Genomic DNA, 57671 nt, shown 5'->3' on the forward strand with positions numbered 1-57671 from the left:
CGCGTAGGCGAGCCCGTCGGCCAGCCCCAGCGCGATCTGCTGACGTTCCTGCTGAGTGAGTCTGCCTCCAGGCATCGCGATCCCCTTCGTGGTCTGTCGATGTCTCCAGGGTAGCGTTCACCCGCAATCCATTGCAACGACCCGAGAGAGATTCATTGCATTAGATTCCAAATCATTGCAACGAAAACACCACTTCCACCTGCATGAACAACACTTCTACGCAACGAGTCACTTGCCGCTTCCGGAAAGGCAACGTAGCTTTTCCCTCATCGGAAACAACGAGCCGAAGGAAGACATCATGCAGAAGTTCGACACCCCCGCCCCCGTGACCGCCGTCCTCACCATCCCCGCCGGCCGCGTCCGCTTCATCGCCGCCGACCGGTCCGACACCACGGTCGAGGTCCTCCCCGCGAACGCCGCCAAGAGCCGCGACGTGCAGGCGGCGGAGCAGACCGAGGTCGCGTACGACGACGGTGTCCTGCGGATCAAGGCCCCGGAGGCGAAGAACCAGATCCTCGGCTCTTCCGGGTCCGTCGAGGTGACCGTCCAGCTTCCCGCCGGCTCCCGCGTCGAGGGGAAGGCGGCCCTCGTCGAGTTCCGGGGCGTCGGACGGCTCGGCGACGTCTCCTTCGAGGGGGCGCAGGGCTCGGTCAAGCTCGACGAGGCCGCGAGCGCCCGGCTGACCCTCCAGTCCGGCGATGTCTCGGTCGGCCGTCTGGGCGGCTCCGCGGAGATCAGCACCCAGAAGGGCGACCTCCGTATCGCCGAGGCCGTGCGCGGCGCGGTCACGCTGCGCACCGAGTCCGGCGAGATCTCGGTCGGCGCCGCACGCGGGGTCTCCGCGTCGCTGAACGCCGATACCTCCTACGGCCGGATCGACAACGCGCTGAGGAACACCGACGGCGCCGACGCCGCCCTGACCATCCACGCGACCACCGCCTACGGCGACATCAGCGCCCGCAGTCTGTAGGAGAAGCGCCTCCGCGGCGGTTCGGTCGGGAACCACCCTCCCCGCACGGTCGCCCGGCTACGCGAGGGGGTGGGCGGGAATCTCTGCCCGCAGACTCCGACGCCACCAGTACGGCTACTGGACGTCTTACCGAGCGCGTTGGAGCGAGGACGGAGAATCCCGACCGGCACCGACCCGAAGAACAACAGAACGCGCCCCAAAGGGGCGCGGGGAACTGCGCAAAGACGAGAACAGGCCCGCACCCGAAGAGCGACCCGAAGGGGCAGCATCCAGGGGCGCGGAGAACTACGCAAAACCACCGAGCGACGGCACAGGAACAAGTACGCCCCGCACAGGAAACAAAGGCGACCCACCAGCCAGGACCGGCCAGGTCACACGCGGCCCGCGTACTCCCAGAAGTCCCGCATGACCGCCGGAGGACGCGGTCCGGCCATCGCGACCTGGGTGAGCAGGATCCCGACCGCCCCCGTCGCGGGCACGACATGCGCGGTCGTCCCGGTACCGCCGGACCAGCCGTACCGCCCGGGGACGTTCCACGGTTCGACCGCGAGGACGTCCACGGTGCCGCCGTACCCCCAGCCCTGGCCCTCCAGGAAGAGGGCGCCCTCCGAGCGCTGCGCGGCGGTGAGGTGGTCCGTGCGCATCGTGCGTACCGAGACGGGGTCCAGCACCCGGAGGCCGTCGTCCGCGGCCCCTCCCGCGAGCAGCATCCGGCAGAAGGCCCACCAGTCGTCGAGGGTGGAGACCAGTCCGCCCGCTCCGGACGGGAAGGCGGGTGGACGGCTCCACAGCCCGTCCCTCGCGTCCTTCAGTACGAGCCCACCGGCTTCGGCGGGTTCGTAGAAGCTGGTGAACCGGTCGAGCTTCGCGGGCGGTACATGGAACGCGGTGTCGGTCATCCCGAGCGGTTCGAACAGCCGCTCCGCCAGGTATTCGGGGAGCGGACAACCGGCGGCCCGGGCCACGAGGACGCCCTGGATGTCGGAGCTGGTGTGGTACAGCCAGGTCGTCCCGGGCTGGGCGAGCAGGGGGATGCGGGCGAGCCGGGCCGGCCATTCGTCGGGCGTCAGCACCATGTCGGGGTGGGGCAGGCCCTGGTACAGCTCGGTGATCAGCGGGGTGACCGCGGGCAGGGTGAAGTCCGACGGGAAGCCCCACCCGGCCCGCGAGCTCAGCAGGTCCTCGACGGTGATCGGCCGTTCGGCCGGCACCACGTCCTCCAGCGGACCGCGCTGGTCCCGGACGACGGCCGGGGAGGCCAGTTCCGGCAGCCAGGTGCCGACCGGGTCGTCGGGCGCCAGCTTCCCGTCCTCGATCAGGGTCATGACCGCGGCGGCGGTGACCAGCTTGCTGAGCGAGGCGATCCGGAAGAGGCTGTCCCGCGCCATCGGGGCGGTGCCCTCGGTGTCGGCCGTACCGGCCACCGCGATCTCGGTCCGGCCACCGCGTGCCACCAGGGCGACGGCGCCCGGCACCGAACCCTCGGCCACCCGGGCTTCCAGCAACGCGCTCAGTGGGGACGTGGACTCCGGCATACGCGCGGTCCTCTCACTCGTCGGTCGGGGTCCGCGGCTCGGCCCCCATCTCACCGTAAGGACTCGAAGCCCGGCCCGAACTGATCGCCGCTGGCGTATCCACGCCAGTCGCGGCGGACCGGGGCCGGGTCGCGTGGACACGGGACCGTCGCGCGGGTCAGCCGAAGGTGGCGACGTCCAGCCAGAGGTCCAGGAGCGCGCGGTCGCCGGTGACCGTGACCCGGCCGTCGTCCAGCGGGCGGCGGCGGTAGAAGGCGAGCAGCACATCGGTGAGCGGGCCGCTCAGCTCGACCGTGGCGGAACCGCTGCCCCGCCGCCAGCGGAACCCGTCGTCCTCGAAGGTGATGAGCCAGTGGGCGTCGAGGCCGTCCGGCGCGTCCGTGGCCCGCAGCAGCAGGCTCCGGCCGGAGCCGCTCAGTTCGGGTGCCCGTTCGGCCTGCTCGCTGCGCTGGATGAAGTGGACGATCTCCAGCCACTCGTCGAGCGCGTCCGCCGCCACCTCCGGGCGGACCTCGAACGGCAGTCCCGCCGCGAGGGTCGCGTCCGCGCGGTGCACGACCAGTTCATGGGTCATCCGGCGGGCCCAGAACCCGGCGGTCCGCTCCCAGCCCCACGTCCATACGGGGGTGTCCGGTCCGGCGCCCCCGAGGGCGTCGGCCAACTCGGCGGCGGTCTGCGCCAGCCAGGCGTCGAGGGCTTCGACGGTGGACCCGGCGGGTCCCGCGGCCCCGGGGACCGTCTCCTCGGGGATGTTCTCCTGGGCCCGCTCCCGCACCAGATGTGTGGCCCAGCGGACGGCGCCGCCGGTGTGCCGCACCAGGTCGTCGAGGGTCCAGTCGGGGCAGGTCGGCACCTGTCGCGTCAGATCGGCGCCCGAGGCGAGCACCAGCCGCAACCGGTCGATCTCCCGGACGATCTCCTCGCGGTGGCGGACGTATCCGAGCCCCGTCGCGGGGACATCCAGGTTCTGCTCATCACTCGAACTGATCATGCGGGGCACCCTACGCACCCGTCCCCCCGGGACCCAGCGGTTTTCCCAAGGCCGGGGAGTCGCGCGGATTCCGTACGGCTCACCCGAGGACGACCGTCTCCGTCACCTCGAACGTCACACCGACCCGCCCGCCCTGCTCGGGCGCGTCCCGCAGTCCGCACGCGGCCTCCAGCTCGGGCCCCGACTCCGGCTGGAGGCGCACCGCTACATGCGTCCCCCGGAAGGTCCGCGCCGTGACCACGCACGCCAGCCCCGCGTCCGGGGCGACCAGCCGCACCCCGGCGGGCCGCACCAGCAGCGGGCGCCGACCCGCCGCCGTCCCCTCCGGTACGGGCACCTTGCCCCAGGGGGTGTCGGCCCACGGGCCGCTCACCGTCGCGGGGACGATGTTCCCGAAGCCGAGGAAGCGGGCCACGAACTCGTCCGCCGGGCGCTGCCACACGGCGAGCGGTGTCCCGCTCTGGGCGACCCGTCCGTCCCGCATGACGACGACCCTGTCGGCCAGCGCGAACGCCTCGCCCTGGTCGTGCGTGACCGCCAGTACCGTGGTGCCCAGCGCGGTGAACAGGTCCCGCAGCTCCACCACCAGACGCTCCCGCAGGGTCCGGTCGAGCTGCCCGAGGGGCTCGTCCAGCAGCAGCAGCCGGGGACTCGGCGCCAGCGCGCGGGCGAGCGCCACCCGCTGCTGCTCACCCCCGGACAGCGAGGCCACCGCCCGGTGTGCGGCACCCGGCAGCCCCACCAGGGACAGCAGCTCCGCCACCCGGGCGTCCCGCTCGGCGCGTCCCGCTCCCCGTACCCGTGGCCCGAACGCGACGTTCCCGCCGACATCGCGGTGTGCGAAGAGCTGATGGTCCTGGAACATCAGGCCCACCCCCCGGCGGTGCGCGGGCACCCCCGACTGGTCACGGCCCCCGAGCAGCACCTGTCCGGCGTCCAGTTCCTGGAGTCCCGCGACCACCCGCAGCAGGGTCGACTTGCCGCTGCCGCTGGGGCCGAGGACGCACACGATCTCGTGCTCGGCGACATCCAGGGTGACGGAGTCGAGCGCGGCCCGGTCGCCGAAGCGGACGGTCGCCTCCGCGAGCCGCAGCGCGGGCGCCGCCTCCCGCGCCACCGCCGGGTCGCCGTCGGTCCGGTCGGTGCCGTCGGTGCGGTCGGTCCGGTCGGTCATCAGAATTCTCCCGCTTGGTCGGTCCGGAGCCGTTCCAGGACGAGCAGCGACACGGCGCACACCACCATCAGCAGCGTCGACAGGGCCATGGCCTGGCCGTAGTTGAGTTCCCCGGCACGGCCGAGGAGCCGGGCGACGGCGACGGGCAGCGTCGGCTCGTCGGGCCGCGCGATGAACACCGTCGCGCCGAACTCCCCGAGCGACACCGCGAACGCGAACCCCGCCGCGATCAGCAGCGCCCGCCGTACCAGCGGCAGATCGACCTCGCGCCAGGCACGCCACGGGGACGCCCCCAGCACGGCGGCGGCCTCCCGCAGCCGTTCGTCGACCGACCGCAGCACCGGCAGCATCGTCCGCACCACGAACGGCACCCCGACCAGGGCCTGGGCGAGGGGCACCAGCCACCAGGAGGCCCGCAGATCCAGCGGCGGCTCGTCGAGGGTGATCAGGAAGCCGAAGCCGACGGTGACCGCGGACACCCCGAGCGGCAGCATCAGCAGCGCGTCGAACCCGCGCACCAGCCGTCCGGCGCGCCGGGTCAGGGCCGCCGCCGCGAGTCCGCCGACGACCAGCGCGATGGCGGTGGCGGCGAGCGCGTACAGCAGGGAGTTGCCGATGGCGTTGATCGGCGGCACCAGGAACGCGCCGCCCTCGGCGGAGGTCAGAGCGCGGTAGTAGGTGAGGGTGAGGCCGCCGTCGGCGTCCTGGAACGAGCGGGCGACGAGGACGGCGAGCGGCAGCAGGATCAGGGCGGCGACCGTCGCGAGGACCCCGGCGAGCAGCGCCCACTGCCCGGGGCCGCGCGGACGGCGCGCGGTGGTCGCGGCGTCGACCAGCCGCAGGGCGTCCTGCCTGCGCCGCACCGTCCAGGCGTGGACCAGCAGGATCAGTACGACGGCCGCGAACTGTACGAGGGTGAGCACCGCGGCGGCGGAGAGGTCGAAGATCTGCGAGGTCTGCCGGTAGATCTCCACCTCCAGCGTGGAGTACGCGGGTCCGCCGAGGATCTGGACGACACCGAAGGAGGTGAAGGTGAAGAGGAAGACCATCAGGGTGGCCCCCGCGACGGCGGGCCGCAGCGCGGGCAGGGTGACCCGCCGCCAGGCGGTGAACCGGGACGCGCCGAGGACCCGGGCGGCCTCCTCCTGCCGCGGGTCGAGCTGCGCCCACAGCCCGCCGACGGTACGGACCACGACGGCGTAGTTGAAGAAGACGTGGGCGAGCAGGATCGCCCAGACGGTGGTGTCGAGCCGGACGCCCGCTGTCTCGTCCAGCAGTCCGCCCCGGCCGAGGAGTGCGAGGAACGCCGATCCGGCGACGACCGTGGGCAGCACGAACGGCACGGTCACCACTGCCCGCAGCACCTGCTTGCCGGGGAACGAGAACCGGGCGAAGACATAGGCGCCGGGAAGCGCGATCAGCAGGGTGAGGGCGGTCGACGCGAGCGCCTGCCAGGTGGTGAACCAGAGCACCTCACGGATCTCGGGCTGGGCCAGCACCTCACCGATACGCCCGAGTTCCCAGGCTCCGGCGGGCCGCAGCCCGCGCGCGACGATCGCGGTGACGGGGTAGGCGAAGAACACCGCGAAGAACACGACGGGCAGGGCCATCAGCCCGAACCGCAGGGCGCTCCCCCGGCGCCGGGCCCGCCGGGAGGCGGGGCCCGGGCGCACGCCGCGACGGGGCCCGGGGCGCTCGGCCCCGGCCCCGCCGCCGTCCTTGACGGGGGCGTGCCGGTCGTCGGCTACTTCACTACGAGCGAGGTCCACTGCTTGACCCACTGGTCGCGGTTGTCGGCGATGCGCTGCGGGTCCATCGTCAGCGGCGCGTCGACCTTCACGGCGTACTTGGCGAAGTCGGCCGGGGGCTTCACGTCCTTGTGGACCGGGTCGACGAACATGTTCAGCGGCATGTCCTCCTGGAAGGTCTTCTCACTGAGGAAGTCCAGCAGCGCCTTGCCGCCCTCGGGGTTCTTGGCGCCCGCGAGCAGGCCCGCGTACTCCGCCTGCTGGAAGCAGGTGCCCTTGGCCACCCCGGTCGGCGCCTCGGCGGGCTTGGGGTCGGAGTAGATCGCCTCGACGGGCGGCGAGGACGCGTACGACACGACGAGCGGACGGTCGCCGCCCGCCTTCTTGCCGCCCGCGGAGCCGGAGAACTCCTCGTTGTACGCCTGGTCCCAGCCGTCGACGACCTTGACGCCGTTGTCCTTGAGCTTCTTCCAGTAGTCGGGCCACTCCACGTTGCCCTCCTGGGCGACGGTGCCTATCAGGAAGCCGAGGCCGGGCGAGGAGGTGGCGGGGTTCTCGACCACGAGGAGGTTCTTGTACTCGGGCTTCACCAGGTCGGCGAAGGTCTCCGGCGGGGTGATGTCCTTGTCGGCGAAGTACTTCTTGTCGTAGTTGACGCAGATCTCGCCGGTGTCGACCAGGGTGACGCGGTCCTTCTTGTCGAGCAGGGGCCGCTTGGCCAGCAGGACGCTGTCGGCGCCGTGCGCCTCGTAGACCTCGAAGAGGTCGTTGTCGAGGCCGCGGGACAGCAGGGTGTTGTCGATGCCGAAGAAGACGTCGCCCTGCGGGTTGCCCTTGGTGAGGATGGCCTTGTTGACGGCGACGCCCGCGTCCCCGTCCTCCAGGACCTTCAGCTTGTACCCGGACTCCGCCTCGAACTCCTCCAGGACCTTCTCGGAGGCGGCGAAGGAGCTGTGGCTGACGAGGGTGACCGTCTTGGAACCGCTGCCGTGCGAGTCGCCGCTGGAGCTCTCGGCGCACGCGGAGAGCGTGACGATACCGAGTCCGGCCGCGACGGCCGCTGCGGTGACCTTCTTGGTGGTGCTCACGTGGTTCTTCCTCCTGGGGGCGGACCAGGAAGAGACGCGGCCCCGCCCGCGCACCCGGACGGGGTGCGCGGACAGGGCGCAACAGCTTGAGTGGTGACCGAACTTCCTACCCGGAATGACCCGGGCGAGGTTCAGAGGGTCTGCGGCCCACCGGTGACCCGGCTGCCGCACTCTCAGCGCTGTGGCGCTCCCCTGTCGGAAAAATGCAGTTGTCTGTGTACGGGTGTGTCGGTGTACGGACCCTATGCGGGTGTACGGCCCAAGCGTACCGGTCTAACGTTCGGACGCCGCCAGCTGTCCACAGGCGCCGTCGATCTCCTGGCCCCGGGTGTCGCGGACGGTGACGGTCACGCCGTGCGCGGCGATGGCTTCCACGAACGCCTTCTCGTCCTCGGGACGGGACGCCGTCCACTTCGAGCCCGGTGTCGGGTTCAGCGGGATGAGGTTGACGTGCACCCGCTTGCCCTTGAGCAGCCGGCCGAGGCGGTCACCGCGCCACGCCTGGTCGTTGATGTCGCGGATCAGCGCGTACTCGATGGAGATCCGGCGGCCCGACTTCTCCGCGTACTCCCAGCCCGCGTCCAGCACCTCGCGGACGTTCCAGCGGGTGTTGACCGGGACGAGCGTGTCGCGCAGCTCGTCGTCGGGGGCGTGCAGGGAGATCGCGAGGCGGCATGTGAAGCCCTCGTCGGCGAACCGGTGGATCGCGGGGACCAGACCGACCGTGGACACCGTGATCCCGCGCTGCGACAGCCCGAGGCCGTCCGGCTCGGGGTCGGTGAGCCGGCGGATCGCCCCGACGACGCGGTTGTAGTTGGCCAGCGGCTCTCCCATGCCCATGAACACGATGTTCGACAGCCGGGCGGGGCCACCGGGGATCTCCCCGTCCCGCAGGGCCCGGACGCCGTCCACGATCTGGTGCACGATCTCCGCCGTGGACAGATTGCGGTCGAGACCGGCCTGGCCGGTGGCGCAGAACGGGCAGTTCATCCCGCATCCGGCCTGGGAGCTGATGCACATCGTGACCCGGTCGGGGTAGCGCATCAGGACGGACTCGACGAGGGTCCCGTCGAAGAGGCGCCACAGCGTCTTACGGGTGGTGTCGTCGTCACAGCTGATGTGCCGCACCACCGACATCAGGTCCGGGAGGAGCGCCTCCTGGAGCTTGTCGCGCGCTCCGGCGGGGATGTCGGTCCACTGCGCGGGGTCATGGGCGTACCGCGCGAAGTAGTGCTGCGACAGCTGCTTGGCGCGGAACGGCTTCTCGCCGATCGCGGCGACGGCGTCCTTGCGCTCGGCGGGCGAGAGGTCGGCGAGGTGCCGCGGGGGCTTCTTGGCTCCGCGCGGGGTGACGAAAGTGAGTTCTCCGGGCTTGGGCATGGTGCATCCAGTGTCGCAGAGAAACGGTGAGGGGTCGGCCGCCCTGTGGACAACCGACCCCTCAGCAAGCTTTCCGCAGGTCAGACGTGCTGCGTGCGAACCGTTCCGTCAGCCTTGTCCGACGAAGACCACCAGCAGCAGCCAGACCACCGGGGCGGTCGGCAGGAGCGAGTCCAGCCGGTCCATGATGCCGCCGTGGCCCGGCAGCAGGGTGCCCATGTCCTTGATGCCGAGGTCCCGCTTGATCATCGACTCGCCGAGGTCGCCGAGCGTCGCACTCACGGCGACCGCGAGGCCCAGCAGCAGCCCCTGCCACCAGGTGCCGCCGTCGATGAGGAACTCCATGCACAGGGCGCCCGCGGCCATCGCGAACCCGATCGCCCCGAACAGGCCCTCCCGGGTCTTGCCGGGGCTGATGCGCGGGGCGAGCTTGTGCCTGCCGAAGCGCCAGCCGACCGCGTAGGCACCGGTGTCGCTGACCACGGTGAGCACGAGGAACGTCAGGACCCGCCAGTCACCGTCGTCCGCGGTGAGCATCAGCGCCACGAACGTCGCCAGGAACGGTACGTAGAACGCGGCGAAGACCCCCGCCGTGACGTCCTTCAGATAGCCGTCGGGCGGTTCGGTCATCCGCCACACGAGCACGGCCAGCGCGGTGAGCGCCGTCGCCACCCACGCGCCCTCGGGCCCGCGCGCGTACCCGGCGACGACCATGGCGGCGCCACCGACGGCGAGCGGCACGAGCGGGGCGTTGATGCCCTTGCGCTCCTTGAGCCGTGACGTCAGTTCCCACAGCCCGAAGACGACGGCGACGGCGACGACACCGACGAAGACCGCCTTCTGCACGAACAGCGAGGCGACGATCACCGCTCCGAGGCCCACCCCGACACCTATGGCCGCGCCCAGATCACGTCCCGCGGTCTTCTTCTGCGGTACGGGGGCCGGTTCCGGGACGATGGGCATGGGCTCCTGTGGCATCTGCGGCGCCGTGGGGTGCGTGGCCCGCCGCGGGCTCTGACCGCCCGGGGCTTGATACGGGGAGCCACCCGGCGAAGCGGCTCCCCAGCCGTCCGGTTCCCCGCCGCTCGCGGGCACACCGGGCACGATCGGCATGGGCTGTGTCTCTCCTGGACGCACGAGGTCTAGCGCATCGTACGCAGGAGCGGCCGGTGCCGCTTCGTGACGCGGCCCGGGAGTGGCGGGACGCGTGCCGGGGACGGTGGCCGGGAGCGGGGCCCGCAGTTCGCCGGTGTACGGCTGCGCGGGCGCGCCGTACCCGGGGGCGGCCGGTGCCTGGCCCGGTACGGCCGGATACGGGACGCCGGGTCCGGGCGGGGCGGGAGCGAAGCCCTGGCCGGGGTCGTGGACGGACGGGGCCGGCGGATGAGCGGCGCGGCCCGGGGCAGGGTGGTACCCCTGGGCGACGGTGTGCCCGAAGGCAGCACCGTGACCCGGGGCGGGACCGCGGTCCTGAGTCGGCCCGTGGCCGGACCCGTCGGCGGGTCCCTGGTCGGTCGGGAGCCCCGGCCCGGCGTATCCGGCCCGTGAGGGCGCTCCCCAGGAAGAGTCGTTCATCAGACTTCGAGCAGCTCGGCTTCCTTGTGCTTCAGCAGCTCGTCCACCTGGGCGACGTACTTCGTGGTGGTGTCGTCCAGCTCCTTCTCGCCGCGGCGGCCGTCGTCCTCGCCGACCTCGCCGTCCTTGACGAGCTTGTCGATGGAGTCCTTGGCCTTGCGGCGCACGGCGCGGATCGAGACCTTGGAGTCCTCGGCCTTGCTCTTGGCGACCTTGATGTAGTCGCGGCGGCGCTCCTCGGTGAGCTCGGGGAACGTCACCCGGATGATGTTGCCGTCGTTGCTCGGGTTGACGCCGAGGTCGGAGTCCCGGATCGCCTGCTCGATGTTGCGCAGCGCGCTCTTGTCGAACGGGGTCACGATGGCCATGCGCGGCTCGGGCACCGAGAACGAGGCGAGCTGGTTGATCGGTGTCAGCGCGCCGTAGTAGTCCGCCACGATCTTGTTGAACATCGCCGGGTGCGCACGGCCGGTGCGGATCGCGGCGAAGTCCTCCTTGGCGACGACGACGGCCTTCTCCATCTTCTCCTCGGCTTCGAGGAGGGTCTCTTCGATCACCAGTTGCTCCTGCGTGTCTTGAGTAGGCCCGGCCCCGGTGGGGGTGCCGGCCGCGTCGCGTCTGTCCCCTGCACGGTGTACGACCGGCAGGGCTTTGTCCATCCCCTGTCGGGGCCCCGGCGGGGGACCCGACTGGCGGGGCCGACCGGGGTGATGGCCGGGCGGGTCAGGCCCGGGCGCCCTGGTCGCCCACCAGCGTGCCGATCTTCTCACCCCGGACCGCCCGGGCGATATTGCCCTCCACGAGCAGCTCGAAGACGAGGATGGCCAGCTTGTTGTCACGGCACAGGGTGATCGCGGTGGCGTCGGCGACCTTCAGGTCACGGGTGATGACCTCGCCGTAGCCGAGGGAGTCGAACTTGACCGCGTCCGGGTTGGTCTTGGGGTCGGAGTCGTAGACCCCGTCCACACCGTTCTTGCCCATCAGCAGCGCCTGCGCGTCGATCTCCAGGGCACGCTGGGCGGCGGTGGTGTCGGTGGAGAAGTAGGGCATGCCCATACCGGCGCCGAAGATGACGACGCGGCCCTTCTCCAGGTGCCGTACGGCCCGCAGCGGGATGTACGGCTCGGCGACCTGACCCATGGTGATGGCGGTCTGGACCCGGGAGTCGATGCCTTCCTTCTCCAGGAAGTCCTGGAGGGCGAGGCAGTTCATCACGGTGCCGAGCATGCCCATGTAGTCGGAACGGGCCCGGTCCATACCGCGCTGCTGGAGTTCGGCGCCCCGGAAGAAGTTGCCGCCGCCGATGACGACGGCGATCTCGAAGCCGTCACGCACGACGGCCGCGATCTCCCGGGCGATCTTGTGCACCACGTCGGGGTCGACACCGAGACCCCCGCCGCCGGCGAACGCCTCACCGGAAAGCTTGAGCATAAACCGCCCGGCGACCGTGCCGTCATCGCTCTTCGCGCTCTTCGCGCCCTTCTCACCGGTACCGGCCTTGGTGGTCATAGCGTTCTCCTCGTGGTGCACATACGAAGAAGGCCACTGCCGATGGGGTGTCGATGGCATCCCATGCGCGGCAATGGCCTCCTCGTCAGATCTGCGGTGGTCCGTCGCGTACGCGGTCGGTACGCGAGCGACCGCTGTAGACCCTAGCGGGGTCTACCGGCGATCGCCGTACGGACTCAGATGCCGACCTTGATGCGCGAGAAGCGCTTCAGGGTGACACCGGCCTCGTTCAGGACCTGCTGGACGGACTTCTTCTGGTCGAGCGCGTACGCCTGACCCAGAAGGGTGGCTTCCTTGAAGAAGCCGTTGACGCGACCCTCGACGATCTTCGAGATGGCCGCCTCGGGCTTGCCCTCGTTGCGGGTGGTCTCCTCGGCGACGCGGCGCTCGCCCTCGACGATCTCCGCCGGGACGTCCTCACGGGAGAGGTACTTCGGGGCGAACGCGGCGATGTGCTGCGCGATGCCCTTGGCGACCTCGGCGTTCGGCTTGTCCAGCTCGACCAGGACACCGATCTGCGGCGGCAGGTCGGGCATGGTGCGGTGCATGTACACGGAGACGTAGGCGCCGGTGAACTGCGCGAAGCGGTCCAGGACGATCTTCTCGCCGAGGTTGGCGTTGGCCTCGTCCACGTACGCCTGGACGGTCTTGCCGGCCTCGATCTCGGAGGCGAGCAGCGCGTCCAGGTCGGCCGGGGAGGTCTTGGCGACGTGCTCGGCCAGCGCGGCGGCGGCGGCCTGGAACTTCTCGCCCTTGGCGACGAAGTCCGTCTCGCACTTCAGCTCAAGGATGACACCGGAGGTGTTGTCGTCGGCGATGACCGAGACCACGGCGCCGTTCTCGGCGGAGCGGCCCTCGCGCTTGGCGACGCCCTTCTGGCCCTTGACGCGCAGCAGCTCGACGGCCTTGTCGACGTTGCCGTCGGCCTCGTCGAGAGCCTTCTTGCAGTCCATCATGCCGGCGCCCGTGAGCTCACGGAGCTTCTTGACGTCGGCGGCGGTGTAGTTCGCCATGAGTCTGAATCTTTCTCGAAGTCTGGAGGTATCGAGCGTCCACGGGGGTCACCGGCGGCGATGGCCGGAGCCGGGTGTGCTCCCGTGGAACCGAAACCGACGGGCGGGGGGCCGGTGGGGCGTGGGTTGTCGTACCCACGCCCCACCGTTCCGACCTGTCGGTCCTCTACTGGGTGCGGTCAGCCCTGCTCGGCGTCGGCGGCGGGCGCCTCGGCGGCGGGGGCGTCAGCGGCCGGAGCCTCGGCGGCGGGCGCCTCGGCAGGGGCCTCGGCCTCGGCGGCGGGCGCGTCGGCGGCGGGGGCCTCGGCCTCAGCGGCGGGGGCCTCGTCGGCCGGAGCGTCGGCGGCGGGGGCGGCCTCGTCGGCCTTCTTCTCGCCCTCCAGGAGGTCGCGCTCCCACTCGGCCAGCGGCTCACCGACGGCCTTGTCGCCCGGCTTCGAGTCACCGGTGGCGACACCGGAACGGGAGATGAGGCCCTCGGCGACGGCGTCGGCGATCACGCGGGTCAGCAGGGTGACGGAGCGGATCGCGTCGTCGTTGCCCGGGATCTTGTAGTCGACCTCGTCGGGGTCGCAGTTGGTGTCGAGGATCGCGACGACCGGGATGTTGAGCTTGCGGGCCTCGCCGACCGCGATGTGCTCCTTCTTGGTGTCCACGATCCAGACGGCGCTGGGCACCTTCTGCATCTCGCGGATACCACCAAGGGTCTTCTCCAGCTTGGTCTTCTCGCGGGAGAGGACGAGGAGTTCCTTCTTGGTCAGACCGGAGGCGGCGACGTCCTCGAAGTCGATCTGCTCAAGCTCCTTGAGGCGCTGGAGGCGCTTGTACACGGTGGAGAAGTTGGTGAGCATGCCGCCCAGCCAGCGCTGGTTGACGTAGGGCATGCCGACGCGGGTGGCCTGCTCCGCGATGGCCTCCTGCGCCTGCTTCTTCGTGCCGACGAACATGACCGTGCCGCCGTGGGCAACGGTCTCCTTGACGAACTCGTAGGCGCGGTCGATGTACGACAGCGACTGGAGCAGGTCGATGATGTAGATGCCGTTGCGCTCCGTGAAGATGAATCGCTTCATCTTCGGGTTCCAACGACGGGTCTGGTGACCGAAGTGGACGCCGCTTTCCAGCAGCTCCCGCATCGTGACGACGGCCATGGCCGTGTTCTCCTTGGACTCGGTTGTCGCATCCGCCGGACGGCGGTCGCGCCTGACGCCCCGGCGCGCTGTGCCACGAGGGACCGAGGAGCGCGGACACTGCCGTGTTGAGCGGCAGATGTCGGGGCGTGCGAAGTCGACCCGGTGACCCGGGTCGCCACATGAAGTGTACGGGACCTTGACCCCCTCGGATGACGCCGCTGTCCACAACCACCCGGTACTCCACAGATCGGCCTCGCGGCGGCCACGGAGCGTCATGACCAGGCACCGTGGAGCACATGGCCCGAGCGGGCCGGAACGGGGGACGGGGATGCGCGCACACGGTGACGGACCGGATGACGGGCCGGATGACGGGCCCGGCGACGGACGCTGTTCGGCGAGGGCGGGGGCGGGGTTGCAGAGGCGAGTACGGGTCCGCGTGCCGACTTGGGTACGGGTGCTGGTTCGGGTACGGGTTCGGGTGCCGCTACGGGTACGGGCGGGAGTGCCGGCACCGGCGAGGGCACGCGGGCCGTTTCCGACCCTGCTGCCGGTACTGACGCCGGTACTGCTGCTACTGGCGTTGACGCTGGGGGCATCACCCACGGCCCTGCGGACGGCGGCAGCAGGGGACACGGGCCCGGGCGGGAGCGGTGGCGGTATCGGGAGTGCGCGCAGCATCCCGGCGGCCGACTCCACCGCGCGGTCGGATCACCGGCCCGACAGCCCCGTCGGGCACCTCCAGCGACCACGGACCGCACGCCCGGTGCCGCCGCCGGTGGCCATATGGCCACTGGCGGCAAGCCCCCGACCGCTGGTACTACGTGGCTGGCTCCCTCCGGCCACCGCGTACACGGCAGGGCACCGGGGTGTGGACCTGGCGGCTCCCCCGGACACCCCGGTACGGGCGGTGGCCCCGGGGCGGGTGACCTTCGCGGGCCGGGTCGCGACCAGGAACGTGATCACGGTGGAACTGACGGGTACGGGCACCCCACCGCTGCGTCTGACCCATGAACCCGTGCGCCCTTCGGTCCGCCGGGGCGACCACGTCACCGCAGGCCAACTCCTGGGCCGGACGGAAGCCATCGGGTCCCACTGCGCCACCGGCTGTCTCCACTGGGGACTGCGCCGCGCCGACCAGTACCTGAACCCCTTGTCGCTGCTCCCACCCGCCCTCCTGCGAGCCCCCTCCCCCCGCCTGCTCCCCCTGACCACCGGACGACACCCCCCGGCACCCCGAAGCCCCGTACAACCCGCACCCGAAGAACCAAGCGGCTGAGGCTCCCCGCGCTCCAAAGGGGCGCGGGGAACTGCGCGAATGGCGCGACATCCGCAGCAGAAAGACAACCACCACAGGCACCGGCAGCCGCACCACGACCAGGCAGTGGCACCCACCGAGGCCCAGGCGCACAGCACCCCGCGCGCACAGCCGAAGGGCCCGGTACCGGCACGACACACGCACCCGACAGAGACACAGGAACAGCCCACAACGAGGGGCCACACCGCAGCCGCAGGGAAGGGGAAAGGGAAGGGGGAGACAGCACAACGGGGCGGCACAGGCCCCACAACACGGGCCGAAGAACCCGCGACGGGCCCGAGGCCCTAGCCGCGCACCCCGCGCAACGCCATCGAGACCGCCGCGTCGGCGACCGCCGACGGCTCCTCCGCACCCAGCTCCACCCGCCGGGCCGCCGCGTCCACGACGCCCTGGAGCAGCATCGCCGCGAGGCGCGGTTCCGTGTGCCCCATGTCCCGCAGGGCCTCCGCGAGGATGGCCACCAGCCCGCCGTGCGCGGCGCGGATCTTCTCCCGGGCGCCGGCGTCCAGCTCACTCGCGGAGATCGCGACGACGGCGCGGTGCCGACGGTCCCCGACGAGGTCGAGCTGGCGTCGCACATACGCCTCGATCTTGCCCTCGGGGCCCTCGCCGAGGGCCATGGCGCCCTCGACCTCGGCGGCCCAGACGGGGAAGTCGACCGCGCAGAGTTCCTCGACGACCCCGGCGCGCGACTTGAAGTACTCGTAGACCGAGGACCGGGCGAGGCCGGTGCGCTCGGCGAGGGCGGGGAAGGTCAGCGCCTCCGTCCCTCCTTCGGACAGCAGGGACCGCGCGGCGTCCAGCAGGGCGGCGCGCTGCATCGAACGGTGCTCGGCCACTGAGGCCGCTCGAATCCTTGGCACCCCCCCACTCTACGGACGCCGGGGCCGTCGCGGGAGGCGGTCACCCCCTCCGGCACGTCGCGGACCGGCGCGTTCCCGGGGCGGTCGGCCTACGGAGGGGGTGATCCGGCCGTGGGACGAGCGCTCAGCGGCCGAATCCGGCCAGTTTCGCGCGGAGCTGGAGTACCGACTTGGTGTGGATCTGGCTGACCCTGCTCTCCGTCACTCCGAGCACATGGCCGATCTCGGCGAGTGTCAGGCCCTCGTAGTAGTAGAGGGTGACGACGGTCTTCTCCCGGTCGGGCAGGGTGTTGATGGCGCGGGCGAGGAACCGGCGCAGCTCGCGGTCCTCGGCGACCTCGACCGGGTTGTCCGCGCCGGTGTCCTCCAGGGTGTCCATGAGGCTCAGCCGGTCGCCGCTCTCCCCGCCGACATGCAGGAGCTCCTCCAGGGCGACCACATTGGCCAGGGACAACTGGCTGAAGACCCCGTGGAGTTCCTCCAGGGCGATCCCCAGCTCGGCGGCCACCTCGCTCTCCGAGGGCGTGCGCCTGAGCTTGGCCTCCAGGGTGGCGTAGGCGCGTTCGACGTTGCGCGCCTTCTGCCGGATGGAGCGGGGAATCCAGTCCAGCGCGCGCAGTTCGTCGATCATCGCGCCGCGGATACGGGTGATCGCGTAGGTCTCGAACTTGATCGACCGCTCGATGTCGAACTTCTCGATCGCGTCGATCAGCCCGAAGACCCCGGAGGACACGAAGTCGGCCTGCTCGACATTGGGGGGCAGCCCGACGCTCACCCGGCCCGCGACGTACTTGACCAGCGGCGAGTAGTGCAGGATCAACTGCTCGCGCAGCCGGCCGTCGCCCGTCGTCTTGTACGACCTCCACAGCTCGTCGAGCGTCGAGGGGGCGGGAGGCCGCACGCTCCCGCGGGCTGCGGGGGGAGCAGCCGCCCGGTCAGACCCGGAGGTGTGCTGGGGCATTCGTCGCCTTGTGCCGTTCTGCCGTGAACTGGGTGGGAATCCATGTGAGCGTAGCGTGACTGGAGTGTCGCGGTGTGCGAGGGGTCTGGGATCATCTGTGCGCAGATACGTTCCGTTGATGCCCCGCAGGAGTCGCGGGCGTCGTTCCGGAGGGCGCCCGCGAACCCCCGAGGCCCTTGGTGTGCGGGGGTACGGCACACGTGCGGGTGACACGCGTGGCGTCAATTCGGACTCCTCCCCTGGCCTCGCCCGGGCGTGTTCCCCGCCTGGCGTGTCAACTGCCAGCCGTCGCCGTGTCGTTCGACGAACCCCAGCGAGTGGAGCTCGTAGAGCCTGCCGATGGCGTCGTCCTCGGTGGTGGCGGCCTCCCGCGCGATCTCCCGCGCGCCGGCGGCGCTGCCCGCGGGCAGCGCGGCGAGCACCCGGGCGGTGGCGGTGCTGAGCAGGTCGCGGGGAAGGACGGGGCCTTGGCGGCGTGGCGCGAGCTGACCGATCTCCCCGACCAGTTCCACGATCTCGGCCGCGTCGGTGACCAGGACGGCGCCCTCCCTCAGGAGTTCGTGCACACCGGCGGACTGCGCGCTGCTCACCGGTCCGGGCACGCCCATGGTGAACCGGCCGAGGCGGGCGGCGGAGCGTACCGTGGCGAGGGCGCCGCTGCGGTGGGCGGCCTCCACGACGACGGTGCCGCGGGTGAGTGCGGCGATCACACGGTTGCGCAGGATGAAGCGCGAGGCGGTGGGGTGCTCGCCGGGCGGTAACTCGCCTACGAGCAGGCCCTGTTCCGCGATACGGCCGATCAGTGCGCGGTGGCCCTGCGGATAGGGCCGGTCGACCCCGCAGGCCAGCACCGCGACCGTGGCGCCGCTCGCGGCGAGGGCACCCCGGTGGGCGGCGCCGTCGATCCCGTACGCGCCCCCGGAGACGACCACCCAGCCGCGTTCCGCGAGGTCGGCGGCGAGCCGGGCGGCGGTGTGGGCGCCGTACTCCGTGCACGCGCGGGCGCCGACGACGGCGACCGAGCGGAGCGCCCAGATCCGCAGGCCGGGGTGGCCGCGCACCCACAGCCCGAGAGGCCGGGCGAGGCCCAGGTCGTCGAGCTGGGCGGGCCACTCACCGTCCCCGGGGCACAGGAAGCGCGTACCGGTGTCCCGGGCAGTGGCCAGGTCCCGCTCGGGGCGCATGCGCTCGGCCCGGGAGCGGAGTCCGGCCCAGCGCCGGGGGGACGCGCCGGGCAGTGGCTCACCGCCCTCGGCGAGCCGTCGGGCGACCTCCATGGGCCCGAGCTCCGCCAGCCAGCGGCCCGCGCGCTCGTCGCCCGGTTCGAGGACGCGGGTCAGGGCGGCCCGGGCCAGCCGCTCCTCGTGGTCCGCGCTCATGCCGGGGCCTCGACGGCGAGCGGGACCCCACGGGGCACCCCGGTGCGCAGTTGCAGGGCGAGGGCCACGTCGGCGGTGCTGGGACGGTCGTGGCCGGTGAGGTCCGCGACGGTCCAGGCGACCCGCAGCACCCGGTCGAGGCCGCGGGCAGTGAGCAGGCCGCGTTCCATCCCGCGCTCGGCCTCGTCCAGCGCGCCGGGGACGGGGCGCCAGCGGGTGCGCAGTTCATGGCCGGGTACCTCGCCGTTGGCCCGCCAGGGGGTGTCCGCGAGGCGGTGGGCGGCCCGCTCACGGGCGGCGCGGACCCGCTCGGCGACGGCCTTGGTGCTCTCGCCGCGCTCCCCCAGCGCGGTGAGCTCGGCCCGGGTCACCGCGTCGACCCGTACCCGCAGGTCGACGCGGTCGAGGAGCGGGCCGGACAGCCGGGACTGGTAGCGCCGGATCGCCTGGGGCGTGCATTCGCAGGCGATGCCCCGCTGACCGAACCGGCCGCAGGGGCAGGGGTTGGCGGCGAGGACCATCATGAACCGCGCGGGCAGCCGGACCATCCCGGCGCTGCGGGCGATCACCACATGCCCCGATTCCAGGGGCTGGCGGAGCGCGTCGAGCACATGCCCGCTGAACTCCGGGGTCTCGTCGAGGAAAAGTACCCCGCGATGGGCGAGGGAGACGGCCCCGGGCCGGGCCACCCCCCGGCCGCCGCCCACCAGGGCCTGCATGGTCGCCGAGTGGTGCGGGGCGCAGTAGGGCGCGCGGTCGACCAGGGGCTGGCCCGGCGGGAGCAGTCCGGCGACGGAGTGGATCGCGGTCACCTCCAGGGACTCCTGGCGGCCCAGCGGCGGCAGGATCGCGGGCAGCCGCTCCGCCAGCATCGTCTTGCCCGCGCCGGGCGGGCCCTGGAGGAAGAGATGGTGTCCGCCCGCCGCGGCGATCTCCACGGCCGTACGGGCGGAGCGCTGGCCGACGACATCGGCCAGGTCGGGTACATGCTCCCGGCCGCCCGATCGCGGCGCCGCCAGACCGCTGCCGAAGCCCTCGCCCGGCAGGGTCAGCCCGGCCAGCAGGGGGTCCGGGCGGCCGGGCTCGTCGGGCTCCTCCTCGGGGACGGGCTCGCCGCTGAGGACCGCGATGAGCTGGCGCAGACTGCGCACCCCGAGGACCGCGACCCCGGGGACCAGGGCCGCCTCCGCCGCCGAGGACTCGGGGACGACGACCTGCCGGTATCCGGCGTCGGCCGCCGCGAGGACGGCGGGGAGCACCCCGCGCACCGGACGGACCCGGCCGTCCAGGCCCAGCTCACCGACCATCACCAGGTCGGCGAGGACCTTGGGGTCGACGCGTTCGGCGGCGCCGAGCACCGCGCTGGCCACGGCGAGGTCGAAGCCGCTGCCGCCTTTGGGCACGGACGCGGGGCTCAGCCCGACCGTGAGCTTCTTCTGGGGCCACTGGGCGCCGGAGTTCGAAGCTTCCCTGATGCTTGAGTGAGTTCAAGCGTCAGGAGTGACAGAAGTTGAGTACGTGGCAAGTGGTGCGGGTGCCGGATCCAGGTCGGTGGGGGACGCTGCCGACTGAGGGCGTTCTGGGGGTGCGGGATCTGCCGGAGGCGGTGGCCCGGATCGGGCTGAAGCCGGGTGATCCAGTGTTCGTACGGCCGGACGGAATGGTTGATGCGGGTCTTCTGGATTTCGTTCGGTCGAACACGTTCCGGAATATGGAGCGGGAATCCAAGCGGAACTATTCGACGGATATGCGTCTGCTGCTGGATTTCCTGTCGTCGCGGGATGTCGAGTGGCGGCAGGCGACCCAGCAGGATCTGGATGACTTCCGGGACTGGCGGTGTGACGCGCCGGAGAACCCGGAGCAGATCAGCGGGACGAAATGGAATCGGGAGGCGGCCGCTTTCACCAAGCTGTTCAAGTGGGGGAAGGTAAGCCCGCTGCCGGTGGATGTGTCGCGGCGGGAGGACCGGGCGGCGGACTCGGTCAGCTCGCGGGTGTCGTGGCTGACGCCGCGGACCTGGGGTCTGTGGTCGGACATCGGGCTCCGTGGTCACACCCGGGCTGGTCTCCCGGAGCAGGGGTGGGATTCGCGGACGGAGATACGGAACACGAGCTTCGTGCAGCTGCTGCTGTCTTCGGCTCTTCGGCGGCAGGAGGGCGGGTCGCTGCTGGTCTTCGAGCTGCCGACCCAACGCCTTCGGCACGGCCAGTACTGCCACGGCCGGATAGCCGGGGCGGTGACGCGGTCGAAGAACAGCCGGGTGTTCTACGCCTCGGTGGACGCGGTCGGCCAGGTCGAGGCATACATCGAGTCCGAGCGGGCCTGGGCCATCGCGCGGGCCCATGCGGCGGGCCGCTACGAGCGGCTTCCCGAGATGCACTTGATCACCCGGGTGACCAGCGGACTGAAGCCGAAGGTCGAGTGGGTCGACCGGAACGGCGTCATCGGTGAGAGAGAACTGTCCCGGCTGGACTGGATGGAACGGCAGTCGCTGTTCCTGGAGGGACCGGATGGTCCGGAGCCCGCCTATCTGTGGCTGACCGAGCAGGGCCTGCCGATGGCGCCCGACAGGTGGAACGGGGTCTTCAGGACAGCGAACCTGCGCTGCGAGAAGGTCCTGCTCACAGAGAAGGAGCGGACGGTCTCCCGGGACTTCCGGCTGGCGGAGGTGCGGGGCAAGAGCCCGTATGCCACCCCGCACTCAGCCCGACACTCGGCCGCCCTTTACCTGCTGATCGTGCTGAACCAGCTCATGGAAACCCGCTACGGCCTCACGAAGAAGGAGAGGCGGGACTTCGCTCTGCTGTTCGGCGATCCGTGGTGGCTGGTCAAGACGATCCTGGGTCACGCGGACGTGGAAACCACGAAACGCCACTATCTTGCGCCCGTTGCGCATCTGCAGCTGGAGTCGATCCTGGCCATGGCGGAGAGAGACGACGGTGAGGATCCGCAGGTCGAGGATCTGGACGGCGTCTTCGCGCGTCTTGCCCGGGAGACGGCCGGGATCCAGGACATCGACAGCCTCCTCGGGGCGGCGTCGTGAGCGGGCGGGGACGCAAGGCGGTCCTGCCGCCTGCCGGTCACCAGGTCGAGCCTCCGCTGGCTCAGGAGGGGCTGATGGTGGCGGTAGTGAACAAGGCTGGGTTCAACAAGGAGTTCGACTTCGCCCAGCTGTCGGCTCCTGAGGCGATGCAGCGCGCGCTGGCTGCCGCGTTTGCCACGCGGTCCCGGAGCTGGAACAGCCACCTCACCGCGATCACCTGCTGGGACAAGATCGTGATCTTTGTCCGCTTCCTGTCTGAACTGGAGAACCCGCCCGGGGATCTGGACGATCTGACCGTGGCCTCGTTGAAGCGCTGGCGGACCCTTCACGTCGGCACCAATACCGGCAGACTCACACTCATCGTGATCCGCAAACTGCTGCAGCAGGAGCCGAGACTGGCCACCGGGCCAGTGGCGGAGGAACTGTCCCGGCGCATTCCCTCGCCGGAACCGAGCAAGCAGTCCTTCGGCAAGGACGAGCGCGAACGGATGGCGCTGGCTGCCCAGCGGCAGTTCCGGTCCGCCTGGATACGGATCCGGGAGAACACCGCTCTGCTGGACAGCTGGCGGTCTGGTGCTCTTGCCGAGGGGAGCCGGGAGTGGAAGATCGGCACGGTCCTTGATCATCTCGCCCGCACGGGTGACGTCCCCCGGACCGTCTTTCCCAGCGGACAGGTCTACGTGACGCACCGCCGTCTGCTGGGCGGCGCGAGCGCGGAGAAGTCGTGGGGCAGGCTGTTCCTTACGCCCAGAGAGCTCACCGCTCTGGCTGTCCTTCTGACGGACAGGTTCGGCTGGAATCTTTCCGTCTACAGCCGCATGCCGGCACCCACCGCTGCACCGTCGGCCGGTGAGAGGGCTTCGGTGACCTATCAGGTCGAGATCGAGAAGCGCAGAGCGGGTGGTGGCCGGTGGTTCTCCACGGAGAACATCACTGATTCCGGCGCCGACTCCCGCGGAAGGCTCATCACCCAAGCCCTTGAGGCCACCGTCCACGGTCGTGTTCTGGCTTCCCGTCTGGCTCCGGGAACCGACTTCCTGATGGTCACGCGCTCGCACAACTCGTTGCGGGACACACGGGACATGGACCGGCCCCGTCCGGTGGGCCCGCTGGCCTTCGGGGTGACTGATGAGGACGCCAAGCGGTGGGGGCGTGAGAACCGACTGGGCGGATCGCCGTTCCAGCGGTCCCGGCGGACGACGGTGACGGGCGAAGGCCGTCCTCTTCAGCACACCCAGGGCACCCACGAAAGCGTCTACGTGCTGCCCGACCAGCAGGTCCAGCGCGCCTCCCGGAACGTGTTCGGGGACGGCGCCCTCGAAGCCCTGGAACAGGCATGGACCGTCGTCTTCGGGGGACATCTCGCCGACAAGCCGGATCCGGACCACCAAGAGGCTGCTGTCGCGGACTGCGCGGACGAGACGACCAGCCCCTGGCCTGCTGTCGGCGTACGACATATGCTCCCCAGCCGCGTACGGATGAACGTCCCCAGCTACGTCGCGGGAGGCAGCACGGCTGAGGAACCTGGTTGAGATCGTCAGGTCGGCCGGAGACACTCGCATGATGAGTCGTAGCGCATCGCCCGGATCGGTCGAACGAGGCTGGGACGAGCCGTGGTACCGGGTTCGCACGGACGCCTTCGAGGCATCGTTCCTGCCTAGCTCAGGCGAGAACCTGGACTCGGTGTGCAACGTCGACGTCTTCGTGGACCTCAAGGACGGATCCCGGTGGAGCGCGACCGTCTTCACGGTCGCAGAGGTCGAACGCTTGATGCAGACCTGGGCTGGAAGCGGCGAGGCTCTCGGCGGCCGCTACTTCTGGGTCTCGGACGGCCTGATCGTCAGGGATCCCGGCATCGACAGCATGACCCAGGTGATCGCCGGACTGATCGAGAACGACGAGTTCACTGCGATCTTCCAGCGACTCGAAGACGACTGACCAAGCCCCCGGCCACTTCTGTGAAGTGGCCTATTAGGCTACGTCCGTGTCCCGCTCGATGGCCTTGAGCCGGTTCTTGAGCCGGTAGCTGGGGCCGTTGATGGAGATCACGTCGCAGTGATGCAGGAGCCGGTCGAGGATGGCAGTGGCGAGGACTTCGTCGCCGAACACCTGTCCCCATTCGCTGAAGGTCTTGTTCGAGGTCAGGATGATCGAGCCCTTTTCATACCGCTTTGAGATGACCTGGAAGACCAGGTTCGCCTCTCCGCGCTCGAGGATCTCGTAGCCCACCTCGTCGACCACGAGAACACCCGGCCGCAGGTAGGTGCCCAGCTTATTGGCCAGACGCCCTGCGGCTTCCGCGGCTTTGAGGTTGCGGACCATGTCGTCGAGGCTTGTGAAGTAGACCGAGTAGCCGGCCCGGCAGGCCGCGACAGCCAGAGCGACAGCAATATGTGTCTTGCCTACCCCCGGCGGACCCAGGAGAGCTGCGTTCGCCTTCGCCTCGACGAACGACAGCGTGGCCAGGTCCTTGACCTTGCGCGGGTCGAGATCGGGCTGGAACGAGAAGTCGTATTCATCGAGCGTCTTGTGGTGCGGTAGCCGGGAGAGCCGCAGGCCCTGGCGGAAGCGGCGGTCGTCGCGGACGGCCAGTTCTTCGGAGAGGACCAGGTCGAGGAAGTCGAGGTAGCCCATCTTCGCCTCGTCCGCCCGGCGGGTGAACTCGTTGATGGTTTCCGCGAGGTGGGGCAGGCCGAGCTTGCTGGCCGTGGTGCGGATGCGGTTGCCGGTCAGCTCGCTCAAGACGATTCCTTCGTCGCTCGATGGGTGGTGAAGGGACGGGTGCCGGTCAGCTCGTCATAGACCGACAATGGTCGGCGCCCGACCTCGATCCGGGTGGCCGCGGCCCGGTTCAGCAGGGCCTGCAACGGGCCGGTCTCCTCGCCCCGCGGCCGTTCGGGGCGAGGCTGAACCGGGACGTCGCCGGTGGCGGTCCGGCGGTTCTTGCCGGTGGGCAGGCCGTCCCAGTGCGTCTCGTCGACGACACGGGCACCGCGGCCGATGGCCCGGGGATGTGCGGCCAGGAGCGTGCTGCCGTGGGCGTCGGCGAGGGTTGCATGCAGCATGACCTGGGATTTCGTGGCCCGGATCTCGACCAGCTGGCGAGCGCGGACTCGGCGGGCCGGCACGGAGTAGAGGTTGCCGTCGAAGGCGACCAGGCAGTCCTTGCCGACGTGCCGCAGCTGCCGCTCGGCCACCAGATAGGGGGTCGGCGGCAGCGGTTTGAGAGCCGCGTGATCGCGGGCCGCCCGTTCCGCGATGACCTCCCGGTGGGTCTTGTGGATCTGGCCCCGCCGCAGGGGCACCCAGGCGGTGAACGCGGCGTCCATCTCCTCGAGAGAGGAGAACGACCTGCCCGACAGAACGTGGTCGCGGACGATCAGTACTTGTCGCTCGACCCGGCCCTTGCCCTGCGGCCGGTAGGCGGCCAGGACGTCGATGTCGAAGTCGTAGTGGCCGGCGAAGCCGACAGCTTCGGGATGCAGCGGGACCGCCTCACCAGGAGCGACGTGCCGTCTGACGACGGTCTTGGTCCGGTCGTAGACGATCGTCATCGGGGCACCGCCGAAGTGGGCGAATGCGCGGCGGTGGCAGTCGAAGAACGTCTGCAGGTCCTGGCTGGTGGTGAAGCAGCAGAACGGGTCTCGCGAGTACGAGAGCGTCATGTGGAAGGAGTAGACCTTCGCGATCCCCATGTGGGCGAGGATCTTGCCCTCATCGCCCCAGTCGACCTGGGCCTGGGCGCCGGGGATCACCTCGAACCGGCGGTGCATCCCTGCCAGTTCCTTGGGCGTGATCCCCAGTTCCTCAGCAATTCTGGGCCGGGCCGTCTGGACGTAGAGCTTGACTCGCTGATAGTTGCCGGTGAAGCCGTACTCCTGGGCCAGCCGCTCGTGGATGACCGCGGCCTTCATCAGGACTTCGGCCCTGAGCATCGAGTCGATCAGCGGCCCGAACTCGTCGATCACCCTCACCCGCCGACCGCTCGGCGACCGGCTCGGAGGCGTCGCCGGCCCCGGTGCCGAGAGGTACTTGCGGACCGTCTTGCGGTCCAGCCCGGTCTCCCTGGAGATCTCCGACAAGCTCATCGCCCCGGACTCCAACAGGCCACGAAAGCGCCGAAGCTCCAGCCAACGCTGCGGATCCAAGACCACTGCCAGCCCCCTCCGCCGCCCGTATCGACCAAGCAGCAGAGTGCCGAGCAGCAGGTCTCACCGCATCAGCAACTGTCCCCTTTCATCCGTACGAGGCTGGGGACGTTCACGTGTACGCCGACACCTGCGCCGGACGGTGGCTGCGGCGCCGACTTCCTGCTCTGCCTGGGCTGCCCGAACGCACACGTCCACCCCGGTCACCACCCGCGGCTCGCCCACCTGCACAAACAGCTCGGGAGCCTCCGGTCAGTCCTGGAGGACGGCTCCTGGAGCAAACAGTGGCGCGACCCTCTGCTGCGGCTGGAAGACCTGCGCGGCAAGGTTGGTGCCCCGGCCTGGAACGCCGCCCTGGCCCGGACCTCGGAAGACGACCGTTTGCTCGTCGCACTCCTGCTGAAAAACGAGCTGGGCTCATGACCGTCATTGCCGCCGCCGAGAGCGATCCGTACATATTGCCCATGCCCGGACCGGACACCGCCGTGGTGCTGCCGCAGTGGATCAGTTCCGGCAACACCCACCCGAACTCTCGATACCGCGATCCCGTCTGGTCTCTGGCCCCGCTCATCGACAACCCCGGCACCAGCCTCTTGAAGATCCACTGGAAGAACTGCCCGGAGCCCCTGCGGGAGCAGATGAAGCTGGCCACCTGGACCATGATCAACGGTCGGCTCCGGCCGAGCTATCTCCGCACCCGGGGAGTCAGAGCACGGGCACGGGTGTCACCCCCGGAAATGCTGGAGACATGCCGGCAGTGGATGGCACTGGCCCGACAACTGAACGAGCACCACAAGAACAGCCTTGCTGACTGCACCGAAGACGACTGGCGGACCTACGCCCGCTCCCGGGCTTCCGAAGACATAAGCCGGGAAACAGCCCAAAAACACCTGACCTGGCTGACAAACCTGTGGGCGTTCGACCAGCTCGCCGGTCTCCCCTCGGGCATAACCCGGCCGCCCTGGGATATCGAGGGAGTCGACGACTACCTCCCGGCCGCCAGCGGCGGTGGAGGGGAGAACTCGACCGAGCCGCTGGACCCGCAGGTCCTCGGCCCGCTGCTCGTCTGGGCGCTCAGGTTCGTCGACGACTTCGCCGATGACATTCTGGCGGCCTGGGCGGAGGTCCGGAGGCTGTCTCAACTGGCCGCCGACACCCCGTCCCGCCCGGAAGGGGTGGTCGCTCTTGACGAGTTCCTTCTTCCTCTCGTCCGGGCGGGTTCTCCGCTGCCGAGCGTCTGGCACAAGGGGCGGCAGACGCTGGCCCGCACCTACATCGCCGGTGTCACGGGCGCCAGCCCTCACCAGGTCGACAGGTTCCGTGTCCGGCACGGCCTCGCAGACCTCGTTGCCCAACAGCCTGCGCCCTGCCCTCTGGAGGTGCCGGTCACCGGGCAGATCAATGGAAAACCCTGGCGGGACTTCATGGACTTCTATGAGAGCGCGCGACTGATGCGACATCTGGGCACCGCAGCGATGATCATTTGTCAATATTTGACTGGTATGCGCCCACAAGAGGTGCGAGGGCTGCGGTCCGGGTGCTGTCCCGCCCCCGAGCCCCTCGCCGACGGCACCACCGGCCGCCACCTCATCCGCAACGACCACGATACGAACGCCGACGAGAAAGACCCTCCGGACCATTCCTTGATCCAGGGCCGTCACTACAAGAACGTCACGGACGAGGACGGCAACCACGTCTCCGCCGGTGAACCACGCCAGGTTCCCTGGGTTGCCATCACTCCGGTGGTCAACGCCATCCGCGTGCTGGAACGGATGGTTCCCGAGGGGGAACTACTCCTCAGCGCCGCCCACCACGATTTCCCGCGTCCACGCGGCTACTACGGCGCCCTGAAGCCATCCGCGCTGAACAAGCGGATCGAGGACTTCGTGGAGTGGGTGAACCGCGAGGCCCTGGCCCAGAACCTGCCCGGCCAGGCAATACCCAAGGACCCGCACGGAGCAATCGGAATGTCCAGGTTCAGACGCTCTCTGGCTTGGCATATAGCCCGGCGTCCGGGCGGGCTGGTCGCGCTCGCGATCCAGTACGGACATATGCGCACCGTCCTTGATGCCCGGACCTCCAGCGGCTACGGCTCCCGCAGCCGCACAGGCATGCACTCAGTCCTCGACGTCGAGACCGCTCTCGCGGCGGCCGACACCGCGGCGAAGCTCCGGGATCAAGTAGCAGCCGGCGAGAAAATCTCCGGCCCGGCCGCCGCCCGGGCCCTGACCGCCGCCGCGACGGCACCCAGGTTCAAGGGGAGGATCGTTCCCCGCACGTTCGCGAAGAAGGCCGCCGCGTTCCTCGCTCGGGACGGTGTCGTGCTCTATGACAACCCGGACGCGATGCTGATCTGCGCGTTCAAACGGGACAACGCGCTCTGCGAGCCCGATCCGGAGGCGACAGCGCCAAGACAGTACGACTGCCGGCCCGGCTGCGGCAACGCGGTCCGCACCGACACCTACGCCCGCCTTCTGCGGGAGCGCGCGGACGAGATCGACCAGCTCGCCACCGCGTCCGCCAACCCCGTCGCCCGCAGGCTGACCAAGAACGCCGACCGGCTCCGCGAAACGGCCGACAACCACGACGCCACCGCCCAACCCGCAAAGGCCATCGCATGACCGCACAGCCCCCGAACGATGACGAGCGAACCCGGATCCGTGAGGCGATGGACCGGCTTCTGACCGGGTCGCCAACGACCTCGGACGGAAGCCTGACCGTCAAGGCCCTCGCCACAGAGGCCGGCGTCCACCGCATGGCCCTGATGAAGCGGCATGCGGACCTGAAAACAGTCTTCTACGAACGCGTCCGGACCGAGACCGCCCAGGTCCCCGAGTCAGAGAGGAACCTCAGGGAGACCGTCGTCCGGCTCCGGCAGACTGTCAAAGACCAGAGGGCCGAGATCGAGAAACTTCGCCAGCAGGTCACCCGGCTCACTCTCGCCGGCGCTGTCCTGACCCAAATCGTCGATGCCCAGCAGCCGAACCCGCCCGAGGGCGGCAACGTCACCCCTTTGCGGCCGCGACGCCGATAGAGTCCAGGTCACCCTAGGACCATGGCTTTGGGGCCCGGCTTCGCCGGGCCCCAAAGCGTCCAGCCCGTTTGTCGCTGGCTGGCTACTCGTCTTCGTCGAGTTCGCTGCTGGGCGGGAGCTGGGACTGCTGCCCGGCAACCTCGATCAGCCGATAGCGCCGCTGGCTCCGCTTCCCTGCGGCAGAGCGGAGGACGAAGCTCTCAAGTGCGACTTCGACTTCCTGGTCCAAGTGCTCTTTCACCACGCTGACCAGGGAATCGTCCACGAATCCGTGGATCTCGTTGCCGGACGGGGGCTCGAAATAGAAGATCTGCCTGCGGGTCCGCAGTCCGTCGAGGCGCCCCTGCAGCCGGATGATCTCCCGTTCTTCACGGATGACGCCCAGACGTTCACGGAGCGTTGCAGCCTGTCCGGCGGAGAGCACGGAGGAAATCCGCTCACCGGTCCCGCGCTGGACAGCCAGACTGATGTCGAGATTCGGGTTGGGCAGGTCCGAGATCAGATCCGCCACCGCCCGGCGCATCACCGGGGAAGCACTGAACAACGAGTCCATCGACGCCTCGTCGTCCGGCCCTTCGGGCAGGGCCCGGACCAGTTCGACCGCCCCGATCTCTGCCCACGACACACCGGCCGGGGCTAGATCGTCCTCGTCCTCCTCCACCGCCGGCACATGGGGCTGAAGGTCCACGATGATCGAACCGGCCATGGAAGCGGCGACGTCGAGCCGGGCAGCCGCAAGATCCAGCGGCTGCAGCCTGACAACGTCAGCTCGACGGACGCGCCGGGCCTTGGCCAGGCGGGCCACGGCCTTCTGCACTCGCTGGAGGAAGTCGCCCACCTCGTGAGCGGCGATCAGCCCTCCGTCGTCAGGGTTGGCAAGCCGGAAGTTGAAACCCGGTCCGGGAGTCGTCTGCGGAAGCCCGAGACCGCTGAACTTCACCGCCGAAGCCTGGAGGCTCGCTCTGGCGAGCCGGGAGAGGGGATCGGTGCCTTCAGTCGCCTGCAGCGCACGGACATACTTGTCGCGAAGATCGTTACTCACCAGCTCACCTCCAGATATCCCTTAACCGCCCCCGGGACGAGCTGCCCATCGGGGCCCTTGACGCTGGACCACGTCGCATCCCAATACTCCTCCAGCTCAGGAACACCGGCGACCACTGCGAAGCTGTCTATCAAGCCGCCCATGGGCTGCACACGGTTCGCCGACACCCCAGGCTGGCGGGCCTGGACTTCTTGGAGGGTGATCAGAGGGATCAGTCGTTCATGATCCTTATTGGTCAGAGGCAGGTCGCGGTCGATGAGCACGACCAAGTCCAGGTCCTCCGGCGGAGCCGCCTTATGGGAGCAAAACCCACCATCCACCCAGAACGTTCCTCGTTCAAGAACGTCCTTGATCATGTCGGCATACAGCTCAAAGGCCCGGAAGATGCGTCTGCGATGCTCGGCATGCGGCGCCTGCTCGACGAAGAGCTCTTCGATCTCGGCCAATGTCGCAGCGTGACGACCAGGCGGCAACAAACCATCTTCTGTGAGCGCTGGTATCACAGTCCCCCCTTGCGTCGGCTCGCGCCGACATCCCCCATCCCGGGCGGCCACCCTACCTAGGGAGACCATGCCCAGAAATAGGAACATCAGCATTGGGAGGGGAAACACAAATCCAGAGTTGCCACAGGGGCTCAGGGCAGAACCGAACCCAGCAACACACCGTTCTCCCACACCAGTCAGCACCCAGGACCTGAACACAAGAACTTGACAGGGAAGACGACGGCGGCGCGGACCCTGTCCCGGCTCTCCGTCAGGCTCTTGTCCGGCAGGCCGACCAGGGTGAAGGCGGCGACACCGGGCTCCAGATCGGCCTGGACCTCCACGACGACGCCCTCGACGCCGACCAGCGCCACCGAGCAGGTGCGGGCGAATCCCATCAGGCCACCCCCCGCACATGCTCGACCACGGGGGCGCCACGCCGGGGCACGAGCACGCCGACCACATCGATGCGGACCCCGCCGGGCGGTGCTCCGCCGTGCTCCTGGAGCCAGGCCTGGGCGAGCTCCCGCAGCCGCTCGGTCTTGCCCCGGGTCACCCCGGCCAGCGGCTGCTGGAAGGTGCCCGCGCGACGTGTCTTGACCTCGCAGACGACCAGGACGTCCCCGTCCCTCGCCACGATGTCGATCTCCCCGGCCCTGCCGCAGCGCCAGTTGCGGGCGAGGACCGCCCATCCCGCCTCGGTCAGCCGCCGCGCGGCCAGCCCTTCCCCGTACCTGCCGAGCGCGCCTCGTGCGTTCATGTCGGCATCACCTCCGACGCCCACGGTGAGGCAACCGCCGCCCGGAAGTGGATCTTGGTGGACAACTCGGGAAAGGTGGAAAACCGTCTCACTCGATCGAGTGAAGCCCGTCCCCACGACCGACCCCGCGGACCGACCCGACGGACCGACTGAGCGGACCGACTCCGCGACCTGATGACGCCGCGCCCGGCGACCCCGATGACCCCAGTGACCCGGCCGACACGAGTGACCCGAGTGACCCGGTCGCCCCCGCCCCCGCTGCCGGTCAGCCGCCGGTCAGCCGCCCCGGCAACTCCGGCAACTCCGGACGGTCAGCTGCCCGGCAGCTCCAGATCGCTCTTGTTCAGCTCCTCGATGTTCACGTCCTTGAACGTGAGCACCCGTACCTGCTTGACGAAGCGGGCCGGGCGGTACATGTCCCACACCCAGGCGTCGGCCATCGTGACCTCGAAGAAGACCTCGCCCTGGACCGAGTGCACCTGCATCTCGTAGTCGTTGGTGAGGTAGAAGCGCCGCTCGGTCTCGATCACATAGGTGAACAGCCCGACGACGTCGCGGTACTCCCGGTAGAGCTTCAGCTCCATCTCGGTCTCGTACTTTTCGAGGTCCTCGGCACTCATGGCATGTTCCCCTTCAGCCGTGCGTCCCCCCATTGTGCGGCAGCCGGGACGCCCCTAGACGATTTCGGTGTCCAGGACCTCGGGAGCGGCCGGGGGGCCTTCGTCGAGCAGCCTGCGCAGCAGCTCGGCGAGTCTGGTCGGGTACACCGTCTCATGCGCCCCGGCGAGTTCCCGGCACGTCCACCAGCGTGCTCCGGCGACGCTGCGCCGTTCCAGCTCGGTGAGCCCGGCGGCCACGGTCGTGGTCTGGGCGGTGCGCGCGAGGTAGTACCACTCGTCCTGGTCCCAGCGCCGTCCGTCGAACGGGAAGGAGCAGGTCCGCCGCCACAGCACCGGCCCCAGCTCGACATCGGTGACCCCGGTCTCCTCGGCCAGCTCCCGCAGCGCGGCCTCCTCATGGGTCTCGTCGCCCTCCAGACCGCCGCCCGGGGTGAACCACCAGTCGTCGTCGGGATCGTCCGGCTCATGGCCGTGCAGCAGCAGTACGCGGTCCTCGGGGTCGAGGAGGACGACCCGCGCCACCCTGCGCAGCGGTGCCGCGCTCATCGGGCGCTCGCCGACGGGGACGCCACCGGACGGCGCCGGGCCGACCGCCGGGCCAGCGGACCGTACGCGGCCCCGCCGAGGATCAGTACCGCGCCGACGGCCACCGAGGTCAGCAGCGGCGCCAGCGGGCCGGGGCGGGAGATCCCGCCGGGCAGCGCGGCGAAGCCGGTGGGGCGGGTGAGTGTGCCGTCCATCGGCCAGACGACGGCGTCGACCCGGGCGACCACGGCGTCCCGGGACACGGAGCCGCCCTGGGCGTCCTGGAGGTGGGCCGTGGAGTCGAGCGAGCCCAGGCGTTCGTCACCGAGCAGGAACAGCCGTCCCTCGGGGACGACCGTGCGGCTGATCCCGTTCGTGGACGCCTGGGTGCCGGGGGCGAGATAGGGCTCGGCCACGGGCCGGCCGTCGACGGTGAGCGCGCCGTCCGTGCAGCAGGCCACCGTGTCGCCGCCGACCCCGACGACGCGCTTGACCATCGGCAGATCGCCCCAGTCGGCCTGCTCGAAGACGACCACGTCACCGCGGCGCACCTGGTCGCCGTCGATCCGCTGGGCCAGTACGCGGTCGCCCGCGCCGATGTTCGGGGACATGGAATCGGTGGGGACGGTGTAGGGGCGGTAGAGGACCGCGCCCCAGACGAAGCCGCCGAGGAAGAGCACACAGCCGAGGGCGACCACCGCGCCCGCCAGCATCGCACCGCGCCGCGCGCGTGGAGCCCCGGGGGGCGGTGGCCCGACGTCCGGACCGCTCGCGGTCCGCGGTCCGGCGTCGGAGCCGCCCGTACCGTCCGTCGCGCTCATCGCACACCCCCTGTGTTCGGTGGAGCGGCCCGCCTTCCGGGCGCGTGGTCGCGCGCCCGGGACCGGCGGTCCGGACGGCACCCTACCCGGCGGTACGGCCCCCGGACAGCCGCGCGGGGCGCGCGGTCACCTTGAGCACGGCCTTGCGGCGCCAGAGCACGAGCGGCACCGCGCCCGCGAGACCCAGCACGCCCGGGGCGGCGCCGAGAGCGGCGTTCAGACCGGGCTGGTCGAAGGTGTCGGGGACGGGGAGCGTGGCCCAGCGGGTGGGCGGCCATGCGATGACCACGGCACGGCCGACGACACTGTCGACGGGGACGAAGCCCTTGTTCTTGTCCTGCTGGTGGTACCGGGAGTCCATGGAGTCCTGCCGGTGGTCACCCATGACCCACAGCATGCCGTCGGGAACCTTGACCTTGAACTGGCCGCCGTTCTTGTCGACGGTGCACGGGGTGTTGCCCGGCATGACGTACGGCTCGTCGAGGGGCTTGCCGTTGAGGCGGACCGGGCCGGTGCCGTTGCACTCGACGGTGTCACCGCCGACCCCGATGACCCGCTTGATCAGGTCCTTCTCCTCGGCGGACGGCATCAGACCGATCCAGCTGAGGCCCTTCTGGACGAAGTTGGTCTCCGGGACGGGTTCACCCTCCAGCCAGCCGGCCGGATCGTGGAAGACGATGACCTCGCCGCGCTCCGGCTCCGAGCCGAACCACGGGGTCAGCTTGTCCACCAGGACCCGGTCGCCCTCCTTGAGGGTGTTCATCATCGAGGCCGACGGGATCGAGAACGCCTGTACCAGGAACGTCTTGATCAGCAGGGCCAGTACCAGGGCGATACCGATGAGCAGCGGCAGTTCCTTCCAGAAGGACCGCGGCTTCTTCGGCTGCCCGCCGCCCGCCGACTCGTCGTCCCCTGGTGTGTCCCCGCCGTCACCGTGACCGGCAGCGTGGTCCCGCTGCCGCCGCGGCTCAGGACCCGTGCCGTCCGCGCCGTCGGGCAACCCGTCCGGGCGCCCCGGGCGCTCCTCGGGGCCGTCGTGACCGGATCGCGCGCCGAGCGCCAAATCCCCCACATCCACTCCTCAGTCCGTACCGCTGCCTGCCCCACGCGCGACGCAGGCCCACCACTCCCATAACGATCGGGAGTTCCGCAGGGGTCGGGAGGGGGATCAATCCGTCGAGATCCGCGGGGGACACCCTATGCGACGTAGCTGTGGTGGACACCGGGGCGTCCGGGGCGTCGGGGACCGAGGCGTAGGTGTCGCGCTCTTCGAGACGCTGCCAGCGGTTCAGCGGCCAGGCGATCACCAGGGCGCGGCCGACGACACCGTCCTCGGAGACCGTGCCACCGAACTCCTTCTCGTGGTGGTAGCGGGAGTCCGCGGAATCCGCGCGGTGGTCCCCCATCACCCACAGCCGGCCTTCGGGAACCTTCACGTCGAAGGCGAGTTCGGAGGGTTTGTCACCGGGATTGACGTACGACTCCTCCAGGGGGACGCCGTTGACGGTGACCCGGCCGGACGCGTCGCAGCACTTCACGGTGTCGCCGCCGACCGCGACGACCCGCTTGATCAGGTCCTGTTCGTCGTCGGAGGGCAGCAGTCCGACGAAGGTGAGGCCCTGCTTGAGCTGTTTGACGCCCACCGGGTCGTCGTCCGGTTCGGGCTTCTCGTCACCCAGCCAGCCGCCGGGGTCCTTGAACACCACGACGTCCCCGCGCTCCGGCTTGCCGCCGAACCACGGGGTCAGCTTGTCCACCAGGACCCGGTCACCGATCTGGATGGTCTGTTCCATGGAGCCGGACGGGATCACGAACGCCTGCACCAGGAAGGTCTTCAGCACCAGGGCGATCAGGGCGGCGACCCCGATCAGCAGCGGTATCTCCCTGAGCGTCGAGCGGCGGCGGCGCCGTTTCACCTTGCGGGCGAGTTTGCGGCGTTCGGCCCGGCCGGGGCGCGGCGGGCCTGAGGTGGGCCGGGTCCCGGTCGGCAGCCGGGTGTCGACACCGGCCTCGGAGCGGGGCCGGCCCCGGTTACCCATGCGCACCGCCGGTGGGGGCGGGGACCCGGCCGAAGGTCCCGGGCCGGTCGATACCGGTCAGCCGGTCGAAGGGCCAGGCGATCCACTCGGCGCGGCCGACGACCGCGTCCACGGGGATCATGCCGCCGCCGGGAGAGCCGAGGTGGTCCCGGGAGTCCCGGGAGCCGGAGCGGTGGTCACCGAGCAGGAAGAGCCGGCCAGGGGGCACGACCACGTCGAAGGGCACGTGGGAAGGGGCCTCACCGGCGGGCAGATAGTCCTCGTCGACGGCTTCGCCGTTCACCTCGATCCTCCCCTGCCGGTCGCAGCAGACCACCCGGTCCCCTTCCGTGCCGACCACGCGCTTGATGTAGTCCGCGGCACCGAAGTAGCCGGTGCCGTCGAACACGACGACATCGCCGCGCCGCGGCTCCGCCCCCAGACGGTACGCCAGCTTGTTGACGAGGACCCGGTCCCCCACCCGCAGTCCGGGTTCCATGGAGGTGCTGGGGATCTCGAAGGGCTTGAGCACGAAGTTGCTCAGCAGCAGGAGGAAGAGCAGACAGAGCAGCGTGGTGAGGGTGATCCGGCCACCGGGCAGCCACTCGGCGAGCGCGGAGCGGGAACGGGAACGGGGATGGGCGTCCGGTTCCGGTTCCGGTGCGGACCCCGGCTGCGGTACGGACCCCGGTCCCGGTGCGGGCCCCGACCCGGGCTCCGGCTCGGGCGTCGGCTCCGGCTCCGGCTCGGACATCGCCTCCGGCTCATCGCAAACAGAACGCGACCGCGCCCGCGGGTCCGCCGGCTCCGGGGGCTGCCCGGGGTCGGCGGAACATGCGGGGCGGTCGCGTTCCGAGTGCTGTGCTGCGGTGTCCATCGGTGCCTGATGCTATCCGGCACCGAGGGGCCATCGCGTGCGAGTCGAGCCGTGACGCACACCACCCGGACCGGCCGTGGCACCAGGGGTGCGGTGGCCGGGGCGGACGGTGGCGCGGTGGGCTCAGTTGTCGCGCTTCTCCTTGATCTTCGCGGCCTTGCCGCGGAGGTCGCGCAGGTAGTAGAGCTTCGCGCGGCGCACGTCACCGCGGCTGACGAGCTCGATCTTCTCGACGATCGGGGTGTGCACCGGGAAGGTGCGCTCGACGCCTACGGAGAAGGAGACCTTGCGGACCGTGAAGGTCTCACGGACGCCCGAGCCCTGGCGACGGATGACGACACCCTTGAACTGCTGCACACGGGAGCGGTTGCCCTCGATGACACGCACGTGGACGTTGACGGTGTCACCCGGGCGGAACGACGGGAGGTCGGTACGCAGCGACGCGTTGTCGACGACGTCGAGCAGGTGGGTCATGATCGTCTGCTTCCTCGCCGATGCCACAGGTCATCAGCGGTACTAGCGGGAGGTATGGAGGATGCGGTGCTCACCGGGGCGGGCGTCGTGTCCCCCCATGGCAGGGGCGCACGCCGGGCGACGCACAACAGCGGCCTATTCTTCCACGGCGTACGGGGTCCGCCCAAATCGGCCGTCGGGGCCAGGGGCCCAGCCCAGCAGCGAGAGGGTCTCGCGGTCCTTCTTGTCGAAGGCGGCGGGGTCGGTGCGCTCGATGAGGTCGGGGCGGTGGCGGCTGGTGCGCCGCAGGGCCTCGTCGCGTCGCCAGCGGGCGATCCGGCCGTGATGGCCGCTGACCAGCACCTCGGGGATGCCCCGGCCCCGCCACTCGGGGGGCTTGGTGTAGACGGGGCCTTCGAGGAGGTCGGCCATGGCGCCGGGCGCGAAGGAGTCGTCGCGGTGGGACTCGGCGTTGCCGAGCACCCCGGGCAGCAGCCGGGCCACGGCCTCGGTGACGACAAGGACGGCGGCTTCCCCGCCCGCCAGCACATAGTCGCCGATGGAGACCTCGTACACCGGCATCCGGGTCGCGTACTCGTCCATGACGCGCCGGTCGATGCCCTCGTAGCGGGCGGGCGTGAAGATCAGCCAGGGCCGCTGGGAGAGTTCGACGGCGAGTTCCTGGGTGAAGGGCCGTCCGCTGGGGGTGGGGACGACGAGGACGGGGCCGTGGGCACCGGACTCGTAACCGTCGGCGACGGCGTCGTCGAGGGCCTCGCCCCACGGGTCGGTCTTCATGACCATGCCCGGACCGCCGCCGTACGGGGTGTCGTCGACCGTGTGGTGGCGGTCGTGCGTCCAGTGCCGCAGATCGTGGACGCGCACATCGAGCTGTCCACGGGCACGGGCCTTGCCGACCAGGGACACGTTCAGCGGTTCGAGGTACTCGGGGAAGATCGTGACGACGTCGATCCTCATCGGCCGGCGTCCTCCGGGGCGCTGTCGTCACCGTCGGCGGACGCGGCGGTCTGCTCGGCCTCCGCCTCGGCGTCGCGGGCCGACGCGACCTCCGCGCGGTCGTCGATCAGACCGGGCGGCGGGTCGATGACCGCGCGCTGCTCGTCCAGGTCGATCTCGACGACGATCTCCTCGACGAACGGGACCAGCACCTCGTCGCCGTCGGGGCGCTCCACCACGAACAGATCCTGCGACGGCAGATGCGAGACCTCGGTGATCCGGCCGATCTCCGTGCCGTCGACGGTGACCACGTCGAGGTCGATGAGCTGGTGGTCGTAGTACTCGTCCGGTTCCTCGGGACGCTCCTCGGGGTCCACGTCCGCGATGAGGAGGGTGTTGCGCAGGGCCTCGGCCCCGCCGCGGTCACGCACCCCGGCGAACCGCAGCAGCAGCCGGCCGCTGTGGACCCGGCCGGTCTCGATGGTGAGGGGGCCCACGGAGGACGGTTCGGTGGCGAGGACGGCACCGGGTCCGAGCCGCTTCTCCGGCTCGTCGGTGCGGACCTCGACGGTGACCTCACCCTTGATCCCGTGGGCGCGGCCGATCCGCGCGACTACGAGCTGCACGTGTGTTGCTCCTGGTGAGAGGACGGTACGGGGGAAAAGTACAAGGGCCGGGGGCGGCTCACGCCATCCCCGGCCCCAGTACTTCAGCCGTCACTACGGGGAACCGCACCGGCGGCTTCGCCCCGGCCCTGGGCGGGCCGGGCCTCGCAGCCGGGCGGATCAGACCTGGTCGACGTCGACCAGGTCGACGCGGATGCCGCGGCCGCCGATGGCGCCCACGACGGTCCGCAGCGCACGCGCGGTGCGGCCGTTGCGGCCGATCACCTTGCCGAGGTCGTCGGGGTGGACCCGGACCTCCAGCACACGCCCGCGGCGCAGGTTGCGAGACGCGACCTGCACGTCGTCCGGATTGTCGACGATGCCCTTCACGAGGTGCTCAAGAGCCTCCTCAAGCATCTCGTCAGCCCTCGGTCGACTCAGACTCGGCCGCGGCCTCGTCCTTCTTCTCAGCCTTGTCAGCCTTCTTCTTCTGCGTGATGGCCTCGCCCTTGCCCTCTACGTCGCCACCGAGGGCTTCGAAGGAGGGGCGCGCGGCCTTCTCGGCGGCGACGAGCAGCGGAGCCGGGGCGGGCTCGCCCTTGTACTTCTGCCAGTCGCCGGTCTTCTTGAGGATCGCGAGCACGGGCTCGGTCGGCTGGGCGCCGACACCCAGCCAGTAGGCCACGCGGTCCGCGTCGACCTCCATGCGCGAGGGGTTCTGCACCGGGTGGTACAGGCCGATCTCCTCGATGGCCCTGCCGTCACGGCGGGTACGGGAGTCGGCGACGACGATGCGGTAGTGAGGCGAACGGATCTTGCCCAGACGCTTCAGCTTGATCTTGACTGCCACGGGAGTGGTGTCTCCTGGTCTTGACGAGGTGGGCACGGGCGGGATTGCCGCGTGGGGTTGCGGTACCCGAGTTGCCCGATGGACGCGTCAGCCGGAGGAGAGAGGGGTCCTGTGCGGCCGTCGAGTACAGCTAGTCATTGTGCCATACGAGAAGGGGGCCTCCGAACGGTGTCCGGACGCCCCCACCTGCCCGCGGCGGCGGATGCCGCGCTGCCGGGTCGCGGCCCGCCGCCCTGTGCGGCCGGCCGCGGTGACCGCGGGGCGCGGGCCGGTCGCTCCGTGCGATCCGTCCGCGCCGCGCGCTGAATTCTGATGTGGCCCCCTGGTCGAGCCCCGGCGCCCCCAGCGTCGGGTCGGCGCGCCCCCGGTGGTCGTCCGCGACGTCCCCACGTCGCTTCCGGCACCCGGGCGCTCCGGACGGTCATCGCCGCGGCGGGTGCCGACGGGTGTCCGTCCTCATTCCGCCGTGCCGCTAACTGGCCACGGCGACGGGTTCGGGGATGCGGAACGGTTTGCCGCATCCCCCGCAGACGATCGGCGCCTGCGCGAGGACCGAGGGAACCACGCGGACGTTGCGCCCGCAGTCGCAGACCGCCTTGACGCGGACACCGCCCCCGGAGGAGCCGTGCCGCGCGGCCGGTCCGCGGAAGGTACGGGCGATGTTGTCGGACTCGGTGGCCGCCGTGTGCGCCTTGAGGGCGCGCTGGAGGCGGTCGATGGTCGAGCGGTAGCGCTTCTTGGCGTCGGTGTTCAGGGTGACCAGGGAGAAGCCGCTGCTCGGGTGCGGTTCCTCCGGATGGTCGAGGCCCAGCTCCTCGGCGATCGCGAGGAACCTGCGGTTGTGATAACGGCCGGCGCGAGAGGTGTCCCGGACACCTCTCGCGGCGGCGATGCCGTGGACTGCCTCATGGAGGAGTCGTTCGAAGGAGAGTGCGTGCCCGCAGGCGGACGACGACTCCCCGATCAGGGATTCGGGCGCGGCGAGATCTGGCAGCTCGGGGTGGTACCGCTGAATATCGGCCCACGCGGCTGCCAGCTCTGCGGCGAGAACTGGTGGTGTCGTGCTCACGTCGTGACAACGAGCCGGAGTGCCTCTGTGTTCCTATTCCGGGGCATCCCAAATAATTTGCACGTACCCGTCAGTTTCCGTTGTTCTGCGGCTGTTCCATAGCTGATGCACAGGGACGCGGGCGGGTGCGCTGATCTGCGGATATCTCCGGAGATGCACCCCGCTCGCGACCACGGCGGAACGCCGCGCGCGGTACGGCGCGAAGTGGGGGGAGGGTGTGTGCGGCGGTCCGGTGGGGCCGGACCGGGGTGTTCAGCGGGCTCGGGCCAGGACGGCGATGTCACCCGGGGCCGTCGTCGGCCAGGGGTACCAAGCCGTCCTCGGCGACCGGACAGCGGACGGTCACCCGTGTCCGGCAGGCTCTCTCCCGCCGTCGGCACCGGGGGCGGCCCAGGGGATTCGGGCCCGGCTGCCTGCGGTGACGGCCTCCACGGCCCCGGCGACGCTGGTCACGTCCGGGGTACGGGAGGTCGGGCGCTCTGGTGCCTGGTCGAGCGGGAGCGCCTGGTCCCCGGCCAGGGTATCGGCTGTCACCGCGGACAGCGTGTCCGGTGCGACGGGTTCTTTCCCGCCACGGACACGGCGGACCGGCGTGCCGGTCCGGTCGGCGAGGTTCCGGCCGCGGCGGGGGAAGTCATCGGCCCGGGGCGTGGGAACGGATGCCTTTGCCATAACGGGCATCGTACGGGGCCGGACGCGAGGAGCCGGAAGGGTCCCCCGCGCCGGGCGTGGCGGCGGGGGCCGGTCCAACTGCCGCTCACGCGAAGGGAGTCGGCGCCGCCCGGCGGGGCGGGGCCGGGACCTCCCGGCGGTACGGGGCGCGCGGCCGTGTCACCTGCGCCGGCCACGCGCCCCGGTGCCGGACGGGCCGGTGTCAGCCCATGAACTTCTTGAACTCGTCGGGCAGTTCGAAGTTCTGCGGGGCCTGGGGCAGGCCGGGCGCGCCGCCCTGCTCCCGCCGCGCGGCCTCGTCCTGCTCCTGCTGCTTGCGCTTCATCGGGTTGCCGGAACGCTGCTTGCCCTTCGCGGCCTTGACCTTCTTCTTCTGACGGCCGGGGCCGCCGCCCATCCCGGGGATGCCCGGCATCCCGGGCATGCCGCCGCCCTGGGCCATCCGGGACATCATCTTGCGTGCCTCGAAGAACCGCTCCACCAGGTTCTTGACGGCGCTGACCTCGACCCCGGAGCCCTTGGCGATACGGGCCCGGCGCGAGCCGTTGATGATCGTGGGGTCCTGGCGCTCGACCGGGGTCATCGACTTGATGATCGCGGCGGTGCGGTCGACGTCCCGCTCGTCCAGGTTGTTGATCTGGTCCTTGATCTGCCCCATCCCCGGCAGCATGCCGAGCAGCTTGCTGATGGAGCCCATCTTGCGGACCTGTTCCATCTGGGCGAGGAAGTCGTCCAGCGTGAAGTCCTTGCCCTTGCTGGACGCCAGCTTGGAGGCCATCTCCTCGGCCTCCGCCTGGGAGAAGGTCTGCTCGGCCTTCTCGATCAGCGTGAGGACGTCACCCATGCCCAGGATGCGCGAGGCCATCCGGTCCGGGTGGAACGCGTCGAAGTCGTCCAGCTTCTCGCCGTTGGAGGCGAACATGATCTGGCGGCCGGTGACATGCGCGACCGACAGCGCGGCACCACCGCGGGCGTCGCCGTCGAGCTTGGACAGGACGACCCCGTCGAAGCCGACGCCGTCGCGGAAGGCCTCGGCGGTGTTGACCGCGTCCTGGCCGATCATCGCGTCGACGACGAACAGGATCTCGTCCGGGGAGACCGCGTCACGGATGTCGGCGGCCTGCCGCATCAGCTCCTGGTCGATACCGAGCCGGCCGGCGGTGTCGACGATGACGATGTCGTACTGCTTGGCCCGCGCGTGCTCCAGGGAGTCCTTCGCGACCTGGACCGGGTCGCCCACGCCGTTGCCGGGCTCGGGGGCGTAGACGCCGACCCCGGCGCGCTCGGCGACGACGCTGAGCTGGTTGACGGCGTTGGGGCGCTGGAGGTCGCAGGCGACGAGCAGCGGTGAGTGGCCCTGGCCCTTCAGCCACTTGCCGAGCTTTCCGGCGAGGGTGGTCTTACCGGCGCCCTGGAGACCGGCGAGCATGATCACGGTCGGCGCGGTCTTGGCGAACCGCAGCCGGCGGGTCTCGCCGCCGAGGATGCCGACGAGCTCCTCGTTGACGATCTTGATGACCTGCTGGGCCGGGTTGAGGGCCTGCGACACCTCGGCGCCGGCCGCCCGTTCCTTCACCTGCTTGATGAAGGCGCGCACGACGGGCAGCGCCACATCCGCTTCGAGCAGCGCGATCCGGATCTCCCGCGCGGTGGCGTCGATGTCCGCCTCGCTCAGGCGACCCTTGCCGCGGAGGTTCTTGAATGTCGCTGCGAGGCGATCCTGGAGAGTGTCGAACACGGCGGTCGCGAATCCTCGGGTCGAAGGGGGCGGGCAGGTCGTCCCCCAGGGTAATCGGTCCGGCCTGGGCCGGAGCCCTTCGTACGGGTACCGGGTACACCTGGTACGGCCCGACTACCCCCGCAGGGCGGCTTCCAGGGTCCCGGCGACGCCGGTGGCCCGCTCCGCGGTGAGGGGGGCGCCCGCGGTGTCGGTGACGTAGAAGGCGTCTACGGCGTTGGCCCCGAGGGTACTGATGTGCGCGCTGCGCACCCGTACCCCGGCGTCCTCCAGGGCCCGCCCGATGCGGTGCAGCAGCCCGGGGGCGTCCTGGGCGCGTACCTCGATGACGGTGGCGTGCCGGGACGCGGCGGGGGCCACCGACACCCGGGGCGCGGGCGGGGCGGCGCCCCGGCGGCGGGGGTGGGCGGCGTCCCGTTCGGCGAGCCGGGCGGCGATGTCGAGGGTGCCGTCCAGGGCCCGGACGAGATCGGCGCGCAGCCGGGCGCCCTGCGGCAATGCGCCGTACTGGGCGGATACCCGCCAGCGCAGCAGCAGGACGGGGGCGGGGTCCGTGCCGAGGACGGCGGGGAGGGCGAGTTCGCCGAGTTCGGCGGTCCGGACGGTGAGCCGGTGGGTGGCGAGGACCCCGGCGACGGCGGGGAGCACCCCGGGCCGGTCGGGGACGGCGATCAGCAGTTCCACGCCGAGGGGTTCCGTACCGGGGTCGGCGGGGGCGGTGGGCGGGTGCTGGGCGCTGAGGGTGAGGGCGGGTCCGCCGGTGCGGTGGGCCTCGATCGCGAGGCGTTCCTGTTCGGCGGTGGGCGCGGCGGGCTCGGCGGACCACGGGCCCGCGGGGGCGGGGTCGCCGGTGAGCCGGGCGGTGACCCGGCGGGCCAGGTCGTCCACGAGGTGGCCGCGCCAGGACGACCAGGCGGCGGGGCCGGTGGCGAGCGCGTCGGCCTCGGTGAGCGCGTGCAGCAGTTCCAGGGTCGGGACGGTGCCCACGGCGTCGGCGACGGCGTTCACCGTGGCGGGGTCTTCGAGGTCGCGGCGGGTGGCGGTGTCGACGAGCAGCAGATGGTGGCGGACGAGGGTGGCGAGCACGTTGGTGTCGGCGGGGTCGAAGCCCATCCGTACGGCCATGTCGCGGGCGATGACGGCGCCCGCGACGCTGTGGTCGCCGGGCCAGCCCTTGCCGATGTCGTGCAGCAGCGCGGCGACGAGCAGCAGATCGGGCCGGGAGACCCGCCGGGTGAGGGCGGCGGCGCGGACGGTGGTCTCCACGAGGTGGCGGTCCACGGTCCAGGTGTGGACGGCGTTGCGCTGGGGACGGCAGCGGACCCGTTCCCAGTCGGGCAGCAGCCGGGTGATCAGGCCCTCGGCCTCCAGTGCCTCCCACACCTCGACGGTCGCCCGGCCCGCGCCGAGCAGGGTGACGAACTGTTCGCGGGCCTCGGCGGGCCAGGGGGCGGGCAGGGGCGCGGCGGTGGCGGCGAGGTGGCGTACCGCGTACGGGGAGAGCGGCAGGCCCGCCTGGGCCGCCGCGGCGGCGGCGCGCAGCGGGAGGACCGGGTCGCGTTCGGGGCGGGCGCCGCGGGCGAGTCCGGCTTCCCCGTCCTGTTCGACGACGCCTTCGGCGAGCGGTGAGCGGACGGCCGCCGCCCGCGCGGCCCGGCCGCCGCCGAGGACGGCCCGCAGCCGGGGCCGGGCGGCGCGGGAGCGCAGCACCCGGCCGACCTCGCGCCAGGTGACGTCGCCGGCGTACGCGATGACGCGGGCGGCCTCGTACACCTGGCGGAGCAGGGTGTCCGCGTCGAGGAGGCCGAGCGCGGCGGCGACCTGGTCCTGTTCCTGGAGGGCGAGCCGGTCGGTGGCGCGGCCGGTGGTGAGGTGGAGGGCGTCGCGTACGTCGAGGAGGGTGCGGCGGGCGTCGGCGAGGCCCGCGCGGGGGGCGTCGGCGAGCCAGGAGGCGGCGACGGCGGACAGGGCGGTGGCGTCCCGCAGTCCGCCGCGGGCCTCCTTGAGGTCGGGTTCCAGGAGGTAGGCGAGTTCACCGAGGCGGGCGGCGCGGTCGGCGCACAGTTCCTGGAGGGCGGGCAGCCGGGCGGCGGCCTGGTTGCGCCAGTCGGTGAGGACGGTGGTGCGCAGGGCGGCGGTGAGGGCGGGGTCGCCCGCGAGATGGCGGGCGTCGAGCAGGCCGAGCTGGACCTTGAGGTCGTCGGCGGCGGTGCGGCGGGTCTCGGCAGGGGTGCGCACCGCGTGGTCGAGGGCGAGGCCGAGGTCCCAGACGGGGTACCAGAGGCGGTCGGCGAGGGCCGCGGTCCGCCGGGAGTCGCCGCCGCTGTGCAGCAGGAGCAGATCGAGGTCGCTGCGCGGGGACAGTTCGCCCCGGCCGTAGCCGCCGACGGCCACGAGGCTGATGCCCCGGGGCTCGTCGGCGGCGGCGTCGAAGAGGTTCCTCAGCCAGTCGTCGGTGAGGTCGGAGAGCGCCGCGCGGCGGACCGGACCGGCACTCTCCCCGCTGTGCAGCAGCCGCAGCCGGGCCGCCGCGTAGCCACTGGGCGCGCGGTCGCCGCCGGGGCCGCCGGCCCTGTCGGTGTCCTCGGGTTCCGGGGTGTCCCGGTGTGCGTCCACGGTGGTCACCCGGCGGCTCCGTTCTCTCGTCCCTGCGATGGTGTCGCTTCGGCGGTCCCTGCGGTGGGGCGGACGTCCGGTCAGAGGGCGTCCGGTCCCCGTTCGCCGGTCCTGACCCGTACGGCGGTCTCGACGGGCAGCGACCAGACCTTGCCGTCACCGATCTTGCCGGTGCGGGCGGCCTTGACGATGACCTCGATGAGCTGTTCGGCGTCGTCGTCCTCGACCAGCACCTCGATACGGATCTTGGGGACGAGGTCGACGGTGTACTCGGCGCCCCGGTAGACCTCGGTGTGACCGCGCTGGCGGCCGTATCCGCTGGCCTCGGTGACGGTCAGGCCGTGCACGCCGAACGCCTGGAGCGCTTCCTTGATCTCGTCGAGACGGTAGGGCTTGACGACGGCGGTGATGAGCTTCATGCGTCCACCTTCTTGTTCCGGACGGGGTCGTTCACCGGGAGGGGCGCGGCGGCGCGGCTGACGGTGCCGCCACCGGCGCCGCTGAAGTCGTACGCGGTCTCCGCGTGCTCGGTCTGGTCGATCCCGGAGACCTCGACGTCCTCGGGGACCCGCATCCCGATGGTCCGGTCGAGCAGGAAGGCCAGCACGGCGGACGCGACGAGAGAGTACGCGAGCACCCCGCCGACCCCGGCGAGCTGCTTCCACAGCTGGTCCAGGCCGCCCCCGTACAGGAGTCCCTTGACCTCGGACTGTCCGCCGCCGGTGGCGAAGAAGCCGATGAGGACCGATCCGGCGATACCGCCGACGAGGTGGACACCGATGACGTCGAGGGAGTCGTCGTACCCGAAGCGGTACTTCAGCCCGACGGCCATCGCGCACAGCAGTCCGGCGATCGCGCCGATGGCGAGGGAGCCGAGCGGGGAGCTGGAGCCGCCGGCCGGGGTGATCGCGACGAGTCCGGCGACCGCGCCGGAGGCGGCGCCCAGTGTGGTGAAGGCGCCGTGGCGGATCTTCTCGTAGAGCAGCCAGGCGAGCATCGCGGCGGCGGTGGCGACCTGGGTGTTCAGGAACATCAGCGCGCCGACGCCGTCGTCGTTGCCGAGCCAGGAGCCCGCGTTGAAGCCGAACCAGCCGAACCACAGCAGTCCCGCGCCGAGCATCACCAGCGGCAGGGAGTGCGGACGCATCGGGTCCTTCTTGAAGCCGACCCGCTTGCCGATCACGAGGATCACACCGAGGGCGGCGGCACCCGCGTTGATGTGGACGGCGGTACCGCCCGCGAAGTCGATGACACCCATCTCGAAGGCCCAGCCGCCGGTGCCCCACACCCAGTGCGCGACGGGGAAGTACACGACGGTCGCCCACAGCGCCACGAACAGCGCCCAGGCCCCGAACTTGACCCGGTCGGCGAGCGCTCCGCTGATCAGGGCCGGGGTGAGCACCGCGAACATCAGCTGGAAGACGGCGAAGACGTACACGGGGACGGTGTAGCCGTCCCACAGCTCGGTCAGCCCGATCCCGCTGAGGCCGACGTAGTCGGAGGACCAGCCGATCAGACCGCCGGTGTCCGTGCCGAACGCCATGGAGAAGCCGTACAGCACCCACAGGACGGTGACGATGCCGAGGCTGATGAAGCTCATCATCAGCATGTTGAGGGTGGACTTGACGCGGACCATTCCTCCGTAGAAGAAGGCCAGCGCGGGCGTCATCAGCATCACCAGGGCGGAGCAGATGAGCATGAAGCCGGTGTTGGCGGCAGACAGCGCCGGGGCGTCTGCGGCGAGCGTGATGCCTGGGGGCATCGGCGTCTCCTCGTGGTGGGTACGGGCCCCGAGCGGGCGGAGGCTGAGGGTGGTGTGAGGGGTGGCCGGGGCCGGACATCCGGCCCTCGCGGCCGGTCGTCCCCCTAGGCCAGAGGCTGACGCAGCCCCGTTTCCACCACCGCCACCCCGTGTTTCCCGCCGGTGACGAACCCCCCACAGGTGTTACACCCACATGAACACCCCGCACAGGCACAAGTACGCCCAGCACCGCGAACCCAGCCGCGCGAGCGAAGGCGCCCCGCACCGAACCGGACACCGCAGGGGGCGCCCCAAAGGGGCGCGGGGAACCGCGCACCCCACGAGCGACCTGTGCGGAACCAAGTACGTCCAGCACCGCGGACCCGGCGGCGCGAGCGAAGGCGCTCCGCACGGGCACAAGCACGCCCAGCACAGGAAACCCGGGCCGCCACCAAGGGCGACCCGGGGACGAAGACCGCTCAGGCAGCCGTCACACGGCTTCCGCACTCTCGGGCAGCTGCACAGCGAGCCGCTCGGTCAGCTCGACCACCTCCGGCAGATGCCCGTACTCCCGCACGGCCGTGTCCACGGTCTTGCGGATACGTGTGTTCACCCGCTCGGACCGCACGCTGCTGGCCACCCCCAGCGCGTCCCCGGCCAGCCGCGCGCTCTGCTCCGGCTCCTTCTGGAGCAGATGCACCGTGGCCATCCCGATGAGGTTCAGCGCGTACGACCGCTGATGGTCCTTGTCCTGCGCGAACAGCTCCACGGCCCGGCTCATCACCGGCTCCGCGAGCGCGGCGTACGTGGGGCTGCGCCCGGCGACGTACGCGAGATCGCGGAACGAGTGCGCGTTCTCGCCGTTGAGCTCGGCCTCGGTGAAGAAGCCGATCCAGTCGGGTTCGTTCTCGTCGCCCTCCTGGGCGTCGGAGAAGCTCTCCTCGGCCATCCGTACGGCCCGCTTGACCTTGCCCGGCTGGCCCATGTTGGCGTACGCGCGGGCCTCCATCGCATACAGCATCGCCTGGGTACGCGAACCGGCGCTCTCCCGGCTGCCGTACTGGGCGAGGTGGATGAGTTCCAGGGCGTCGTCGGGGCGGCCGAGGTGGATCATCTGGCGGCTCATGCTGGACAGGATGTACGAGCCGAGGGGCTTGTCCCCCGCCTCCTTCGCCGCGTGCAGGGCGAGCACGAAGTACTTCTGGGCGGTGGGCTGAAGCCCCACGTCGTAGCTCATCCAGCCGGCCAGTTCGGCGAGTTCGGCGGCGACCTTGAAGAGCCGTTTGCTGGTGGCCTCCGGCTGGGGCTCCTGGAGCAGGTCGGTGACCTCGTGGAGCTGCCCGACGACGGCCTTGCGGCGCAGCCCGCCCCCGCACTGGGCGTCCCACTGGCGGAACATCACCGTGGTGGACTCCAGCAGGTCGAGCTCCGGCTGGGACAGCCGGTTGCCCCGGCGCAGCGACGCGGGGTCGGGTTCGGTGCGCTGGGCACCGGGCGAGGGCACCAGCCACCGCTGCATGGGTTCGATGAGGGCGGGACCGGCGGACAGCGCCAGCGAGGTGCCGAGGAAGCCGCGCCGGGCGAGCATCAGATCGCTGCGGGAGAACTCGCCGATCAGGGCGACGGTCTGGGGCGCCGTCCACGGCAGGTCCACCCCGGAGACCGAGGGCGACTGGTGGGGGGCGCGCAGCCCGAGGTCCTCGACGGCGACGACACAGCCGAAGCGCTCCGAGAACAGCTCGGAGAGGATGCGCGGGATCGGCTCGCGCGGGTTCTCGCCGTCGAGCCAGCGGCGGACCCTGGAGGTGTCCGTGGAGATGTGGTTCGCGCCCAACTGCCGTGCTCTGCGGTTGACCTGGCGCGCCAGTTCACCCTTGGACCACCCGCTTCGGGTGAACCACGAGCCCAGCATCTCGTTCGGACGCTTCTCAGCGTTCGAACCGCCCTCGCCGTTGCCGCCCACCGGAACGCCCCCATCCGTCATGCAGTCTGCCCGTCACGTCGTCCGTGCACAGTTCTGGTCAAGCCCTATCAGCATGCCGTGCGTCACAGCTGCTTGTCCGGTGCTTGTCACCCGTCGAACGGGAATCCGGCTCGTCCGCGTCACTCCCGCGGGCACGGAACCTCCCAGGGTTCATGCACCGAAAGTAATCCTACGATCACCCATTTCGCGAGGCCGATCGGGGAAACGCCACCATTCGCCACCCCTTCGAATGAACCCGACTGCCTTTTCACACGCTTGACTTGACGCAGAAACGACCGCGCCGGACGAAGTGATGCACGCCGGAGCGCGTGAATCCCGGTGCGCCACCCGAAATGCTTCCGAGCGCCGTCACCATCCTTGAGTGGCGGGGCCGAGGCAAACGTACGGTCACCGTACGCATCCATATCGTGATCGATGCTTGACCGTGACGTCGTAACCACCGGCGCGCCGGAACTGTTGGAGGAGGCATGGACTTCACGATCGGCGGCATCCGTGACATCCGGTCGGGTTCACGCCGCCGCGGACGCACCAGTGAGTGCACCGCGGCCGCTGAGTTCACCGGACTGCGCGGCTGGGACGTCGTACCCGGTGCCCGGCTCTCGTCGGGGCGCTGCTCCTGCGGACGGACCGGCGGGGACGGCGGGGCGCGCTGCGCGGAACCCGGCGCGCATCCCCTGGACCTCGCCCCGGTGATCCCCGCCGGGGCCACCCTCGACCAGGTCGCGCGGGCCTGGGAACGGTTCCCGGCCGCCACGGTGATGCTGCCCGTGGGCCGCGCCTTCGACGTCCTGGAGGTCGGTGTCACGGCGGGGCGCCGCGCGCTGGTGCGGCTGGAGCGGATGGGCCTGCCGCTGGGACCCGTCACGGCGACCCCCGACGGCCGCGCGCAGTTCCTCGTCGCGCCGGGCGCCGCGGCGGGGCTGCCCAAGCTGCTGTACCGGACGGGCTGGGACGGCGCGGCACTCGATCTGCGCGCACTCGGCGAGGGCGACCACATCACGGCGCCCCCGTCGGACCGCGGCGGCCTCGGTGCCGTCCGCTGGCTGCGGGCCCCCGCCCTGGACTCGGCCACCGGTCCCCCGGAGGCCCGTCTGCTGCTGGGCGTCCTCGCCTACGCGGCCCATCGCTCCCGCCCCTGAACGTACGAAGGGCCCGGCGGACCGGGGCGGCCACGGTGGCCGGTACCCGATACCGCCGGACCCGGTGGTCCGGCACCCGCCCGGAGGCGGCGTGCCCGGCACGCCGCCCGGTCCGGGCTACTCCCCGATAAGCGCATCCACGAACGCCTCGGGTTCGAAGGGGGCGAGGTCGTCCGCGCCCTCGCCGAGGCCGACGAGCTTCACGGGGACGCCGAGCTCACGCTGCACCGCGATGACGATGCCGCCCTTCGCGGTCCCGTCGAGCTTGGTCAGCACGATGCCGGTGATGTCCACGACCTCCGCGAAGACACGGGCCTGGACGAGGCCGTTCTGCCCGGTCGTCGCGTCGAGGACGAGCAGCACCTCGTCGAGCGGCGCGTGCTTCTCGATGACGCGCTTGACCTTGCCGAGCTCGTCCATCAGCCCGGTCTTGGTGTGCAGCCGCCCGGCGGTGTCGATGAGGACGACATCGGCGCCGGTCTGGATGCCCTCCTTGACGGCGTCGAACGCGATGGACGCGGGGTCACCGCCCTCGGGGCCGCGCACGGTACGGGCGCCGACGCGGTCGCCCCAGGTCTGGAGCTGATCGGCGGCGGCGGCCCGGAAGGTGTCGGCCGCGCCCAGCAGGACGTGCTTGCCGTCGGCGACGAGGACCCGGGCGAGCTTGCCGGTGGTGGTGGTCTTGCCGGTGCCGTTGACCCCGACGACCATCACGATGCCGGGGGTGTCGAGACCCGAGTCGGTGTTGACCGCGCGGTCGAATTCGGGGACGAGGAGGGTCAGCAGCTCCTCGCGCAGCAGGGTGCGCAGCTCGTCCGGGGTACGGGTGCCGAGGACCTTGACCCGCTCGCGCAGCCGCTCCACCAGTTCCTGCGTGGGCTGGACGCCCACGTCGGCGGTGAGAAGGGTGTCCTCGATCTCCTCCCAGGTGTCCTCGTCCAGGTGCTCACGGGACAGCAGGGCCAGCAGGCCCTTGCCCAGCGCGTTCTGGGAGCGGGACAGCCGGGTCCGGAGCCGGACGAGGCGTCCGGCGGCGGGCTCGGGTACCTCGACCTCGGGCACCGCCTCGACGGCGGGCGGGGCCTGGGTGCCGGGCTCCGCGGGGGCGCCCGGGAGGTCGACCTCCTCGATGGTGCGGCGGGGTTCGTCCCGGGGCGTCCCGGCCTCTTCGCCGACACGCGGCTCGGCCGGAGGGGCGGTGATGTCGGGCGTGGTGGGCGGCGGCGGGGGCAGGGGCTTCTTGCGGCGGCTGCCGATGATGAGTCCGCCGATGGTCCCTAGCGCGACCACGGCGATGACTACGGCGAGGATGACGATTTCCATAACCCACCCAGTATCATCCACGGGTTCTGGCGGGGGCGCCTTGACGGGTCGCTGGGCGTACTTGTCCCCGTGCGGGTCGCCTTCGCTTGCGCTTCCTAGGTCTGTCCGGCTGGACGCACTTGTCCCCGCACAGGTTGTCCGTGGGTGCGCAGTTCCCCGCGCCCCTGAGGTGCTGCCCCCTTGCGGTCGCCCTTCGGGTGCGGGCCGGTTCTCGTCTTTGCGCAGTTCCCCGCGGGTCGCCTTCGCTTGCGCTTCCTAGGTCTGTCCGGCTGAGCGCACTCGTTCCTGCACAGGTTGTCCGTGGGTGCGCAGTTCCCCGCGCCCCTGGGTGGTGCCCCCTTGCTGTCGCTCCTCGGGTGCGGGTCGGTTCTCGTCTTTTGCGCAGTTCCCCGCGCCCCTGAAGGGGCGCTCCTCTCCTCCCGCGGTCGCGGTGCTGCGGGAGGGGGTGGGCGGGAATCTCTGCTCGCAGACTCCGATGCTCTTCAGTCGAGTCACGAAACGTCGTACCGAGCGTGTCGGATCGAGGACGGAGAATCCCGACCGGCACCGACCCGAAGAACAAGCAGAACGCGCCCCAAAGGGGCGCGGGGAACTGCGCGAAACCACCGAACGACGGCACAGGAACGAAGTACGCCCCGCACAGGAAACCCAGGGGGGGCGAGGAACCGCCCCACAGAGAAAAAACCCGAATGACCCACCCCGGGGCACCGGGTTAGCGTCGGGGAATGACCGCCATGGAGTACCGCACCATCCCCGAGGCAGACCTGCAAACGGCACTGGACCTGCACTACCTCGTGTTCCTGGAGAAGGCCCCGGAGGACGACACACGGGAATCCCACCGCGATGTCCTGCTCCACTGCGACCGCGTCGGCGCGTACGAGGGCGACGACCTCGTGGGCCTGCTGGCGGCCCACCCGCTGGACCTGTCCGTACCGGGCGGCACGCTCCCCGCCGCCGGCGTCACCTTCGTCTCCGTGGCCCCCACGCACCGCCGACGGGGCGTACTCAGCGGCATGATCGCCGAACTGTTCCGCCGCTGCGCCGACCGCGGCGTACCCCTGGCCTCGCTGTGGGTGTCGGAGGCGGCCATCTACGGCCGCTTCGGCTTCGACCCGGCGACCCACTCGTACACGGTGACCATCGACGCCACCCATCCCCTGGACCTGCGGATCACCCCGGACGAGCGGCCCCTGCGGCTGCTCCCCTTCGCGTCGGCGGCCCCAGTGATCACGCCCCGCCACGAGGCGGCCCGCCGGGACCGGGCCGGCCGGGTGGCCCGGGACGACTGGTGGTGGCGTACCCAGGTGCTGCCGGAGACGTTCGAGGAGGACGACGAGATGACGGAGCCCCGGGTGGTGGTCCTGGGCGACCCGGGCGAACCCCCGGCCGGTTATGTCGTGTACCGCACGAAGACCGACGACGAGGGCCGGGGCACGGCGCATGTCGAGGAACTGGAGGCCGAGTCCCCGGAGGTGGCCGCCGCCCTGTGGCGCTACACCGCGTCGATCGACCTGGCGGACAAGGTACGGGCGTGGGGCCGCCCGCTGGACGATCCGCTGCTGCGTTTCGCGGGCGACCGCGACCAGGTGGACGTCACCCGGGAGTTCCCCGGCCTGTGGCTGCGGCTGGTCGACGTCCCGGCCGCGCTGACGGGCCGGACCTGGTCGGCGCCGGTGGACCTGGTGCTGGAGGTCACCGACGCGGGGGTGCCGGAGAACGCGGGCCGGTACCGTCTGACGGCGAAGCCGGACGCCGGGGGCGCCCACCGCGCCGAGGTGACCCGTACGGACGACGCGCCGGACCTCACCCTCGACGTCCGGGAGCTGGCCGCCTGCTACCTCGGTGGCACGGACCCGGCGGAGCTGGTGCGGGCGGGGCTGGTCGAGGAGCACCGCCCGGGTGCCGCGGCCCTGCTGGGCCAGGCGTCCCGTACCGAACTGCTGCCGCACACCACGGACGAGTTCTGAGCCCCGGCCCCCGCGCGAGCCGTCCACCCGGCCGCGCGGGGCGCCTCGCCACCCACGGACGGCAACGCACCCGCGACGGGACCCCGCACCGGGCGAACGGGAACAGGAACGGGAACCGCACCGGGTTCAGCCCATCTCCTCCAGGGCCTTGCCCTTGGTCTCCTTGACGAATTTGAGGACGAAGGGGATGGAGAGCGCGGCGAAGCAGGCGTAGATGATGTAGGTGGCGGACAGGTTCCAGTCGGCGAGCGACGGGAAGCTCGCGGTGATGGCCCAGTTGGCGATCCACTGCGCGGAGGCGGCGACACCGAGCGCCGCCGCGCGGATGCGGTTGGGGAACATCTCGCCGAGGAAGACCCAGACGACGACGCCCCAGGACATCGCGAAGAAGAACACGAACCAGTGGGCGGCGATCAGCGCCACCCAGCCCTGGGTGGCGGGCAGCTTGCCGTCCACCAGGTCGTAGCTGAACGCCCATGCCTCCAGGGCGAGTCCGATACACATACCGACCGAGCCGATCAGGGCCAGCGGCCTGCGGCCGACCCGGTCCACGAAGATCATCGCGACGACCGTACCGATGATGTTGATGATCGACGTGGTGAAGGAGTAGAAGAACGAGTCCGTCGGATTGACGCCGACCGACTGCCACAGGGTCGACGAGTAGTAGAACGCGACATTGATGCCGACGAGCTGCTGGAACGCGGAGAGACCGATACCGACCCAGACGATCGGCAGGAACCAGAACCGTCCGCCCAGCAGATCCTTGAACGTCGGCTTGTGCTCCCGGTGCAGATTCTCCTGGATCTCCGCGACCCGGGCGTCGAGGTCGACATGCTCGCCCTCGACCTCGCGCAGCACCGCGCGGGCGCGTTCGTCCTTGCCCGCCGAGACCAGATAGCGCGGCGACTCGGGGATGGCGAACGACAGCATCCCGTACAGCGCGGCCGGGACGACCATCACACCCAGCATCACCTGCCAGGCCTCCAGCCCCAGCACCTCGCCGCGCTGGTCGCCGCCGGCGGCCTGGAGGATGCCCCAGTTGACCAGCTGGGACATGGCGATGCCGACGACGATCGCCGCCTGCTGGAAGGAGCCGAGCCGTCCCCGGTACGCGGGCGGGGACACCTCCGCGATGTACGCGGGGCCGATCACGGAGGCCATGCCGATCGCGAAGCCGCCGACGATCCGCCAGAACGCCAGGTCGTACAGGGCGAACGGCAGCGCCGAGCCGATGGCGCTGACCAGGAACAGCACCGCCGCGATCTGCATGCAGCGGATACGGCCGATGCGGTCCGCGATCCGGCCCGCCGTGGCCGCGCCGATCGCACAGCCGATCAGCGCGATCGCGATGACCTGGGCGAGCGCGGCGGACCCGATGTCGTAGCGGCTGCGGATCGCCTCGACCGCGCCATTGATGACGGAGCTGTCGTAGCCGAACAGGAATCCGCCCATCGCCGCCGACGCCGCGATGAAGATGACATGCCCGAGATTGTCGGGATGGGCTTCACGCGCTCCGGACGCGCTCGGTGTACTGGTCACGTATCACTCCTCGGGCCACCGGGGCGGGGCGGGCCCTTCCAGTGGCGCACAGGCGCACACGGCCCACCACCGGAGGAACCCGCGTGCCACCGGAAGGTGACGCCGCCTCACTCCATGGGGTGACCGGATACCCCGGACGCGCGCGGCCACACCGGTGCGCCGGCCGGCCGGGCGGAGGTTCAGCGCAGCCGCTGGCTGATCACCTTGGAGACCCCGTCGCCCTGCATCGACACCCCGTACAGCGCGTCCGCGACCTCCATCGTCCGCTTCTGGTGCGTGATGACGATGAGCTGGGACGCCTCCTGGAGCTCCTGCATGAGCCGGATGAGCCGCTGGAGGTTGGTGTCGTCCAGGGCGGCCTCGACCTCGTCCATCACATAGAAGGGACTCGGCCGGGCCTTGAAGATGGACACGAGCAGCGCCACGGCCGTCAGGGACCGCTCACCGCCGGACAGCAGCGACAGCCGCTTGACCTTCTTGCCCGGGGGCCGGGCCTCGACATCGATCCCGGTGGTCAGCATGTTGTCCGGGTCGGTGAGGACCAGCCGCCCCTCGCCGCCGGGGAACAGCCGGGAGAAGACCCCCTCGAACTCACGCGCGGTGTCCCGGTACGCCTCGGTGAACACCTGTTCGACCCGCTCGTCGACCTCCTTGACGACCTGGAGCAGATCGGTACGGGTCTTCTTGAGGTCCTCCAGCTGTTCGCTGAGGAACTGATGGCGTTCCTCCAGCGCCGCGAACTCCTCCAGCGCCAGCGGATTGACCTTCCCCAGCTGCTGATACGCCCGCTCGGCGGCCCGCAGCCGCTTCTCCTGCCCGGCCCGGTCGAACGGCAGCGGCTGGTTGCGGGGGTGCGCGGGGTCCTCGGGCAGTTCCTCGCCGTCGGCGGGCGGCGACGGCGGCACGGGCTGGTCGGGCCCGTACTCCGCGATCAGCCCGGCGGGCTCGACGCCCAGTTCCTCCAGCGCCTTCGTCTCCAGCTGCTCGATCCGCATCCGCTTCTCGGCGCCCAGCACTTCGCCCCGGTGCACCGAGTCGGTCAGCTTGTCGAGTTCCGCCTTCAGTACCCGGCCGGTGTCCCGGGCGGCGGCCAGGTCCCGCTCACGGACGGCCTTGGCGCTCCCGGCGGCGGACTGCTCGGCCTCGGCGCGCAGCAGGGACACCTCGGCGTGCGCGAGGAGCTGCCGGGCGCCGGAGGCGACGGCGGCGGCGACGGCCGCCTCGTGCCGCAGCCGCGCCACCCGCTGCTCGGCACGGGTCCGGGCCTCGCGTTCGGCGCGGGCGGCCCGGTCCAGGCCGTCGGCCCGGCCCACGAGCGCCTTGACCCGTTCCTCATGGGTGCGCAGCTGGAGGCGGGCCTCCATCTCGGTCTGCCGGGCGTTGGCGCCGTCGGCGGCGAGCCGGTCGCGTACCGAGGTGTCGGGTTCCTCGCCCTCGTCGGCGACGGCCGCGCTCTCCTCGGCGACGACGAGCCGTTCGGCCCGTTCCTCGACGTCCATGAGTGCCTGCTCCAGCGCCTCCTGGGCCGCCTCGGCGGCGGCCCGGGCGCGGTCGGCCTCCCCGGCGGCGCCGCGCGCCTGCCCGGCGAGCGCTCCGAGCCGCTGGGCGACCGACGACCTGGCGCGGTCCGCGGTGCGCCGCAGGGTGTCCAGTTCCTCGGCCCGGGCGGCGTGGGTGCGGCGCAGTTCCCCGGCGGTGCGCTGCTCGTCGGCGAGTGCGGCGCAGCGCTGTTCCAGCTCGGTGAGCTCGGCCGCCGCCTCGTCCGCGGACGCCTGCACTTCGAGCAGGCTGGGTGCCCCGGCCGACCCGCCGTGCGCGAAGTGGGCGCTCAGCAGATCACCCTCGGCGGTGACGGCGGTCAGCGCGGGCCGCGCGTGGACGAGGTCCTCGGCGTCCTCCAGGGTGCCGACGACGACGAAGCCGCGCAGCAGCCGCCGGACGGCGGGCATCAGTTCCTCGGGGCCGCGCACCAGATCGGCGGCGCGCGGCGGGTGCCTGCCCGCCGGGACGGGGTCGGGGTCCGGGTCCGGGGCGTGGGTGAGCAGTATCGACGCACGGCCGCCGTCCTGCTTGCGCAGTCGCCGGATGGCCTCGGCGGCCTGCGCGGTGGAGGTCATGGCGACGGCGTCGGCGGCGGCGCCGAACGCGGCGGCGACGGCGACCTCGTGACCGGGGGTGACGGTGAGGAGTTCGGCGGCGGGGCCGAGCAGTCCGGTGAGGCTGTCCCGGGCGGCGAGCAGTGCTCCGGTGCCGTCCTTGCGGCGCAGTCCGAGGGACAGTGCCTCATGGCGGGCGGCGACGGCGGCGCGGCGGCGTTCGACGGCGGTGGCGGCCTCGCGGGCGGTGGTGAGCGCGGTGTCGGCGGCGGCGAGCTCGGCCTTGGCGTCCTCGTAGCGGTGGCCGAGTTCCTCGTCGCCCGCGTCGAGTCCGTCGACCTCGCCCTTCAGGTTCTCGTACTCCTCCTGGGCGGTGGCGGAGCGTTCCTGCGCGGCGTCGCGGGCGGTGGCCAGCCGGTCGATCTCGGCCTGGGCGGAGGCGGCGCGGCTGCGGGCGGCGGCGACCTGGCCGCTGAGCCGGGCGAGCCCTTCGCGGCGGTCCGCGATGGCGCGGGCGACGTCCTTGAGACGGCGTTCCTCGTCGGTCAGGGCGCGTTCCAGTGCGGCGCGGTGGGTGATGGTGTCCTCCAGCGCGAACGCGGCGGCTTCGAGGGCGGCGTTGAGTTCGGCCTCCTGTTCGCGGACGCGGGCGGCCTCACGTTCCATGTCCTCGGGGTCCCGGCCGCGCCGCTCGTCGGGCGGGGCGGAGGTGGCGCTGGTGACCCGGGCGTCGGCGAGGGAGACGGTGCCACGGACGCGTTCGGTGAGCCGGGAGAGGTCGAACAGGGTCTGCTGGGCGCGCTGGAGGCGGGGGGTGAGCCGCCGGACCTGGTCCTCCAGGTCCTCCTCGCGGGCGGCGGCCGCCTTCAGTTCGGCCTCGGCGCTCTCCTTGCGGCGCTTCAGCTCGGCCTCGTCCGCGAT

General features: G+C 71.0%; 50 protein-coding genes and 2 pseudogenes (2 of these 52 cut by a window edge). 9 read left to right on the forward strand and 43 right to left on the reverse strand.

The genetic code is table 11. The features are described from left to right. Positions 1-75, reverse strand: partial view of a helix-turn-helix domain-containing protein gene (locus OG711_RS11130; RefSeq protein WP_329559170.1) — the 5' end (the start) only. The gene continues 651 nt to the left of window position 1, outside the view; 75 of the gene's 726 nt are visible here — the first part of the coding sequence; the start codon lies at positions 73-75; the stop codon falls past the left edge of the window. Between the two features lie 223 nt (positions 76-298). On the opposite strand from OG711_RS11130, the gene OG711_RS11135 reads away from it, so the two are divergent. After that, a complete protein-coding gene (locus OG711_RS11135; RefSeq protein ID WP_329559171.1) occupies positions 299-970 on the forward strand; it encodes a DUF4097 family beta strand repeat-containing protein in 672 nt (223 codons plus the stop codon). A 371-nt stretch (positions 971-1341) separates the two neighbouring features. On the opposite strand, the gene OG711_RS11140 is transcribed toward OG711_RS11135, so the two are convergent. From OG711_RS11140 to rpsB, 11 genes are all read right to left on the reverse strand, one after another. Then, positions 1342-2505 (reverse strand): serine hydrolase domain-containing protein, encoded by a 1164-nt coding sequence (locus OG711_RS11140; RefSeq protein WP_329559172.1) that lies wholly within the window; start codon positions 2503-2505, stop codon positions 1342-1344. Positions 2506-2662: 157 nt separating this feature from the next. Next, the gene (locus OG711_RS11145) at positions 2663-3496 is read right to left on the reverse strand and encodes a maleylpyruvate isomerase family mycothiol-dependent enzyme (RefSeq protein ID WP_073793340.1); all 834 of its coding nucleotides are present in this window, start codon (positions 3494-3496) and stop codon (positions 2663-2665) included. 79 nt (positions 3497-3575) lie between these two features. Further along, positions 3576-4670, reverse strand: a complete 1095-nt coding sequence (locus OG711_RS11150; RefSeq protein ID WP_329559173.1) for an ABC transporter ATP-binding protein — start codon at positions 4668-4670, stop codon at positions 3576-3578. Continuing rightward, the gene (locus tag OG711_RS11155; RefSeq protein WP_079185012.1) at positions 4670-6280 is read right to left on the reverse strand and encodes an ABC transporter permease; all 1611 of its coding nucleotides are present in this window, start codon (positions 6278-6280) and stop codon (positions 4670-4672) included. Before OG711_RS11155 ends, OG711_RS11150 begins: the two co-directional genes overlap by 1 nt. A gap of 134 nt (positions 6281-6414) precedes the next feature. Further along, a complete protein-coding gene (locus tag OG711_RS11160; protein WP_099279493.1) occupies positions 6415-7506 on the reverse strand; it encodes a thiamine ABC transporter substrate-binding protein in 1092 nt (363 codons plus the stop codon). A gap of 273 nt (positions 7507-7779) precedes the next feature. Beyond that, a complete protein-coding gene (gene rlmN / locus OG711_RS11165; RefSeq protein ID WP_329559174.1) occupies positions 7780-8886 on the reverse strand; it encodes a 23S rRNA (adenine(2503)-C(2))-methyltransferase RlmN in 1107 nt (368 codons plus the stop codon). A 108-nt stretch (positions 8887-8994) separates the two neighbouring features. Continuing rightward, complete coding sequence (locus OG711_RS11170; protein WP_399504483.1) at positions 8995-10128, reverse strand: phosphatidate cytidylyltransferase; 1134 nt, start codon at positions 10126-10128, stop codon at positions 8995-8997. Positions 10129-10460: 332 nt separating this feature from the next. After that, complete coding sequence (gene frr, locus OG711_RS11175; RefSeq protein ID WP_073793336.1) at positions 10461-11018, reverse strand: ribosome recycling factor; 558 nt, start codon at positions 11016-11018, stop codon at positions 10461-10463. A 166-nt stretch (positions 11019-11184) separates the two neighbouring features. Then, the gene (gene pyrH / locus OG711_RS11180) at positions 11185-11970 is read right to left on the reverse strand and encodes a UMP kinase (RefSeq protein ID WP_073793335.1); all 786 of its coding nucleotides are present in this window, start codon (positions 11968-11970) and stop codon (positions 11185-11187) included. Between the two features lie 176 nt (positions 11971-12146). Next, on the reverse strand, positions 12147-12983 hold the full coding sequence (gene tsf / locus OG711_RS11185; RefSeq protein ID WP_073793334.1) for a translation elongation factor Ts: 837 nt from the start codon (positions 12981-12983) through the stop codon (positions 12147-12149). Between the two features lie 179 nt (positions 12984-13162). Further along, the gene (gene rpsB, locus OG711_RS11190; protein WP_073793333.1) at positions 13163-14131 is read right to left on the reverse strand and encodes a 30S ribosomal protein S2; all 969 of its coding nucleotides are present in this window, start codon (positions 14129-14131) and stop codon (positions 13163-13165) included. A 310-nt stretch (positions 14132-14441) separates the two neighbouring features. Between rpsB and OG711_RS11195 the strand changes: the two genes are divergently transcribed. Beyond that, entirely contained in the window at positions 14442-15389 is a 948-nt protein-coding gene (locus OG711_RS11195; RefSeq protein ID WP_405673195.1) for a M23 family metallopeptidase, read from the forward strand. Between the two features lie 323 nt (positions 15390-15712). Here the strand turns inward: OG711_RS11195 and OG711_RS11200 are convergent, their stop codons facing one another. The 4 genes and pseudogenes from OG711_RS11200 to OG711_RS11215 form a co-directional block, all read right to left on the reverse strand. Further along, entirely contained in the window at positions 15713-16267 is a 555-nt protein-coding gene (locus tag OG711_RS11200; RefSeq protein ID WP_073793331.1) for a TetR/AcrR family transcriptional regulator, read from the reverse strand. Positions 16268-16415: 148 nt separating this feature from the next. Then, positions 16416-17252: an RNA polymerase sigma factor WhiG gene (gene whiG, locus OG711_RS11205; protein WP_073793330.1), complete on the reverse strand. Its 837-nt coding sequence runs from the start codon at positions 17250-17252 to the stop codon at positions 16416-16418. Between the two features lie 221 nt (positions 17253-17473). Continuing rightward, positions 17474-18631 (reverse strand): DNA-processing protein DprA, encoded by a 1158-nt coding sequence (gene dprA, locus OG711_RS11210; protein WP_329559176.1) that lies wholly within the window; start codon positions 18629-18631, stop codon positions 17474-17476. Further along, positions 18628-20091 (reverse strand): annotated as a pseudogene (locus tag OG711_RS11215) (YifB family Mg chelatase-like AAA ATPase); the annotation flags it as partial. The pseudogene OG711_RS11215 and the gene dprA, both read right to left, overlap by 4 nt. 251 nt (positions 20092-20342) lie before the next feature. On the opposite strand from OG711_RS11215, the gene OG711_RS11220 reads away from it, so the two are divergent. From OG711_RS11220 to OG711_RS11230, 3 genes are all read left to right on the forward strand, one after another. Further along, a complete protein-coding gene (locus OG711_RS11220) occupies positions 20343-21674 on the forward strand; it encodes an integrase (RefSeq protein ID WP_329559177.1) in 1332 nt (443 codons plus the stop codon). Positions 21675-21748: 74 nt separating this feature from the next. Beyond that, positions 21749-23206 carry a hypothetical protein gene (locus tag OG711_RS11225; protein WP_329559178.1) on the forward strand — a complete coding sequence of 486 codons (1458 nt, stop codon included), beginning with the start codon at positions 21749-21751 and terminating at the stop codon, positions 23204-23206. A 31-nt stretch (positions 23207-23237) separates the two neighbouring features. Next, positions 23238-23612 (forward strand): hypothetical protein, encoded by a 375-nt coding sequence (locus tag OG711_RS11230; protein WP_329558867.1) that lies wholly within the window; start codon positions 23238-23240, stop codon positions 23610-23612. Positions 23613-23645: 33 nt separating this feature from the next. Here the strand turns inward: OG711_RS11230 and istB are convergent, their stop codons facing one another. Next, positions 23646-24416 carry an IS21-like element helper ATPase IstB gene (gene istB, locus OG711_RS11235; RefSeq protein WP_266506654.1) on the reverse strand — a complete coding sequence of 257 codons (771 nt, stop codon included), beginning with the start codon at positions 24414-24416 and terminating at the stop codon, positions 23646-23648. Beyond that, positions 24413-25762: an IS21 family transposase gene (gene istA, locus OG711_RS11240; protein WP_456341293.1), complete on the reverse strand. Its 1350-nt coding sequence runs from the start codon at positions 25760-25762 to the stop codon at positions 24413-24415. The genes istB and istA overlap by 4 nt, the downstream gene beginning before the upstream one ends. A gap of 479 nt (positions 25763-26241) precedes the next feature. Between istA and OG711_RS11245 the strand changes: the two genes are divergently transcribed. Further along, positions 26242-28443, forward strand: coding sequence for an integrase (locus OG711_RS11245; protein WP_329559179.1), 2202 nt, complete (start codon positions 26242-26244; stop codon positions 28441-28443). Beyond that, the gene (locus OG711_RS11250; protein ID WP_329559180.1) at positions 28440-28856 is read left to right on the forward strand and encodes a hypothetical protein; all 417 of its coding nucleotides are present in this window, start codon (positions 28440-28442) and stop codon (positions 28854-28856) included. Before OG711_RS11245 ends, OG711_RS11250 begins: the two co-directional genes overlap by 4 nt. 82 nt (positions 28857-28938) lie before the next feature. On the opposite strand, the gene OG711_RS11255 is transcribed toward OG711_RS11250, so the two are convergent. The 22 genes and pseudogenes from OG711_RS11255 to nsdA all read right to left on the reverse strand — a co-directional run bounded on the left by OG711_RS11255 (position 28939) and on the right by nsdA (position 48665). Further along, positions 28939-29898 (reverse strand): hypothetical protein, encoded by a 960-nt coding sequence (locus tag OG711_RS11255; protein WP_329559181.1) that lies wholly within the window; start codon positions 29896-29898, stop codon positions 28939-28941. Beyond that, a complete protein-coding gene (locus tag OG711_RS11260; RefSeq protein ID WP_405673201.1) occupies positions 29895-30494 on the reverse strand; it encodes a DUF6932 family protein in 600 nt (199 codons plus the stop codon). The genes OG711_RS11255 and OG711_RS11260 overlap by 4 nt, the downstream gene beginning before the upstream one ends. Before the next feature lie 122 nt (positions 30495-30616). Next, positions 30617-30778: pseudogene (locus OG711_RS11265) on the reverse strand (magnesium chelatase domain-containing protein); the annotation flags it as partial. Further along, entirely contained in the window at positions 30778-31140 is a 363-nt protein-coding gene (locus tag OG711_RS11270) for a YraN family protein (protein ID WP_073793327.1), read from the reverse strand. The pseudogene OG711_RS11265 and the gene OG711_RS11270, both read right to left, overlap by 1 nt. 311 nt (positions 31141-31451) lie before the next feature. Next, the gene (locus OG711_RS11275; protein ID WP_073793326.1) at positions 31452-31760 is read right to left on the reverse strand and encodes a DUF2469 domain-containing protein; all 309 of its coding nucleotides are present in this window, start codon (positions 31758-31760) and stop codon (positions 31452-31454) included. 54 nt (positions 31761-31814) lie between these two features. Further along, complete coding sequence (locus OG711_RS11280) at positions 31815-32306, reverse strand: NUDIX hydrolase (protein WP_329559184.1); 492 nt, start codon at positions 32304-32306, stop codon at positions 31815-31817. Then, positions 32303-32998, reverse strand: coding sequence for a signal peptidase I (gene lepB, locus OG711_RS11285; protein ID WP_329563744.1), 696 nt, complete (start codon positions 32996-32998; stop codon positions 32303-32305). The genes OG711_RS11280 and lepB (OG711_RS11285) overlap by 4 nt, the downstream gene beginning before the upstream one ends. Before the next feature lie 190 nt (positions 32999-33188). Beyond that, positions 33189-34178: a signal peptidase I gene (gene lepB / locus OG711_RS11290; RefSeq protein WP_266507752.1), complete on the reverse strand. Its 990-nt coding sequence runs from the start codon at positions 34176-34178 to the stop codon at positions 33189-33191. Beyond that, the gene (gene lepB, locus OG711_RS11295; protein WP_329559185.1) at positions 34075-35145 is read right to left on the reverse strand and encodes a signal peptidase I; all 1071 of its coding nucleotides are present in this window, start codon (positions 35143-35145) and stop codon (positions 34075-34077) included. The genes lepB (OG711_RS11290) and lepB (OG711_RS11295) overlap by 104 nt, the downstream gene beginning before the upstream one ends. Further along, complete coding sequence (lepB, locus tag OG711_RS11300) at positions 35138-35878, reverse strand: signal peptidase I (protein ID WP_329559186.1); 741 nt, start codon at positions 35876-35878, stop codon at positions 35138-35140. Before lepB (OG711_RS11300) ends, lepB (OG711_RS11295) begins: the two co-directional genes overlap by 8 nt. A gap of 246 nt (positions 35879-36124) precedes the next feature. Continuing rightward, positions 36125-36475, reverse strand: coding sequence for a 50S ribosomal protein L19 (rplS, locus tag OG711_RS11305; RefSeq protein ID WP_073793320.1), 351 nt, complete (start codon positions 36473-36475; stop codon positions 36125-36127). Positions 36476-36610: 135 nt separating this feature from the next. Further along, positions 36611-37432 (reverse strand): tRNA (guanosine(37)-N1)-methyltransferase TrmD, encoded by an 822-nt coding sequence (gene trmD / locus OG711_RS11310; RefSeq protein WP_266507757.1) that lies wholly within the window; start codon positions 37430-37432, stop codon positions 36611-36613. Further along, a complete protein-coding gene (rimM, locus tag OG711_RS11315; RefSeq protein WP_073793318.1) occupies positions 37429-38037 on the reverse strand; it encodes a ribosome maturation factor RimM in 609 nt (202 codons plus the stop codon). Before rimM ends, trmD begins: the two co-directional genes overlap by 4 nt. A 159-nt stretch (positions 38038-38196) precedes the next feature. After that, the gene (locus tag OG711_RS11320) at positions 38197-38433 is read right to left on the reverse strand and encodes an RNA-binding protein (protein ID WP_040247777.1); all 237 of its coding nucleotides are present in this window, start codon (positions 38431-38433) and stop codon (positions 38197-38199) included. Between the two features lie 4 nt (positions 38434-38437). Then, a complete protein-coding gene (rpsP, locus tag OG711_RS11325) occupies positions 38438-38866 on the reverse strand; it encodes a 30S ribosomal protein S16 (protein ID WP_073793317.1) in 429 nt (142 codons plus the stop codon). A gap of 472 nt (positions 38867-39338) precedes the next feature. Further along, a complete protein-coding gene (locus OG711_RS11330; protein WP_073793316.1) occupies positions 39339-39935 on the reverse strand; it encodes a hypothetical protein in 597 nt (198 codons plus the stop codon). A 342-nt stretch (positions 39936-40277) separates the two neighbouring features. After that, positions 40278-40469, reverse strand: coding sequence for a hypothetical protein (locus tag OG711_RS11335; protein ID WP_329559187.1), 192 nt, complete (start codon positions 40467-40469; stop codon positions 40278-40280). Positions 40470-40809: 340 nt separating this feature from the next. Next, complete coding sequence (gene ffh, locus OG711_RS11340; protein WP_073793315.1) at positions 40810-42345, reverse strand: signal recognition particle protein; 1536 nt, start codon at positions 42343-42345, stop codon at positions 40810-40812. 114 nt (positions 42346-42459) lie between these two features. Beyond that, on the reverse strand, positions 42460-44865 hold the full coding sequence (locus OG711_RS11345) for a [protein-PII] uridylyltransferase (protein ID WP_456341295.1): 2406 nt from the start codon (positions 44863-44865) through the stop codon (positions 42460-42462). A 176-nt stretch (positions 44866-45041) separates the two neighbouring features. Further along, positions 45042-45380 (reverse strand): P-II family nitrogen regulator, encoded by a 339-nt coding sequence (locus tag OG711_RS11350; RefSeq protein WP_073793313.1) that lies wholly within the window; start codon positions 45378-45380, stop codon positions 45042-45044. Further along, a complete protein-coding gene (locus tag OG711_RS11355; protein WP_073793312.1) occupies positions 45377-46723 on the reverse strand; it encodes an ammonium transporter in 1347 nt (448 codons plus the stop codon). Before OG711_RS11355 ends, OG711_RS11350 begins: the two co-directional genes overlap by 4 nt. Before the next feature lie 469 nt (positions 46724-47192). Next, positions 47193-48665, reverse strand: a complete 1473-nt coding sequence (nsdA, locus tag OG711_RS11360; protein ID WP_266510330.1) for a transcriptional repressor NsdA — start codon at positions 48663-48665, stop codon at positions 47193-47195. A 488-nt stretch (positions 48666-49153) separates the two neighbouring features. On the opposite strand from nsdA, the gene OG711_RS11365 reads away from it, so the two are divergent. Next, complete coding sequence (locus OG711_RS11365) at positions 49154-49825, forward strand: bifunctional DNA primase/polymerase (protein ID WP_073793310.1); 672 nt, start codon at positions 49154-49156, stop codon at positions 49823-49825. A 117-nt stretch (positions 49826-49942) separates the two neighbouring features. Here OG711_RS11365 and ftsY read toward each other — a convergent pair whose 3' ends face one another. Then, entirely contained in the window at positions 49943-51148 is a 1206-nt protein-coding gene (gene ftsY, locus OG711_RS11370) for a signal recognition particle-docking protein FtsY (protein WP_266507770.1), read from the reverse strand. 725 nt (positions 51149-51873) lie between these two features. Between ftsY and OG711_RS11375 the strand changes: the two genes are divergently transcribed. Further along, complete coding sequence (locus OG711_RS11375; RefSeq protein WP_266507772.1) at positions 51874-53115, forward strand: GNAT family N-acetyltransferase; 1242 nt, start codon at positions 51874-51876, stop codon at positions 53113-53115. 126 nt (positions 53116-53241) lie between these two features. Here the strand turns inward: OG711_RS11375 and OG711_RS11380 are convergent, their stop codons facing one another. Both OG711_RS11380 and smc read right to left on the reverse strand, forming a co-directional pair. Then, positions 53242-54654, reverse strand: coding sequence for a sugar porter family MFS transporter (locus OG711_RS11380; RefSeq protein WP_073793307.1), 1413 nt, complete (start codon positions 54652-54654; stop codon positions 53242-53244). Between the two features lie 179 nt (positions 54655-54833). Further along, on the reverse strand, positions 54834-57671 hold the 3' portion of the coding sequence (gene smc, locus OG711_RS11385; protein ID WP_329559189.1) for a chromosome segregation protein SMC. The gene runs 732 nt beyond the window's last position; only the last 2838 of its 3570 coding nucleotides appear in the window; its start codon lies beyond the right edge, outside the window; its stop codon occupies positions 54834-54836.

Source organism: Streptomyces uncialis, assembly GCF_036250755.1.
Lineage (GTDB): Bacteria > Actinomycetota > Actinomycetes > Streptomycetales > Streptomycetaceae > Streptomyces > Streptomyces uncialis.

Bases quoted from the DNA above. Each gene is read 5' to 3' on its own strand.
- OG711_RS11350 (WP_073793313.1), bottom strand. From the start codon at position 45,380: ATGAAGCTCATCACCGCCGTCGTCAAGCCCTACCGTCTCGACGAGATC.
- trmD (WP_266507757.1), bottom strand. From the start codon at position 37,432: ATGAGGATCGACGTCGTCACGATCTTCCCCGAGTACCTCGAACCGCTG.
- rlmN (WP_329559174.1), bottom strand. From the start codon at position 8,886: ATGCCCAAGCCCGGAGAACTCACTTTCGTCACCCCGCGCGGAGCCAAG.
- OG711_RS11140 (WP_329559172.1), bottom strand. From the start codon at position 2,505: ATGCCGGAGTCCACGTCCCCACTGAGCGCGTTGCTGGAAGCCCGGGTG.
- OG711_RS11245 (WP_329559179.1), top strand. From the start codon at position 26,242: ATGACCGTCATTGCCGCCGCCGAGAGCGATCCGTACATATTGCCCATG.
- OG711_RS11320 (WP_040247777.1), bottom strand. From the start codon at position 38,433: ATGCTTGAGGAGGCTCTTGAGCACCTCGTGAAGGGCATCGTCGACAAT.
- tsf (WP_073793334.1), bottom strand. From the start codon at position 12,983: ATGGCGAACTACACCGCCGCCGACGTCAAGAAGCTCCGTGAGCTCACG.
- lepB (WP_329559185.1), bottom strand. From the start codon at position 35,145: ATGGGTAACCGGGGCCGGCCCCGCTCCGAGGCCGGTGTCGACACCCGG.
- OG711_RS11230 (WP_329558867.1), top strand. From the start codon at position 23,238: ATGAGTCGTAGCGCATCGCCCGGATCGGTCGAACGAGGCTGGGACGAG.
- OG711_RS11135 (WP_329559171.1), top strand. From the start codon at position 299: ATGCAGAAGTTCGACACCCCCGCCCCCGTGACCGCCGTCCTCACCATC.
- rpsB (WP_073793333.1), bottom strand. From the start codon at position 14,131: ATGGCCGTCGTCACGATGCGGGAGCTGCTGGAAAGCGGCGTCCACTTC.
- pyrH (WP_073793335.1), bottom strand. From the start codon at position 11,970: ATGACCACCAAGGCCGGTACCGGTGAGAAGGGCGCGAAGAGCGCGAAG.
- OG711_RS11145 (WP_073793340.1), bottom strand. From the start codon at position 3,496: ATGATCAGTTCGAGTGATGAGCAGAACCTGGATGTCCCCGCGACGGGG.
- OG711_RS11250 (WP_329559180.1), top strand. From the start codon at position 28,440: ATGACCGCACAGCCCCCGAACGATGACGAGCGAACCCGGATCCGTGAG.
- OG711_RS11155 (WP_079185012.1), bottom strand. From the start codon at position 6,280: ATGGCCCTGCCCGTCGTGTTCTTCGCGGTGTTCTTCGCCTACCCCGTC.
- OG711_RS11275 (WP_073793326.1), bottom strand. From the start codon at position 31,760: ATGAGTGCCGAGGACCTCGAAAAGTACGAGACCGAGATGGAGCTGAAG.
- lepB (WP_329559186.1), bottom strand. From the start codon at position 35,878: ATGTCCGAGCCGGAGCCGGAGCCGACGCCCGAGCCGGAGCCCGGGTCG.
- istA (WP_456341293.1), bottom strand. From the start codon at position 25,762: ATGAGCTTGTCGGAGATCTCCAGGGAGACCGGGCTGGACCGCAAGACG.
- ftsY (WP_266507770.1), bottom strand. From the start codon at position 51,148: ATGGAAATCGTCATCCTCGCCGTAGTCATCGCCGTGGTCGCGCTAGGG.
- dprA (WP_329559176.1), bottom strand. From the start codon at position 18,631: ATGAGCGCGGACCACGAGGAGCGGCTGGCCCGGGCCGCCCTGACCCGC.
- OG711_RS11260 (WP_405673201.1), bottom strand. From the start codon at position 30,494: ATGCTGATGTTCCTATTTCTGGGCATGGTCTCCCTAGGTAGGGTGGCC.
- OG711_RS11365 (WP_073793310.1), top strand. From the start codon at position 49,154: ATGGACTTCACGATCGGCGGCATCCGTGACATCCGGTCGGGTTCACGC.
- OG711_RS11355 (WP_073793312.1), bottom strand. From the start codon at position 46,723: ATGCCCCCAGGCATCACGCTCGCCGCAGACGCCCCGGCGCTGTCTGCC.
- rplS (WP_073793320.1), bottom strand. From the start codon at position 36,475: ATGACCCACCTGCTCGACGTCGTCGACAACGCGTCGCTGCGTACCGAC.
- OG711_RS11195 (WP_405673195.1), top strand. From the start codon at position 14,442: ATGCGCGCACACGGTGACGGACCGGATGACGGGCCGGATGACGGGCCC.
- OG711_RS11225 (WP_329559178.1), top strand. From the start codon at position 21,749: ATGGTGGCGGTAGTGAACAAGGCTGGGTTCAACAAGGAGTTCGACTTC.
- OG711_RS11220 (WP_329559177.1), top strand. From the start codon at position 20,343: ATGGAGCGGGAATCCAAGCGGAACTATTCGACGGATATGCGTCTGCTG.
- OG711_RS11270 (WP_073793327.1), bottom strand. From the start codon at position 31,140: ATGAACGCACGAGGCGCGCTCGGCAGGTACGGGGAAGGGCTGGCCGCG.
- lepB (WP_329563744.1), bottom strand. From the start codon at position 32,998: ATGCTGGCGGGCGCGGTGGTCGCCCTCGGCTGTGTGCTCTTCCTCGGC.
- OG711_RS11280 (WP_329559184.1), bottom strand. From the start codon at position 32,306: ATGAGCGCGGCACCGCTGCGCAGGGTGGCGCGGGTCGTCCTCCTCGAC.
- whiG (WP_073793330.1), bottom strand. From the start codon at position 17,252: ATGCCCCAGCACACCTCCGGGTCTGACCGGGCGGCTGCTCCCCCCGCA.
- OG711_RS11375 (WP_266507772.1), top strand. From the start codon at position 51,874: ATGACCGCCATGGAGTACCGCACCATCCCCGAGGCAGACCTGCAAACG.
- OG711_RS11150 (WP_329559173.1), bottom strand. From the start codon at position 4,670: ATGACCGACCGGACCGACCGCACCGACGGCACCGACCGGACCGACGGC.